We start from the raw sequence: 57,492 nt of genomic DNA, 5'->3' as shown, positions 1-57,492 counted from the left end.
CTTAACGTCATCTTCCTGCTGTTTTTGTTCATCACAGGTAACATCGGTATGTTCGGATTATTCAAGAAGTTTGATGTCAATCTTTGTCCTGAAGTCAAAGGACAGATACTGCTTGAGGGCAAGCCTGTTGCAGGTATCAAGATAACCCGTAGCCTCACTTTTATCGAGGGCAAAGCGCAGGTTGATTGTGTGTCCAGCGACGATAACGGACTTTTCAATCTACCGGAAGTCAATATCCGTTCAAGTAAGCCTGGCAGTATGTTTTCAGTCGAACATACCCGACAAGATATAGTCGCTGAGTACAATGATCAGAAATATCGCCTCTGGACATCAATCTACCCAGGAATTGGAAAGAGCCCCGAATATGCAAAAAAGCTTGCTTCACTTAACTGCGAACTGACATCCAAACTTGCCAAGTTTGAGTTTAAAAACGATAAGAATCCAAACCGCGACTATTATGCCACCAGCATTTGTCGCTGGGATGATGACTATAAGCTCTTTGAAGAGTTCGACAGATCTAATTAACCATAACGAGTAAAGGACTACGAATATGGCTATGTACACACTAAGCCCCAAGCTGGCAGCAGAATCAGCTGCCTACGCATATGCTTCAAGGTTAGCTACCCGTGACACGGTAGGCGAAGACGCTCCACCTATACTCGACCGAGATTTCGATTTCTCCGGCAACCTGATCCAAGGTGTCAGCGGTACCCTACTTGAACGTCTATTTAATCACAAGACTGGCTTTGGTGTGATTGGCCGTGGTAGACCTAACTCTCCCTATGCAAATCACCACATCGTCGCTATTCGCGGCACAGCGTCAGGGCGTGATGCCGTGACCGATCTGCACTGCGGTGTTACCAATGGGCCAAATAATAAGCGGATCCATGCCGGTTTTAATCACAACTTCCGTTCCATGAAGTCGAACCTGACAAGCTATTTCAGCGCACCAGGGATAAAACTTGGCCCTGTTCACTGTGTTGGTCATAGCCTTGGCGGCGCACTGGCTAACCTCACCGCCAACTGGCTGCGAGCCAACTACCATGTGCCCGTCAGCGTCTATACCTTCGGTGCACCGCGGGTTGGTCGAAAAGATTATGCCAATAGCACGCAAGGTGAAATGGAGAATATCTACCGTTGCGTCCACGGTGCCGATCCTGTGCCCATGGTACCAGTCTGGCCATTTGTTCATGCGGGTGCGGATTACAGATTGGATGGTGCCAGAGGGATCAACCCGGCAGCGCACAAAATGGATGGCTATATCGAAAATGCTGGGCGGTTTAATGACTACACCCAGATGCATATAGATTCAGTAGGAAAACAACTAACCCCTGTGCGCTTAAAATACAGTGATCGGCATCAGGTCAGCTTCTCTGTCTACTGGCAAGAGCGGATCAGCAATGCGCTTATCACATTACTAAAAGATGCAGGCTTTTATACAGCGGTTGTTGCTCAAGCGGCAATCGGTACAACACTAACTATCTACGATGTGATCGCACAAAAATTGGAAGACATCGCCCGTATGTCCCCTGTTTATGCAGAGCAAGAGCTGGGATTACTCGGTTGTATGCTGACATTTGCAGGAAACAAGAAAGCGGTCAAAGCTGCCGACCTTACATACACTTTTATCCGTTGGGTACTGCGACTGACATTAGAGAGGTTGTTCAAATCAGCCAAATCGGCAATACAAATTGCTAGCGCTGTTCCTGCTTAGCAATTTGACTGCAAGGGGCTGTTGGGTCATTTTTCATTGACCATAGCCCCTTGTCTCCCCGTTAGATAAAAAACTCCCCGTTAAATAAAAAACCGTCTTCGTAGAGATGTGCATATTGTCTGCACATTTTCTTGTTTATATATACCCGCTCTCCACTCACCAGGGATCAGGTGCCGAAAAAGTGGAGCAGTCGACCATAAGCCGCCCTCGTTCGATCCCTACAGTCGGGCTTGGGTGGCGCCTTTACTAGCTATTCAATGTGTCTTTTCTGGTAGTTCTGAATGCAGCGTTTCGCCACGGTTGGTACCGTACTGTAACGACAATCCGTTTGATTCTATGCGATACCAAAGATGCTGTCTGACCACAAACAACTGGCCACTTTTTAACAGATGCTTCTGGTTAGTATCAGCGACCCTAACAACAATCGTAGCTTCACCTTCTAACTGGTGGATCAACGCATCCGCATCTGGATGGCAAGTCCAGGGGGAGACACCTTTAAAGCGCCCCATCCATACTCTGCCATCGTCAATAGTATCGAGGATCCAAAATTCAGCATCACCGTTTTCACTCACCCAATCAGCCGTTCTTTTTAGGGCAGCGGATAAATCGTGACTTCTCATGGTGGGCACCTGTCATTTGATTAAGGTCTCACCTTCAATCTTAGGATCGAAATCAGTTCACAGAGACAAATTCTCTCGCTGGTCAGCAGTTAAAAGATGCTTTAGCTTAAACTGCATCAAGAAATATAAGGAAATTCCCCATGCAGTTCAGTGTCGCCACTTCACCCAAGCTAGCTATCTGTGGGCTGAGCCTCTCAGCGTTATTGCTATTAAGTGCTTGTGAACGCCCTTTAACGGAAGCACAAATACAAGACGCGGCGAACTGGCAAGCATGGGTAGAAAAAGAGAACAGTCACAGCAAAGATGGCCAGCACTCTTTTCTCAATATCCGCGATGCCCGCTATATGCGCCCCGGGGACACAGTCAGCTTAGATATCAGCCTAGGTGCCGAACAGGTCCGCTGGCAGGAAGAAGACAAAAGCAATGAGATAGCAAACAGCTCACGGTTAACCCTCTCATTTGATGGTGAAAATGCGCTGATATCGGAAAAGGGCAAGTTTCGTCTAATAACGGCGGATGAAAAATTCTCGCTTCCTAATGATGAGCTATTTATCACCGTTGGCGCCTTGCACGACAGTGGTTTGCGCGCGTTTATCCGTGATCCTAACCATCCCAAAGTAGAAAACTTTAAAGGCCACCACTACTACGATTACAACCCCAAAATGCGTACCACTGCCAGCTTCACTGCAGCGGAGGAACTTAACACCGTCTCTTTTCAAACGGTGCAAGGGCTAACAAACACACTGGTGAGAGTGGGAACTGTGGCTTTCAAATTAGACGGTGAATCCGTCACGATGTCGGCTTATCACGAATCAGGAGAGCCCCCGCTTGATTACCTGCTGTTCCTGTTTAAAGACCAAACCAATGGTGACACCACCTATGGTGGTGGACGCGAACTCGTTGTGAAATTGGCACAAGCCCCAAGCGAAGGCTTCATCATCGATTTTAACTACACGTTTAATCTCAATTGTGCCCACAGTACATTCTGGAACTGCCCAATTATTTGGGACAGCCCCCTTGAACTCGCTATTACAGCAGGCGAAAAGCTACCCTACGACTACGAATAGAACTCGCGATTAAGAAGATTGTATTGTTAAGGCGGAGTTGGCTCACTACTTGTTGTTTTCCTGCAGTTCGCTAAGACGCTGGCGTTCCAACTTTGCTAACAGGTTCGCCAGGCCCTGTGGGTTGCGCATAAACTCTGCAAACGCATCTAACGCCTGTTTCGTTAATTCAGGTGATGCCTCTCGATCAAAAAACTGAAACAACTGATCCGCTTCTTGTAATGCCTGCGCACTACTTTGCAGTACAGGGTTATCAGGCATGCTCGCCATTCGATGAGGCGGCAATGTCATGATCGCCGCATTCACCCGACTCTGTACAACGGGATCGCCCATGTGTCGAAGAAACGCACTCACGGCAGGGTTGACCATCCCGCCTCTCTTAACCAACAAGATATCGGTCGGTGCATTCTCCCCCACTGACAGATCAGGCGTTATGGTAGGAAACGGAAAAAATCCAATGTCTGGCTGGAGCTGATCGGGGATCTGATTAACGAAAAAGCTGCCCATAAGCAGCATGCCGGTTCGTTGACGAAAGAACAGCGGTAGCACTTCATCCCAGCTATAACTAGCGTGCCGTTCTGGAAAATAGCCTTTGTCTAATAGTTGTCGCCAATAAAGAAACGTCTTAGTCACTCGCGGATCGGTAAAACTTACCTTGCCCTGCAATAACTGCTGGTGAAACGCGGGTCCATTCACTCGCATATTCAAGTAATCAAACCAGCCCGCTAGCGTCCAAGGGTGCTTGCTACCTAAAGCAAATGGCGTGACTCCGGCGTCAATGAGCTTTTCGGCCACGGCCAGGAACGCTTGCCAAGTTTGGGGCGGCTGCAAGTCTAGGCGTTTAAATAGCGATTTTTGATAGTAGAAGCCCCAACCGTAATGTGAAAACGGCAAACCATAAATATGGCCATCACTGCTTACGCTGCTTAACACACCTGGGGAAAACTTATGCGGCCATTCGGCTGACGGCCATAACTTATCCAGTGGCGCTAACAACTGCTTGCTTGCTAGAACATCCATTGGCGTACCAGCAAACCAAAAGAAAACATCGGCGTCGCCATGTTGCCCTGCCAACATACTGGGCAACAAACGTTTGTACTCTTCATGGCCATAATGCCTAACGCTAACTTGGTGTTGCGGATTCAGTTCGCGAAACCGCATGATCTCATTTAACAAAGCGCGGTTTTGCTGTTCGCTGACCGGCATCGTTGCCAACGTGAGCGGCTCGGCAGAGGGTGCCGAATATAAAAGAAGCAATCCAAGTGACAGTGTGAGTTGTAGTATTCGCATCCATTCTAATATGGCAGATGCTCAACAATTTGTGACAATACATAGATGGCAAACGGGATCCAGAGAGCATTTTTGTGCTTTGTTGCACTTTCCTCGTTGTTGACTACATTTTAATCAAACCAGGAATTATCAGTCAGTTAGATTGACGCAGTCCACTTAACAACGTTTTCAGTAAACAGATAAAGAAGCAAATAAAGACACAAGGAGGTGAATACCTAACAAGGTGAGGCCTCCCATGTTTTTGAACGCGAAAATTAGTCGATTATTGCTTATTACGCTGCTGCTTTTACCCTCCTTTCAAAGTAACGCTGATCAAGATAGAACCACCGCAAGTGCATTATTAGTGCAAATCGTTTCCTACTTAGCTAAACAGGGGCATAAGTCTTTGCTTAGCTTTGAAAATTACCACTGGCATGAGGTAAACGCAGCAGCGCGTTGGTCGCCCAGAGCCGGACTGCAAGTCGTTAAATTAGGCAGAAAGTTCTTTCTTATGGGGGGAAGAACACCGAACAATTCTACCATTCCAGGCGATAGTGTCATTTGGGGGGATGTATGGGTCAGCCAAGACAAAGGAATAAGCTGGGATCAGGTTGTCGGTAGCAATGACCAGGAGCATTGGCCAGCCCGAGCTTACTTCAAAGCCGTCACCAAAGGCCGCTATATCTATGTATTGGGAGGGCAGAATTTCAATCTGGCCCCCTGCCCCAACGATGTCCCAACATGTCAGGAGCAGATGCCTTCATCGGACTTTTTTAATGATGTGTGGCGGAGTAAAAATGGCAAAGAGTGGCAGTTGATGACGGCCAACGCACCGTGGCAAGGCCGCGCAGGGCTCAGTGCTGTCGCCATGCGCAATCGAATATTTGTAATCGCAGGCTCCAAAAACGACGACACAGCGATTGTCGGCCCCAACGGCCCCGCACGAAAATACTTTAATGATGTATGGAGTAGTCGCGATGGTAAAGAGTGGAAACAGCTCACCGACAATGCACCATGGGAACCTCGAGCAGGCGCTGTAGCGTTAACCAAAGATGGCTATATCTACCTGCTAGGGGGTGAAAATGGCTTTCTTTGTCAGCCCCAGCCTAACTGTAAACCACCCTACTTCAATGATGTATGGCGATCTCGAAATGGCAAGAACTGGGAGTTAGTAACCGCAGATGCAGCTTGGTCAGCGCGTCCAGGTCATCAATGTGCAACTTTGTACCATCATATTGTCTGCTTCGGTGGTTTTGGCCTGCCGCAAAACCCGCAAGATATTTGGGTAAGTCGCCACGGGTTACACTGGCGGAAAGTCAGCGACTCTCCGTGGAATAGCCTCAGCCCCAGTGAGATTAAATACGATTTCGCGGTCTTAGTCGACAAACAGGGATATTGGGGGCAAACGCAGGCAATTTATACATTCGGCGGGGATCGGGAGACCTTCGATTTCTCCGATCCTGCCAATTATCTCCGGGTTGATAATGATGTTTGGCGCTATGCTTCTGAGCATTTTCGCTAAACAGTCATCACCAAAGTGGCTACATTGTGTCACGCCATTTAATTGAACACCCCATGCTGGGGTGTTGTTCTTTCGGCCCCACACCTGTCTCCGCAATCATTCTCATGGCATTTAGCAGTTCGGCAACCCGCCCCGAATGATCTCCCATTCCAGCATCGTCTAACCGGCCACGGTACTGCAACTCTCCGTGGCAATTCAGACCAAAGAAATCAGGCGTACAGATTGCGCCGTATGCCTGTCCAACTAATTGATCTTCATCCACTAAATAGGGAAAATTGAAGCCATATCTTTTAGCGAAAACTTTCATATTTTCTGGCGAATCAGCCGGAACCGATTGGTAGTCATTGGACATCACCGCTAACACATTAATCCCCTCAGCCATCAATAGGTCGGTGTCTTGTGCTAAACGCTCAGCGATGCGCTGAACATAAGGGCAATGGTTACATATAAAAGCAATCAATAAGCCTTTATCGCCGAGCTGTTCACGCATACTAAAACGATTGCCATCAATATCTTGTAAGGTGAAATCTGGCGCTTTCCAGCCGAAGTCACAGATAGGTGTATCAAGTAGCATCGCTCAAATTCTCCATGTTTCGAACAGGCCAACCTATGAGACGATTGTCATCTCATTGAGTGTAAATTCGTCTACAGCGCCCTCTGTTGCGGCCATGTAGTCAGCCAAGTGCTTGTTGCCCATGTGGGTCTGCCACAATTCACGAGTTTCCCAATTTTCATAAAACATAAAGTGTGCTGGGTTTTCATTGTCCTGATGCAGGTCATAGTTGATGCAACCCTGCTCGGCTCGGGTGACATCAATCAACTTTAAAAGCTCGGCTTTCACTAAATCTACTTTTTCTGCTTTAGCGATAATATTAGCAACGATAGTTAGGGCCATCTCTGTTTCCTCTTCGGGTTAACCCTTATGTGGGTTGATTTAATCAGCCATGAGTACGCTTCGTTTAATCACGAAAAACACCTCTGCGCTTACCCAGCATAAACGCTTTATTACTTGGACCAAGGTGGTCATCCGGTCGCCGGTGCGCCAACAGATGAAAGCATAGTTTTTAATTGAGACTATTAAAATAGGGAAAATAATGAATCATTATCAAATATATTTTAATAATGATCCGTCATCACTCTGCTACGAATGATGCCGACAGGCGCAATATCTATTAGTGGTAGGTAGCCAAGCAGAGGCACAACTAAAAATCCCGCGCAATGACGGGATTTTTAGCTAAATAGCGCGTTAATAACTATTCATCACCACTGGCAACAAAACGGTAGATCACAGCACCAATCACCGCACCAACGATGGGAGCGACCCAAAATAGCCACAGCTGGCTAACGGCCCAATCACCGACATAAAGCGCGACACCGGTACTACGTGCCGGATTAACCGAGGTATTTGTCACCGGAATAGAGATCAAGTGAATAAGCGTCAGACACAAGCCAATAGCTATGGGAGCCAATCCAGCAGGCGCTCTGGAATCAGTAGAGCCCATAATCACAAATAGGAACATCATGGTCATCACGACTTCGCACACCAGCGCCGCGGTTAATGAGTAACCACCGGGGGAATGTGCGCCGAAACCATTAGAAGCAAAACCAGAGGAAACATCAAAACCGACAGCGCCACTGGCGATAACAAACAGCACACCACCCGCAGCTAAGCCACCAATCACCTGAGCGACAATATATGGCAGTAGATCACTTGCCGGAAAACGCCCTCCGGCCCAAAGACCAATAGAAACCGCAGGATTAAGATGACATCCGGAAATATGGCCAATGGCATACGCCATCGTGAGTACCGTCAAACCGAACGCCAGCGATACACCAAGCAAACCAATACCCACATCTGGAAATGCAGCCGCCAATACCGCGCTACCACAACCACCGAGTACCAGCCAGAATGTACCAACCAGTTCCGCAATATATTTTTTCATCCGTTCAACCCTTATATAAAATCCTTCAACCCTGACGCTATGCGCATTCCACCGCACAACAGATTCAAGTGTAGAAGGAAGTTTCAGGAATGGGTTGCTAATTCAGCATGTTATCTCGGTAATTACCGATTTGAATGCTGATCCATGCCGGCATAAAGAGTATTACTCCTATGATCCAGTGGATGCGGGCTGCCACCACTCAATTTTGTTGCGAGAGGAGTCATTGCACCAAGCAAACACACAGACTTCGATGATTTAACATCGGCCACCAGCGGCCATCGCCAGCCTGACCTGTGCAAGCAGTGCAATTAGGGGGTTATCAACGGGGACATATAAGTTTGGGTGGCAAAATAGTCAGTTGACCAAATAGAATAGCCCCCGAAGGGGCTAACAATGGAAGGAGGTGCAATATCAGACGCGGTTTGTCATCAGCCTACTGACTTAATTAATTTGTCTTCCAACACGTCTTTGCCGCTGAAAAACCAAACTAACGGAAACCGGTACGGCTGTCGCTATATCCGACAAATTGGCTATTTTTCGCAACGCTTCGATACCCGCCTCTAAGTTAAAATCTTTAGCGGAGATCACTACAGGTTTAAATGAGGTCACCAACAATCTATCTTTGCTAAGGCGGGTCATCGTCAGCTCTGCGGTAAACTGTTTTTCTTTTCCATGCAGTGACAGTCTCAACGGAACCGACAGATTGTAACTGTCTCCCGCGTTCATCGCAGAAAAGCGGCTAATGGGGATCACCCCGCTAGCATCAGCGGTAGCAAAGGAGGCCACCTCAAACAGCAGCTCCTTCATGCGATCATTTCTTATCGGAATATTGGTTTCGACACTACTAAGGTCAATCGCTAAATTGACCGCACCACTTTCCGCAACGCTACCCGAGATTTGCTTAAACTGATGAACTTCACCAACTGAATTTTTCTTTATCGAGACAAAACTCACTACCGATTGGTCGTTCATCAGCTGCCATTCAGCCAACACTGGGGCCGAAATAAACAGCGCCAAACACCATATCAAAAATCTACTTTTCATCGTCATGCCCTTACCATCGCACATTTGACTAGAGGCAGCAGAAGCAAATACCTTGCGCCAATACCGTCAATATACTCAACATAGTACCCTAACTTTAACGGCATCCTACAAAACAATCTCAACTGATGCCGTGAGGATCAAAGGGCAAATGCCCGGTTTTCACCAAGATAATTGTTTCCTCTTCAACAAACGGATAGTGCTGGCTCATGTGCGGGCTTCTTATCCAAGTGCCCTTAGGATAACTACCGTGCTCATCCTTGAACTCGCCCGATAAAACCAATATCTCTTCGCCACCAAAGTGACGGTGGGGCTGAAAGCGCTCACCCGCAGGCCATCTGACCAAAGCAATATGCTCATGTTCAAATTGATGCAGCGGCATCACCTCTAAGCCACCAATACCCGGTTGCCACGGGGTCGTCGAAGTGTCGATACGTACCGTTTGCCCATCGCGGCTATCAAACTGGTTTAACTTAACGAAAATGGTACACCCCTGCTCACTAAACGGTGCATGGGCACTCCCTGGTGGGTGACGCAAATATGTACCCGCACCATAATCACCGCTCTCATCAGAAAACACACCGTCGAGTACAAAAATCTCTTCTCCTAAAGGGTGTGGGTGCGGACTAAAGCACGATCCAGCTTCATACCTAACGATACTGGTCACATGTCCCGCCTCCTTATCATCACGCGCCAGAGGTTTACGCAGCACACCAACAGAGGGACTGGCGATCCAATCCAACTCTGCAACGTTAATCACCACTGCTTGTTTAAAGTTCATGTTCAGCATCTGTTACCCCTGCGCTTACTCAAAATGTCACACTCTCCGGATGCGGTTAGTAGTTGCCACGTCATCAAATCGACTGATTAGCCACAGCCCTGCACCTGCACCTGCACCTGCACCTGCACAGTAAAAGCAAAGGCAAAGGCTGCCAATACTACAAATCAATGGCTGCCGATTATTCGTTCTCAGCGTCTCAGCAATGACATAAGCTGACTCATTTAGTACTTTTAATATCAGACCGAAAATTAGCATGACCGCTCACTTAGTTATAATCCTGTGGTTACCAAGAAGGCTCTTTAGTCAGTGCAACAACCATTTAGTTACTCACACAGCGCTAAGCTAATCGCGGTATAATCCAGTTAAGTAGGATATCCGCTCTTTCATCAATCACCTCGGACACCTGACATTGCGCAAAAACCTGTCAAGAAATAAACGTCAATCCCGCACAGATAGCAAAGGACTACACCCGAGGAATAAACACAAAAGAGGGTATGACTTTCCTCTTCTGGTGAAGAGTTATCCGCCACTGGCCCCCCACGTTAAGCCCAACGCACACGGCAACCTTTCCATTCTATTTGCCGATCCAAAGGCAGTAAAAGCTCTCAATGCTGCGCTACTAAAGACCTACTACCATACGACGGATTGGGATATCCCTGACGGCGCTCTGTGTCCACCAATTCCCGGCAGAGTAGATTACATCCATTATGTCGCTGAGTTACTTGGCATTGATGAGCCATCAAAGGATCAAACCAAAGACGGGCCGACAATATCCATGCTAGATATTGGCACCGGTGCCAGTGGCATTTATCCGATACTGGCTTGCCAAACTTACCACTGGCACTGCGTAGGCAGCGATATCAATTCCCAATCACTGGATAATGTCGCCACCATCATCAACAACAATCCATCACTAAAAGAGCGCTTCTCTGTGCGCCTACAGACTGATAAGAATCAATTCTTCAAAGGGATCATTAAACCCGGTGATATTTTCGATATCAGCGTGTGTAATCCACCGTTTCACGCTTCACCGGAAGAAGCACGTAAAGGCAGTCAGCAAAAACTAAACAATCTCGCTCGTCATCGGGGCGTCGACGATGCCGCAGGCAAAGTTAACATTGCCTCACCCGCTCTAAATTTCGGTGGGCAGGAGGCAGAGCTATGGTGCAAAGGGGGGGAACGCATGTTTCTCAAAAAACTCATCAAGGAGAGCCGCGACTATTCATCTCAATGCCGCTGGTTCAGTAGCTTGGTATCCAAAATTGACAATGTAAAACCCGCGAAGCAATGGCTGCGCAAGCTTGGTGCTTCTGACATTCGAGAGATAGAGATGGCTCAAGGCAATAAGATCACACGGGTACTAGCTTGGACCTACCGCTAACGTAGCAGCGCTGAAAGCTGTCATCTTCATAATCTTGATGCACGAGGCGGTCTCAGCCGAAATAGAATGAGCCTCCATTGGAGGCTCATTCTATGAGAAGTCTCGCTGTATCACTTCTGCACTAGCACCTCTGGCGCATTTACCATGCCATAGACCGCTAGATTAAAACGTTTTGACTCGCGAGCGTCTGCCAGCGTCGATACGATGATCGACTTGGTTTCACTGTCTAATACTGCGAATGCGCCTGCATTTAGATAGAAATCGAGATAGTCGACCACCGCCTCTGCTTTCACTTCGTCGTCGCCGTCACTGCCTTCCCAAAGCATTTCTAGGTGGCTGATATCTAATTTAACCCTCGCCTGATCTAGGGTATATGAACCACTATCATCGACAGTACCTCGCACCAAGCCATTGCCAATCAGCTTATCGAATGCATTCAAGGTCGCAAACTGACGGGATTCGGTCATTAGCTCTAACTCTGGCGCGGTCAACGAATTGGCAGCTAGTTCCCCGGCAGGCGAATAATCCGGCAGGAAGAAATTAAAGACTGTCGGAGCGCCTAATGCTCGCTGGCCGATATCAAAGTTGCCTACTCGTAATATGGTGGCGCCCGCATCAAAGCGATCCGCAAATTCATAGTTCAAGCCATTTTCAGAATCGTCTAACGGAATACTTGAATGTGCAGTTAAGAGTCGCATCAACGCAGTCGCTCGCAGTATCGGCTCTTTCACTTTGCCGAATGTAGATGATGCCGTCACACTCGGATTACGGGCTTCCGGATCTAATAGGATCGCTTTGACCATCGCCTTGAGATTACCCGACGTACCGTAAGCATCAGACACTCGCTTAATATAGCCAGCACTAGGATTGGACGTCACCAAACGCTGTATCAATATTCGGCCAATATAAGGCGCAGCACTGGAATGGCTCGCTAAAGCCGTAATAACGCTACTGAGTTCCTCATCGGCACCCTCTGCAGACATATCGCTTGAAGCGGGGATGATCAAGGTTTTACCCTGATCGGTAAACAGTATTTTTTCACCAAAATCATGATGCTGAGGAAAGAACTTCATCGGCTCAGTCCAACGATATTGAGTCTCTGGCACCCCGCCGCCGCCCAAACCAAATTGGGTATTGTCGACCATCTCTCCATCAATATTCCGGGCGCTCATGGCCAAGCCGGTAAAGACCCGAGCCATCTGTTGAATGACCTCATTGTCGTATGTGGCAACAGGAAGCCCATCACTACCTAGACGGATAGCGCCATTCTTTTGCCGTTGCACCAAGCCAAAGCTAAATAGCTGCATCACTTCACGGGCATAGTTTTCATCGGGATAATAACCACTAGCAGGATCGGCTTTCTTATTACGTAGGTGACTTAACCACTGCCCCATGGTCGCATGCCGTGACGCATCTTCAAGTAGATCCCGGTATGAGCCAAATGCATTCTGGCCTAACAAATCCCAATAATCGGCCAGTCCGCGATGTGCATTACGCAGTATATTTACCGAGTCTGAAACAACCAATATTTCACTTAATGCAAAAGCCATCCGCTGCCGCAGTTGATCTTTAGCATAAGTGGCTATAGTCCAAAAACCATCTTGGCGATCTTCAAAGCCTCGGGTTTCAAATGCGGAATTAGAAGCATCGGTCAAAGCTAACAAAGAGGTCTGTGGCGCCATCATTTGCGCTTCAATCCAGGCATCATAAACCTGTAGTCGATTCGTTCCCGCTGAATCAATTTGGCTGCGCAATGCCTCATACTCTGCTGGTGTTGCACCGAACGTGGCCTGAGTCAAAAACCGAATAATATCCCGGTCAACATCTTCCGGCGTTAACTCCATCTCTTCTGGCGGTTCTACGCTTTCATCGTAACGAAAATGGGCACTGATCTCGCCCGCTGGATAATTTGACGTATGGATATTTAAAAACAACTCTCCAGCAAACAAAGCATCTAACATCTCCTGTCGGGTAACAAATATGCCACCTGGGACTAAATCCCACTCAAAGCCAGTTAATGGGCCTAAGGTCTCGATATCCTTAATCATTGTGCCCGATGGTGACAAATGAATATGTTGATCGGTTTGTACTGAGCTCAAATTGAAGAAGTTATAGCTGAGTTTTGCCTTGGTATTATCACCTTGCAAAATAAGACTCACGGTGCCGCTTGCTGTCGTTACTGCTTCGCCTTGAGGCCCGAACAAACCAATAAATACTTTGGCGTTTTCCGTTGTGTTTTTGGCATCACTAATGACAATTTCAGCGGTCTTGTTAGCGCCCAATTTATACTCTTCACTTGCGACTAGGGTTATCGACAAGGTTTCAGGCACCTCGTGCAAGCCGTCACGGAGAGGGAGAACTTCAATCACCCGCCGGTTCTGACTTTGCAAAAATTCAATTTCAGCACCGACAACACCACCATCACTGTAAACCAACTCGTAGTCAGCAGCAGATGCAGAGCCCTCGGTTTGGTCTGATGATCCGGCCACGAGATAAGGCAGCGCGAATGAACCGTTGGTGCTGTCCCGTTCAACAATAAATTTGGCTATATCATTGCTTTGCTCATACGCCTCAGCAGTTAAAGTTGATATAGAAACCGTTACAGGCACAGGGTCCGGAGTCGGATCGGGGTCCGGCGTTGGGTCAGGATCCGGCGTTGGGTCAGGATCCGGCGTTGGATCAGGGTCCGGTGTCGGATCAGGATCCGGTGTCGGATCAGGGTCCGGCGTTGGATCAGGGTCCGGTGTCGGATCAGGGTCCGGAGTTGGATCAGGGTCCGGTGTTGGGGTCGGATCAGGATCTGGCGTGGGCACAATAACCGAATCGTCGTCACTACCACCGGAACCACCACAAGCAATCAAACCTGATGCTAACCAAGCAACGACCAGAAGACGCAACAAGACAGAGCCATTCATTACGCGTCTCCCATATTTAAGAAATTCAAATTAGTGCTCTCTGCAAACGGGTCGGGAAAGTTAGTCATCGACGGAAAAACCGAACTCAACTCATCCATAGGGGTGCCCAACCAATGGGCGAGTACAGCCGAACATTGTGACGTTGCGGTTGTTGGGATCCATCGCCCTCGACCTTTGTTCTTGTCGGCATCTAAGCCCTGCCCCATCTGAAAATCAGGATGTGTACCAAAGAAGCGACTTCCATTCACAGCTCCGCCTAAAACAAGCGCATGCCCGCCCCAACCGTGGTCTGTGCCAGCACCGGCATCATTGCCATTTGGCGTAAATGTACGGCCAAATTCTGAACCGACATAGCTCAGAACTTTATCGAAGTCATTTTGGCTCACTAAGGCATCGCGAAATGATTTAAGCGCCGCGTTGAGGTCTTCCATCAACGCACTGTGATCAGCCAAAATATTTTGGTGGGTATCAAATCCGCCCATCTTGACGAAAAAAATCGGACGCTGATTGGTGCTGCTCGCTCGTCCGGCGATCATTTTTGCCACCGTTTTCAGCTGTCGGCCAACAGTCGTTGTATCAGCACCTGTCGCACTGAATATCCCGTCGTAATCAGTATTATTTGCTTCAGCGATACTGAACGCATCAGCCACTACCGCACCCGCAGTGATGCCTGATCTAAAGGTCTGCTGATACTTTTCCGACATCAAATGCGAAGAGCCCGCATTCATATATGCCTCAACCATCTCTTCGCGTTCAGCAAAAAAACCTCTGAGACTGACCTGTCCCTTATCACTCAACACATATGTATTTACTTCAGAGTCGCGACTTACTTGAAATGGATTAAGGCCCGCAACAGAGATCAACGGAGAAACTTTCGAATCAGGATTCCTATCACTTACTAATTCAGCTACACGTCCACCCCAGCCATAGCTAAAGCGCGACGTTGGTTCGCTTTGATACTGCCTTTGCTGATCAGAATGTGAAAAAAGTTGTGGCGGCAATGTAACCGTACCGCTTAAAAATTCTTCCCGAGATGTTGGCTCATGTAGGTTACCCACATTACAGATAACTCCCATTTCGCCAGCATTAAACATATCGGCCATATCAGTACACTGTGGGTGCATGCCGAAGCCATCGTAACTTTCATCATTATAAATCTGCGGCGGCTCGGATAGATTCAATGCAACAAGATCTTCTTTAGCAAGAGCAGCATTCTGTCGGCTCTCTTCATACCGCGTACGAAGTACACCATCCTCCTTGGGGGCAACCATATTGAAACTGTCGTTACCACCAGCCAGAAAAATGTATACCAGCGCTTTATAATCATCACCTGCATCAGCATTCTGCATCTCGGCCGCTTGCAGCAGCCCCGGCAAGCCAATAGATACAGCGGCCGTAGCCACTGCCGCTGATTGTGCTGACTGTATAATGAAGTCTCGACGAGACATTTTAGTTTTCATGAAATCATCCATATAAGCATGAGTATTTGTTGTTGACGTAAAAAACAAAAAGGCTTGTTTCTGTGCAGCAAGAAGCGCTTGAACAATGTTAATCTAATGTTATTAAGATGTTACGTTGGCGAGGTAAGATGAATGATGAGCCGGTTGAAAATCAATCAACTTTTCAGGTATTGAGATGTATATCACACAAATAGGGGCTGTAGACAGGCGGATAAATCCACAATTTTTCAATGGGTTAGACTGTTAGCGGTAGCAATCACCTAATGATAGGCGAGTAAAGAGAGGCAATACGAAAGTGATAATGCTAGGGCTTGAAGATTAGCCCTATATCCAGTGACTCAGCCTTAGGTTTCTACAGGCCACAGTGCCACGATAACTGACACCAAGGATGAGACGGATCTGATAGGATCGCATTCAAATGCTCAAAAGCCGTTTCCATCGCGCCGTCCAGTTCTGGACTGGGGAGTAAATCTGCCTTGTTCCAATAGAGCCGCCCAACTAAATGGCTGGTAGCAAATTGCTCCGCACTTGCAAATAGATTCTGCGCCACCCTACCGGCATCGATCAGATATCGCCAAGCATCCTCTAAGCTAACCATGCCAACGGTGTATGCACTTCGAACCAAGAATACGATCCGAGCGATATCAAACCCTTTAACGCCGCAATCTCTTAAACTCCAACAGTGTGGCTCAATTAAGCGTTTTCTATTGCGCCAAACGGTATCACTTTCAGCATCGATAACAGCCATATAGTCACGTTTATCAGCCAGAAGAAATTGCTGATTGATAGCAAAAAAATCCTTGCTGGCTTGAGTGGAATGAAGCCAGTTAATTCTATCCCGTAGCTCATTTGCCGACGTCACCTCGTAATCTCGCTCCAACATGAGCCTGAGTGACGTACAACGTTTTTCATTCTCTGGCTCAACCAACGCCATCGTTTGATATTGATTCATGCCGTTCTGCTGACACAAATGAGCGCACAAGCTCAATAGCCAAGTTTTCTGCGTCGAAGTCAACCATTCTGACGTCCAGCCTGCGTCCAGTTGTTGCTTATTCATTATGACCTCCTACGACAAGTGGCTCTTGTAACGCCTCTAATTGCTGAGTAATCGCCGACTGTAGCTCAGTCAGAGACGACTCTGGTGACTCAATGTTGTCACAACATGCGCGCGCTTTTTCCAGCCACTCTATGTGCTGAGAGGCTTCTTCATGCTGAAAACGAACAGCTTGCAAGTAAGCCTCTGCCGCAGCCTGGAACTCATTTCTTAGCTCCAATGCGTCAGCCTTAGCTTGATACAACACCCGTTCAGGCGCCAATGCCTCTAGGTTGAAGCAGAAGTCGAGAAAGTGACCGTCGTAAAACTCCATCGTAAGCCTGAACTCATTGGCTAGCCTCATGCCCAGCTCAGATGCATTGCGCTTATCTGGGCAGGTATTGTCGAATTGAAGGGCGCTAATCAAACTATTAAGGGCGGCATGTCGAACTGAATGACGCTGCTCTTCATTCAACTCAATGGCATCAAGATCGACGGCTCTCAGGTAGGCCAGCGCCTGCGCATAGCTTTGCAACCCGTACAAATCATTCTGCTCCAGGTCTAGCTCCTGTTGCACATTTGGCCAGATATACTCCACGAATGTTTCGTCATCAACTTTATCCAACGCATATACAATGACGTCCGCGATCACTGGCCAAACTTTTTTTCCATCTTCCAATCGCTGTTGCCATTCATCCCAAAAATAGTCCAGATCCATTGCTCGTAAGCACTCGCCTCTAGCCTGTTCTTTTCGATCGCCATAAGCGTGCGGATACAGTTGGATAACCTGCAATATTTCGGCATAGCGTTTACTCGCCAGTTGCCGCTCAAGAATATCTTCGTTATGTGGTTGTGATAATCGATGCTTCAAGTGCTCCAGCTGTTTACGCCAAGCTGACGCCAGCAATGCGCGAGCTTCAATATCCTGAGGAACTTGTTTAATGACCTGTTCCAGCAGCCCGATGGCCGACGGTAACTGTTCTAATTGGATAAGACACTGGGCATGAAGCTTTATCAGCGACGGCTCCCCCCGCGAGTCAACAGCCCACTCAGTGATTAGTTTTGCGGCAGCTACAAAGTCTTTCAGGCCGTAAAGCACACGAGCCTGCAACTCTCTGAACACAGGCCCATGGCGTTGGGTAAACTCAGTCTGATCCACAGCAATTAACGGTTCAACACTACTCAGGCAGTGCCATGCCATCTGAAACAGACCGCATCTCAAAGCGGTTCTGGCGACATAGGTGAATAGCGAAATATCTTCTGCGAATGCTGGCTGGATCTGACTCAGCAATGACTGAAGTTTATCCTGAGAAGGTCGACCAAAGATGCACAACTCTTCTATCGTATGGCGCAGTTCTAAATGCTGTATAAGCGGTTCAATGGCCTGAGTCTCATCGAATTTAAACTCATAGGGAATGCGCTGTAAACGGGTCGCACAATGCCTGCTAATAGCCTCAGCCAATCCCCGTATGGTCTCATTGAGGCTATTACTTTGCTCCGCAGACAACTTCAAGGCGTTATCTAAGTAACTCAGTACCTCTGGCGGCAACAACAGGTGCTCGCTTAAAAATTCCAGTGTACACAGCATGACCGCACTGCTCTGATCAAGATCCCAATACACTGGAGAATCAAGCAATTGCTTCCACGCTTCAGGGTTACCTCGCTCAGCGACATCCGAGTACAGTTGCAGCAGTGAATAACGCAACTGCTCTATTGTTTTCGCTTTACCTCGCGCAGCAGTGATCGGTTCAGAAATTTCAACGGCAACCGGCGCAACAGGATCCGAACGACTCGGATCCTCAAACTCTTCCTCATCACTTTCTGAGGCAAGTGGTTGTGGCTCCTGTGCACTGTTGTCCAATGCTGGAGATGTAGGGGGTTGGGGCGTAAAGGTTAAAGCATCTTCTTTGTTATCTGATGCCGATCCTGCGCTCTTCTTCTGACGCTTTGCTTCTTTCTTGGCGCTTTCGTACGCCTTACGCAACTGTTTGAACTGTTCTGGCTTATCTTCTGGATTGCACTGTTTAAGCAGCGTTGTATAGGCCAACTGGATCGTACGTTTATCCGAGGTTGGCGCTATGCCCAAAACTTCCCAACAACTCATACTCTGGTTCTCATTAATGCTTTAGAATGGGTGTACTTAAATGGCAAACAAAGCTGCACTTTCAGTGTTATTAGCTGTGTAGAGATCAGTCTATATCCGCATAATCTAACTCGACTTTTATCCTGCGCATCATTTGTTCTATTGCACTATTGTCGTGACCTTTCAGCACTTGGGAAAAATCTGCCAACATCGTGCCTACCGCTTCACGCTCTTTGCCTAGTTTTTCTTGATACAGGCGCTCAAGCTTCGCCATGAAAGTGGTGTTAGCTAGTTTGTCTTTAGGCAGGATTTTTAAAGCATTCAGTCGGGCAAAATTTTGCTCCAGCTGTTCGCGGTTCAAGTCATCATCGCCTTCGCTGACATAGGTACGATATTTCTTACCACTCGAAACCTCTGTCACCTCGACTTCCAGTACACCATTCAGATCGTAGGTGTAAGTCAGATAAAGCTCTTGGATCTTTTCTATCGGGCTTAAGCGGATCTTCAGCTCCCCAAGAAAGACATTGTCCTGCGGTCTGAAGCTTTCCCCCTGATAGATATGCAGTAAAACCTCTTTCTGAGCGGGGTGAGTTGAATACACCGAGCGGGTTTCACTGACAGGAATGGTGGTGTTCCGCTCTATCACCGGCAAAAATTCAGTTTGGTCATGACGGCCCAACACTTCGACACCCAGGGTATAAGGGCAAACATCGGTCATGATAACTTCGCGTAACGCATCACTGCGCGCTTTCACGCCAGCCTGAATAGCCGCGCCAACCGCGATGGCATGGTCGGGTTGATAGTGAGATTGCGGTATACGGGAAAAAAGCCGGCTTACTTGCTGGCGGAAAACCGGCATTCGCGTGGCGCCACCCACCATGATTAAACCGTCAATATCGTCAAGAGATAGTTCAGCATCAGACATCGCTCGATTCAGAGGGAATTTAATCCGCTCCATCAGCTCGCTACAACGTAATTGAAAACGCTCTTCAGATATCTCATAACGATATTGAGTGCCATCAACTTCGTATTCAAATCCAGCCTGACTTTCAGACGTTAAACGGCGCTTAAGACCATCACATAATGACCACAATCGACGCTTCAGAGTTTCGGGTAGATGAGAAGGAAGCGCTGGCTGATTAGCGATCAAATCTTCAACCAGGACGTTGGTAAAATCGTTGCCGCCGAGATGATTATCACCTGCGGATGCATGTATCTCAAAGGTGTTGTCAAAGACTTCAATCACCGAAACATCAAACGTGCCGCCACCTAAATCTAAGACAAGATAGGTCTGTTCAGTGTCTTTTTGTTCAAGCCCATACGCTAACGCCGCCGCCGTTGGTTCATTGATTAGCCGCTCAACTTGCAGTCCTGCGAGTTCGGCTGCTTGCTGTGTTTCTTGGCGTTGCTTGTTATTGAAGTAAGCCGGCACCGATATAACCGCCTCTTCGACGGGCTCGCCTAAGTATCCCTCGGCTTGCTCTTTCAACGCTTTAAGAACGATGGCGGACAGCTCCACAGGAGTATAACTCTGGTCACCCAACCAATAGGTTTTATCTGTACCGAGAAAACGTTTGAATTCTGCAACCGTCTGTTGGGGGTATATCGCCATGCGATCCTTCGCTGCTTGCCCTACCATCATGTACTGATCATCTGACAAACTGACTACTGAAGGGGTCAGTACATTGCCTGCAGCATCGGGTATCAGCTCAACTTCTGTATCCTGCCAAACACCAATAACACTGTGGGTTGTACCGAGATCGATCCCGACTTTCATTGCTCACATCCTTCTACTACGAATGAACAAACAAGGATTGATAAAATTGGATAGAAAACAATTCTGTTTCGACAGCGAATGTCGATTGTTTCTACGTCCTTGTATGGGGTAAATAGCACGCATTAGCGCTCACTTGTGAGGCTAACATTATCACGACACATTCGACAAATATCATAGTGTGACAATAAGTTACGATCTATGATCTATCCCCTGCTCGCTGCTGCTTGTTATTTTCCTTAGCACAACCATTCCATTCGTTCAGCTGCCAATAGCGCTCCGTAAACAGTGATTGTCCATTGGCTCCTGCTCGGATCCGCTGCGCATATTCAACTGACATTTCAGCATTGTGCGCGAAAGTACCGACAAACGCTCGTTGCTGGGAAGCATAAGCGCCGTAGGCTCTCTGGGCTAAGCTAAACTCGTCTTGGCCAAAGTCATAGTGTTGAAAATGTGCCTGATAACCTTGTTCAGAAGCCTGCTCCAACGAAGCGGAAATCAAATCAAAACAAGCTACGCGCGCTTCTCCTCCGGGCAAATATTGCTGCACATAGCTCATCTGGCTCAGCGCTTGTAAATAAAGGGCTATATCCGTGGGATAGCGATACCAAGTGTGGTTTTCTGCAACCGGATCAGGGCGCGCCCCAAGCTGATAAAGGCGGGCTTCAACCGCCCCCGAACATAAGGCATAGGGCCTGTCTTCATAGAAGCTCAACTTGGGCAAATCGGCCTGCAGCGAAGCGCTAAAACAGAGGCGATGATCCACATGGGTGCCCACCGCTAACGGCGCATAAACGCGGTCGATGCTCAAGTCACACACCAATCCACGCAACTGTGTTGCCAGCGTTGCGACGACGGCAGCATCTGCTGCGGCGATATCCTCCAAAATGAGCGAGCGAAAATCATAATAGGCTGAATGGCGAAATGGCGCATCTTCAAAGCCAAGTTCAAGCCCCCTCGCCTGCAATAGATTAAGCGCGCGGATATTCTCGGCCAAGCGCTGGGCATAGCTGTCATCCCCCTTGCTAAAAACGGTCACGACCGTCACATCAATACCCGCCTCAACATCCTGCATGATCTTGCCTGCGCAAGAGAAAACCACGTCATCAAAATGAGGTGAAATATAGAGATGTTTCATCGACACAACATCGCCCCGCCGACGGCATAACCCAAGGTCAATACCAGCACGCTGCGATAGGTTGCCAGCCGTGAGTCATTCGCCGCATAAACGGCGGCAATTTGCGCGTCATTAAACAGATAAACCGTGTCGATACCGCCTGCGGCGAATTGGTCGATAGACTCCAGCAAGGAAAAATCAGCCTGCGCGGGAAAATAGGAACAAGCACCGAGCGCCTGTGCTGCTTGCTTTTGCCCGCTATTAACTTCGCACGGCAATGCCAAAGCAATAGATGAGGGCGAATCAGCCGGCCTTTGCGCCAATGCCTCGGCCACCCAGCGGCTAAATTTATCTTCATCTTCGTCATGCGTCCGCGTGTGCTGAGGCAACAGCAAAGGCAGTTGTGCCAAATCGCGTTCGAAGGTCTGGTAATGGTGGCCAAAGCCTAACTTAATTTGGGTTTGGCCTACGTCCATCGCCCAGCCATTAAGCCCGATGCTCGCCAAATACTGCAAACCGCCATCAACCCCACTAAATAATGGGTTAGGCGCAGTAAATACCGGCTGCGCCACTCCGGCCAAACATGCCGATACCGCCGGGTCTAGCGCCCCGCCACCGCACAAAAAAACAGCTTCAAATGGCGCCGCCGGCAAGCACCGCCCCGCACTAAACATTGTGGCTAACTCACCTCGATGCAGTTGCTGCAACACGGTCACCAACATCGGCGCAAACCGCTTATCTGTCATTAATTGCCACAAAGGCCCAAGTTCGGTTTGTGCATCCCACAGTTCCAACGGCGTGATTGCTGGGGTATCAACAGGCTTAATGATCATAATCAGACTCGGCCAATGCCAACACCAATTGGGCCGCTTTCTGCGCACCATCGACCTGATAACTTACTGACACCCGGCGCATATTTGCCTGGATCTCAGGATCGTTCAACAGTGCAGCTAACGCTTGGCTACATTCGCTCACACTCGCCTGCTGAAGGTCGAGTACTCGGCCGATATTCTGTTTTGCAACGTAAAACGCTTGATGAAATTGATCATTACAGATGGGACTGATCAAAAGCGGAACCCCGCCATGGATCGCCTCCATCACCGAATTGGCCCCGCCGTGAGTGATCATCACCGCAGCGCGTTGCAACATCGATAATTGCGGGGTGTAGCGCGACAAGTAAACGTTGTCGGGTAGATCCACCAGCTCATCACTTCCCAGCAGGTCACTCACCGTGGCAACCAATTGCACCGGCATATCCCGAACCGCAGCAAACACCGTATTAAACATCTGCGGTTGGTAATAGATCTGACTACCCAGCGACATATAAATCAGCGGCATATCCGCGTCTAACCATGCCCAATCAAACTCTGTTTCATCACCGCGATCACACAGCGGGATCGATGGACCGACACATTCAACATCATTCGCTACCGGCCCCACTAGCTGCTCGGTGGTAAAGGCGATATTCAAAAATGGTGAAAGCATGTCACTGCTTTTGAACACGACATTCATGCCATGTTTCGAAAACAGCGCCTGCCGCTTGCTTTGCAACGAAGCCAGCGTATCAAGGAGCTCACTGGAGACCCGAGGATCCAATACTGGATTGAGTGAGTTGGATATAGCAACCCAAGGCAACTGAGCAGCATTGGCAGCAATCGCTGCACCATAGAGCATAGGATCGGTAATAATGATATCCGGCTTAAACTGGTTGATCGCAGCAGAAATACCCGCAACCCCCTCTTCTACCACGTCCACTAGCAACATCTCTATCCACTGCCTAAGCCACTGCGCATTGCTCACCTGTTCGGCAAATTCGCAGCCACGATTTGCACTCCTTGCCGTCTGAGCCAAAGGCTGACCCAATTGGCGCGGCAGCGAAGCGGCGTGCAGTTGCGCTGAAATGTCATGGGAGGCATAAAAACCAACCTCAACCCCGGCGCGTTGCAAGTGCTGTGCAACCCCAATATACGGATTGATATGGCCTTTTTCGGGGATCAGCGTGAAAAGAATACGAGTCATTAAATAACAACCTTATAGCGTTGCTGCCAATACGATAATGAGATGACACGAAATAACAGCGCGCGTTCCATCTCAGTTAACGGCTCGCGCTGTGTACTGAGCGAGAACAAGGGCGCCAACTCTAAAAAATGACCAATGAATTCAGCTGAGGTCTGCAATGCCGTCCGTGCTAATCGCTGATAAACCAGGCCTACTGATTGTGCTTTAGGTAAGGCGGATTTAGGCCGGGTACGCACCTGCTCCGGTAACAGACCACGACTGCCCTGACGCAACAACCACTTCTCACAACCCTGTCGATAACCCAGCTCTGGATGGACCTTGCGGGCAAAGTCTAGCAACTCAACATCAGCAAAAGGCACCCGCGCTTCAAGGGAGTGGCGCATTGCATGAATGTCACCATTGTGCAGCAAGCGCGGCAACCAGCGTTTAACCACCAAATAGGCGGTCGCCAGCGAACGTTCGGTGGCGCTGTGCCAACCGTACCCCGCAGATCCAGCCAGCTGTTGATACTTGTCGTTGAACATCTGCGTTAGTTCCTGCGCACTGCCTAGCGCCAATTTGGGCAGGCTAAATCGCGCCAAAATACCAGCCGGCGAACGGGTGGCGGCTTGGTCAAGCAAGAACGGATAGCCCCAATGGGTTTCATCCGCCGCATCGCCCACCAGTACCGCTTTAAACTGCGCCCCGGCAACACGGGCCAAATGAAACTGGGCAAACTCTTGCTCCCAGGCAGGCAGCGCATCATTCACCGCAGCCAATTCACTGAAACTCTCGGCAATCTGCTGTTCGTCCACATCAACAATCTGCTGCCGCAGCCCAATCTCTTGCGCGGCACCAAGGGCACACGGCATATCGTCTGAACTGACAATAAGTGAGTTGGCATAATCAATCTTGCCATGATCCGCGAAACGAATACTGAAACAGGCAAGTGGCTGCGGAGCCGCTTTATTGGCAATGGCGCTGATCAAAGTCGAGTCCAACCCACCACTGAGATAGGTTGCAACAGGCACATCCGCTCGCATTGCTCGATTCGTCGCTTTACCGAGTAAATGGCTCAACTCATCTTCGACATTCTGCTCTGGCGTTATTTCAGCCGTTAGTTGGTAATCGCGCCACTGCCGGATCACAAGGCCATTACTATCGATGTGTAAGCAATGACCCGGTTGCAGGTATTCAATGCCAGCGAACATCGAACTCTCTACCCCGCTAAAATAGGGCGCGACCAGATATTCAAGGATCGCATCCGCATCGGCCTTCACTGGCGTTTGCGCCACCGCAACAATGGCCTTGGCTTCAGAGCCGAACAGCAGTTCACCGTGCTGGTACTGATAGGCAAACGGCTTAATCCCAAGTAGATCTCTGGCGGCAAAGCCCTGCTTTAACTGCTCATCCCAAATAAAGAAAGCGAACATGCCATTAAAGCGATGCAGCGCCCGCTCTCCCCAACAGACATAAGCTGCCAGCACCACTTCGGTATCAGACTCGGTGGCAAACGACCATAGCGGCGCTAGCTCACGGCGTAACTCGGCAAAATTATAGATCTCACCGTTGTACACTAGGCAATAACGCTGATCGCGGGAAATGAAGGGCTGATCGCCGCCCGCAAGATCAATTAACGCAAGGCGCGTGTGTGCCAGCGCAGCGCTGCCATAGTACTTAAACCCACAACCATCCGGGCCGCGATGACGTTGTGCAGCAAGCATCGTCGGTAAACGAGTTTTAAAATTGGCGTGAGGATGATTAAAGTTAACAATGCCCGCTAGGCCACACATGAGTTAGACCTACTCAACTGTTGGCGCAATAGCGTTAGCGTGATCCAGAGTGTTCGGTTAGCCAACGAACTCAGGTCGGGCTGAATAGCCAAACTTTTCGCCAACCGGTCAACAGCGGCACCATCCCAATATCTATCGAGACAAAAATCCGGTGCTAATCTGGGTTGCTTAACTTGGTTACACAGCCAATCGGGCAACAGGTTTTGCCCCAATTGACGCAGTGCAGTCTTGTTACTATCAGCAACCCGTTGCCCCGCAGCAACCACTTCAGGGGCAAAAAAAGGCGAGTGATAAGGCAACTGTTGGCTACGAACAATTGCGCCGACTAACGGCAAATAATTAGCAGAGGGCACACCACTGAATACCTGATCGGCGGCATCACCGGTGATCAGGCAGTCGATGCCATCCGCGTTCATCGCTTGAGACAGCAGCAATTTAGACACTGGATGCAGGTTATAGATCGGGGTTTCAGTCGCCGCAATAGTCTCGGGCAACGCGGCCACAAACTGCTCAGCATCAGCCTCAACCACGCGCAACGGCACACCAAAATGCTGCGCCGTTCGCTGGGTGATCTCCAACTCACAATAGCCCGGCAATGCGCTAGCCAAGGTATAAACCTCCACATTGTCAGCGCCGATATGCTGCAGTAAAGCCAGTATTAAAGCCGAGTCAAACCCACCACTCAACGCCAAACCACAGCGTGAATAGCGCCGTACGATTTGCTCAAGTGCCGAGGCCAGCGTGTCAAACAAAGGTAACGGACTAGCTAATACAGGATTGGGCTGACAGACAAGATGCCCGCGGTCCAACACAAGTCGATAGCCCGGCGTCAGTTTATGCACCTGTTCAATACAGGTTCGGATCCCATCCGGGTCACGATGCAAATACTGCAACACTCCTTGCTGGTCGAGCTTCAGTTCGCTCGAATCTCGGCAGAGTGCCGCGATAGTTGTGCCATGCGCCTGACTGCCAACACGATAGTAATAAGGAAAAACCGCAAACGGATCGCCCTCATAGATCACGCTCATAAGCTGATCTCTCCAAGGGCGATCAGCTCAGCTCGATTCATTTGCCGATGCGGCTTCTCATCGGCAAAACCGCCCAGACAGCGGTAGCAGGTTGCCAGCGGTTGTTCACGCGTAAGGTATTGATGTACCTCTGTCACCAATGTCGGGCGCTCGTCTAACACCACACCGTCGTCTAAATATTTGGTATTACCGCCGTTGAAGCTATCGAAATGCGGTGGGCGGGTACACATATAGAACCGGCCTTGATCAACAATATGACAGCGCTCGCGCAGCCAACAACCCGCAAATACGTCGCGGGTTTCATCCTCTGTTGCGGGCGCTTGCCAGCGCGTCATCTGCACAAAATTCGATTGCTCTTTTAGGTTCAACTCAACATCAAACTCAGCGGCTTTACGCTTAATAAACGCCAGTGTGGTTGGCGGTAATTTAGGTTTGGGATAAATTGAAATGGTTAATCCGTCCAATAATTGCCAGAAACGGTCGGGCATCTTTTCAATCAGCAAGGCATTGGTGGTCACTGACAAAATATTCGCCAGCGGCCTTGCCACTTCGATGCATTCCATCAATTGCGGATGTAATAAGGGCTCGCCGCCCACCAACTTTAAGTAGGTTGGCGCAACCACTTTTAACGCCGCCTCTAAATCAGCTTTAACCTGCGCGGGCGTAACACAGCGCGCTGGCAGCATCGGCGACAGAGAACAGCACTCGGCACATTTTAAGTTACAATGATCAACGATATGCGCCTCAAGGGAACGCGTCACGATACGGCCATTTTCGATGGGATATTCAAGCAACGGCTTCATACAACGACCTCATTTAGATCACAGCCACGGCTATACACAGCTTCAATCTCAACCAATAGTTCGGAACGACAGATATCAGCCGCAACGTAGCTGACGTCAGCTGCTGTGCCCAACTCATCACCAACCACCGATTGTATGCAGGCTAAATAATCAGGATCACGCAGATAAACACGGTACTGAGCCTGAACGCCGGGCACCTGATAATCACAACCTAACGCCTGTTTGGTGCACATCAGTATTCGTTTAATGTTCTTCAGAGCTAAGCGAGTCTGTCCATTCACATCACCCAAATGCAACGACTGGTGCCCTTCAATACTCGCCGTACCTGACACCCACAACTGCACCCCAAACGGGCTTTCAACATGCTGCGCACGCGTAAACGAAGGCGCGTGACGCCCGTATTGAGGGGGATAATCAAAGGCACTGACCTGCTGACGGTTTTCTACGGCTTGGCAGGGAGTTAGACCAGCAATGAAATAGTGCACAAAACGATCACTGTGATGGCTGCCAACCGCAGTTGCTGCAGGCAAAGTTGTGCCCTGCCAAGCACTAGTCGCAAACGCTTCGGCGCGACCACTGCAAAAATGCTGATACTGTTCGGTTCCCTGCTTTATTCCATTGATATCCGGCAGCTCATTCCACATTCGATAGATAAAGGGAAAACTAAGCTCGGATAACAGCCGACGAACTTGTAAATAACGCGCTTCGGCTTGCATCGCCAACGAGCCGACCGCCAGATCAAAACCACCAAATACAACCTGACTGTTATAGGCCAGTATCATCTCACCGCTATGCCAATAGCGCGGCTGTTCACGGGAAATAAACAGCTCCGCATACGCGCCGGACAACGGCACCAGTGAGGAGGTAATTTGAGGCCAGATAGGCGTTAGTTTCGCGGCTAAAAAACTTTGGTCAGCGCCATAGATGACGGCACCCAAAATACCCGCTTCGGACTGCCGACAAATCGCAGCATACTGCTGCAACGAAACGCGCTTAGAAATAACATCATGTGTGGTTTTGTCGCCCAGGTGTTGTTCCTCAACACCCTGCTTTAGGCCTTCCTGCTGCATAAATAATCTCGACTTCCATAACGGTACTGCATCCTTTCAATAGCATCATAGCCGTATTTGGGTAAGCGCCCAAACAGACCAGAGAGTGACGACCGTCACCCATTTGCGGGGGATGATAACGGCGTAGCGCCGATTAGAACATTGATGCGGAGTAATAAATGCAACGCTGAGAAGCCGTTCGTAAAGAAATTCCCTTGCGCCACTTTAAAACCTTAAAATAGCCAATAGAGACGAAAGCTTTAGCAAGGAAAAGCTCTCAATGAGTATGTTTTACTGCATAGAAACGTTATCAGATGAAAATATAGGCAGAATAATAGAAGCCCCCTATCTCTATTACGCTTTTGAGGGAGACGAAGAGTCTTACATCGAAAAGAAATCGGAAGAAATCATTAACTCCCGCAATCCGGTTTATAGAAAGCTTTCACAATCAGAGCTATCTAAAAAGCTAGGCCTATTCCAACCTAACAAGGAATCGATGGCCATCGAAGACTTCAAAACCGGCCCAAACGAAAAGCAACGCCTAGAAAGTTTGGGCGATAACCTTGAGCCAGATGAGTCTTGGACCCCCTTTCAAGCCTGTTTTGTTAGTTACTTCATGAAAAAGTGTGGGTTAGGCGACTGGGTTTTTAGCATGATGGGAGATGGTCTATACCTCAAAGAGATCGAGTTGGAGGTATACACAACAGAGAACATCCGCACTGGATTGGAAAAATTTGACGAGTCCAAGCTAGCAATCACTATTGAAGATTCAGATCTACAAATATTGTTAGAACGACGAATTATCAGGGATGAGGAAGAATTAGACTATTACAAAAATAATAAAGAGAAGGCAGCTCTTTGGGTCGAAACCTGCATTTTAAATCTGAAAAAAGAGCTTGATAATTGTATTGATATGAAAGTAGGCCTGACAATAAGCCTCTGCTAAATGGAACATCGCGGGACTGGGACACCCACCCCCTCACCTTCTAAATAAGCGTTTCTCAAATTCTGTTAGGGGCAGAGTAAACAGCACAAAGCGAGAGTCAGTTAGTGACTGTGTCAGGTGGGTGTCCTCCCTCCTGCTCCCTTTGCCTGCGCAAGAACGGCACCTATGCCTGAACGGTTACTTAAGCTGGCTGAACCTCAGTGGTAATCAGGTATGGCTTTGTTAGATTTCATTTTTCAAATTTATGCAAATATCTTGAAAATACCCAGCCCGCCTTAACCTCGCCAGTAAGGGAGTCTTGATATTCGACAAAAGACCAATTTTTCGCCTTATTAATAACCTTTACAGCTTTCCCAAGGTGCAGTACACCAACAATATTTGACTTAGTTGTTCCTAATTCTCGAACATTAAGTGTTGAGGCATAAACAAATCGATATTCGAATAATTCTTCTGTACTGTACAGGTCACGCGCTTCTCGAATTATCTCTTTTTTTGCTTCACGCTGGTCGTAATCTGCGTATTCTTTCCACCACTCTTCATAAATTGGCGTTGTTAAATTGGCAATAATAGCAAGGAAATATGGCAATATTAAATAAATAACTAGTGTGCGTGCGCCGTCACTTAGTTTTTCCAGAATCTTAAATAGTTGCTCTAAAAATTCCTCTGTGCTTGAGTAACCTTTAGTGATCTTTTCAACGCTATCTTTTATCTCCTGAATTTCAACGATTTCGTCTGATACAGAGACTACGCCATCGCTTCCAACAGCGATGCGCTCCATTAGAGGGCTAGAGAGATAATCACCTAATGGATTGAGGTATTTATTGATTTGCTCATGGAGTAAACGCTGAGGCTCACGTATCTTTTTTAGTTGCTCTTGTACCCCTCTATACGGCTCAAGATACTTTTCCATTTGCTCTTGAAGCCTTCGCTGCGGTTCAAGATACCTTTCCATCTGCTCCTGAATTCGGCGTTGCGGCTCAAGATATTTATTCATCTGCTCTTGTAGCCTACGCTGAGGCTCAAGAACTTTTTCCATTTGCTCCTGGAGCCGTAGCTGCGGTTCAAGAACCTTTTTCATCTGCTCTTGTAATCGTCGTTGGGGCTCAAGGTATTTTTCCATTTGCTTTTGAAGCCTGCGCTGAGGCTCTAGAATCCGATCTATTTGCTCTTGCCACCTTCGATGTGGATTGAGTATCCGATCGACGCATTCAAAGACGCTGGTTAATTCTTTATCCATTTAAAGTACCGTGAATACCGCTCAGGAAATCTAACAGTATAAGTAGAAGGAGTTTTTCCTCCTATGCCGGAGCAAATATTTCCTTCTATGTCTAATAAGTAAAACTACCTTATCAGCTATTTAGCCGTTCAAACAAGCAGTTAACACACAGGTTTAGCAAAGGCTAAGCCGTGATCACGGGAAAGTTTCCTGTTATGCCGGAACGAAGCGAAAATACCGGTAAACGGTGCGAATGCGCCATTTAAAAAAGGGAGGATTCAGCGAGTACACAACACGTTAGGCACTCGCTTTTAATTTGGTTAATTACAAATCAGTAAAACTGACCGAGCCTGATATCGATTTGATCGGATGCTCCTGTTTTATCTACACCCTTATCCCACCATCCAGCTCCAACACCCGGCCAGTGTAGTAGTCATTTTCGATGATAAACCGGGCGGCGTGTGCGATCTCTTCCGCTTCGCCTAGCCGCTTGGCTGGGATCGCCTGCTTCAGTCGTTCCATCGCTTCCGGTTTCATGACTTCGGTCATGGGGGTGGCAAACACGCCGGGGGCGATGGCTGCAGCACGGATACCAAATCGAGCCAACTCTTTCGCCCACGTGACCGTCATTGCAGACAAGCCAGCCTTGGCTGCAGAATAGTTACTTTGGCCCATATTGCCGGCACGGGAGACACTGGCCAGATTGATGATCACCCCTTCACACTGATGCTGAACCATCTGCGCAGCGGCTTCACGGCCACAGAGAAAACTGCCGGTCAGGTTGACATGCAGAACGGTATTAAACACACCGAGGGACATTTTATCGACCACCTTACCCTCTTTGACTTTCAGCAGCATGTTGTCCCGCATAATGCCGGCGCTGTTTATCAGCACATGTAACGCGCCAAAGTCGTTACCAATGGCATCGAAACAGTGTTCGACTTCCGCCTCATTGGTGACATCAAGTACATAGCAGCGGCAGATAGGTGGCTTGCTGGTGTCACGGGTGGCTTGCGAAGGCTCGCCCTTTACCGATTGACCAATTGCAGCTTCAATCAAGGTCGCTGTATCGCTGAGGGCATCGGCATTAAGATCCAGCAAGGCCAAATGAGCGCCCTGGGCGGCAAAGCTCAACGCCATCGCACGGCCTAAACCGCTACCGGCTCCAGTAATAGCCACCACTTTACTGACGATCTGCATAACTGTACTCCCTCTGCTTTTGGCTCATTTGTTGTCGCTGAACCGCGTTAGTACACTGGAGAAATCTTTCTCGTCCCAACCGTCGCGACCATGCTGGGCATAAATTGAACGCGCCATTGCACCCAAGGGCGTTGGCGTACCGCTAGCCAATGCCGTTTGCATTGCTAAGCCAAGATCTTTGGTCATCAACTTCACCATAAAACCGGGTTCATAATCATGACTGGCGGGGGCTGCTGGCATCTCGCCCGGCCACGGGTGGTACTTGTTCAACACCCAATTGTCGCCCGAACTTTGTCGCATGATCTCGGTGAGCTTGGCAATATCCAAGCCATTATCGGCTCCCAACTGCAGCGCCTCACTGGTGCCTATCATCAGAGCGGCCAGCAGCATGTTGTTACACGCTTTTGCTAATTGACCATCCCCCACTTTGACACCAGCATGGAAGACGTTGGCGCCCATGTTTTTTAATACCGGTTGCACACGTTGAAAGGCCGCATCCGGCCCTCCCACCATAAAGGTTAAGGTAGCCGCCGCTGCCCCGACTGTTCCACCGGAGACTGGCGCATCTATCATCGAAGTACCCATCGCATCGGCCTGTACAGCAATCGTTTGCGAGGTTGTCGCGGCCACCGTTGAACAATCAACAAATAGGGTCGAACCGTTGCCATGACTTAATAAGCCGTGTTTAGCAAGATAGAGGTCTAATACCTGCTGATCACCGGGCAACATGGTGATGACGATAGCACTGCCCTCCACCGCTTCTGCGGCACTGCTCATCACTATTGCACCGTCCTGCTCTGCGGCGCTCACTGCGCTGGAACTCAGATCAAACACCTTGAGGGTATGCCCAGATCGCAGCAGGTTCTGCGCCATCGGTAATCCCATATTGCCGAGACCGATAAAGCCGATAGTCATGCTATGTTCTCCTTCTTTCACTCGCCATATTCACTCCGCCTTTTCAACAAGAGCATCAATGACCTAATGAGCGCAGCGGGTGCACATCGGCAGGCCACGGCGAACTGAAATGATGTCGCACCACAGACTCTGGTACTTGGTTCACATCTGCAAACTGCCATTGCGGTTTGCGGTCTTTATCGATCAATAGCGCCCTCACCCCTTCGGCAAACTCGCCGCTCTCAGCACAACGGCACGACATGCCCAACTCCTGCCGAAAAGCTGACGCTAGATCTGCTGGTGGCTGCTGGATCATCTGCCAAATAAGATGGGCGGTGTTCGGACTCCCTGCACGCAAATTGGCCTGCGCCCGTTGCAACCAAGGATCGTCAGCATCCTGGTTTAGGATCGCTGCCGCGACCTGTTGCAAGCTCTCGCCAGCACAGAGATCAGATACGGTTTGCTGGTGACTTAAGTAGCCTTCGGGCAGGGCGACATCTTTGTCTTTGATGGACAGTTCATGGTCACGAAAAAAATCACTGAGCATGGCAAAATCATGGTTATCGCCCTGCCACGATAAATTCGCTAAACCTGCTTTCAGTTGAGTTTGTTTCGCTGAGCTCACCCGGTGATCCGCCATATTCAGATGCACCGCGTCACGGCCGTTGATTTGCGCGCCTGTCAGCCCTAAGAACAGCCCCGCATTGTCGGGCATTTTCGGCAGAAACCAACTGCCCGCCACATCGGGATACAACCCTATAGATATCTCTGGCATTGCCAGTCGCGAACGTTCCGTTACCAAACGGTGGCTACCGCCCACCATCAAGCCGATACCGCCGCCCATCACAATGCCATCACCCCAGACGATCACCGGCTTAGGAAAGGTATGGATCAAGTGATCTGTCTGGTACTCCTGAGTGAAAAAGTGACACACTTCCGCTTGTACCGTGTGGGGCGTTGCAACCATGGCATGATACATATCAACAATGTCGCCACCGGCGCAAAAAGCTTTGTCACCCGCGCCTTGCAACCAAACGGCAGCTATCTTTTTATCGTTTGCCCAAATGCGCAGTTGCGCGCCTAGCCCCTCCACCATGCTCAAGCTCAAGGCATTGAGCTTGGTTGGCGCATTCAGCGTTACCACCCCAATCTTGAAGCGCTTACCGACCGTCATCTCGCTGATCAAAAGATCCGCAGCCATGGTCTGAGTTGTATCTGTCATGGGATTGCTCCAACCTCTTATTTACTGGCGTGAAAGGGGCTAATGGTCAACGGCCAAGGGCACCTGAGCATCAACTGTTACGCCAAACCGGTGCGCGTTTTTCTAAGAAGGCCTGTACACCTTCCGCCTGATCAGCAGTGCCAAATAGGCTGACAAAGTATTCACGCTCTTTTTCTAATCCCTGCCACATCGGGTTTTTCCGACCGTGTTGGATCAACCGCTTGCACGCTCCTACCGCCAGTGGGCTCTGCTTTTCGGCTTGTTTTGCCCAAGCCAATGCCGTTGTCAGTGCCTCACCTGTCTCTACCACGACTTCCACTAGGCCTATCTTTGCAGCTGTATCAGCATCCACTCGTTCACCGCACAAAATCATCCGCTTAGCCCACCCCTCGCCCACCAAGTGCGGTAAGTTTTGGGTGCCACCAGCACAAGGTAATAAACCAACACTGGCCTCTGGCAGCGCCATTTTTGCCTGAGATTCAGCGATACGAAGATCGCACGCCATGGCAACCTCCAAGCCCCCGCCCATGGCATAGCCATTAATGGCTGCGATGGTTAAACCACGAAACTCACTCAATGCTTCAAACGCGGTACCAAAGCTATGCGCCATTACACGCGCGGTTTCCGGGTCGCCATCGGCAAACAAGCTTAAATCAGCGCCGGCAGAAAAGAATTTATCGCCTTCGCCAGTGATGATCAGAGTGTAGATGTCACGCTCATTGGTCACGCTACGAATAAGCAGAGAGAGATCATCCAAGCTTTGCTTGGTCCAAGTGTTCGCTGGCGGATGACTGATGGTGATCACCAGCGTATGCCCGTGCCGAGTCAGTTTGAGTAACTCACTGTCATGTATAGATAAATGCTCACTCATATGAAAACTCCTTACACCCATAAGACCCTACCGGAGGCACCAACAGTTCGGCTTTTCAATGCCTTACGTAATACTCACCATGCCATCAGCCAACACCCGCCGGCTAATAATCAACCGCATGATCTCGTTTGTACCTTCAAGGATCCGGTGCACTCGCAGATCCCTTAGGTAACGCTCTAGGGGGTATTCATTAATATAGCCATAGCCACCAAACAGCTGCAGCGCATCATCAACCACCTTAAAGCCAACATCGGTAGCAAAACGCTTCGCCATGGCGGCATAGGTGGTTGCATCACTATCACCGTTATCAAGCTTGCTGGCAGCCATCCGCACCAGTTGCCGCGCGGCAACCAATTCAGTCGTCATGTCTGCCAACATAAACTGCAATGCCTGGAAATCGGCCAACGGCTTACCAAACTGCTTACGTTCAGATAGATAACGACTGGCGTCTTCCACAGCCTGTTGCGCGGTGCCTACGGAGCAGGTAGCAATGTTAATCCGGCCACCATCCAGCCCCTTCATGGCCAGCGCAAACCCCTGCCCCTCTTCAGCCAACAAGTAGTGCGCAGGCACAGCAACCTTGTCGAAACTAACACTGCGGGTAGCCTGACTGTTCCAGCCCATTTTCGGCTCACGACGGCCATAGCTAATGCCATCGGCATCAGCAGGCACCATAAAGGCACTGATCCCTTTCGGCCCGGAACCGCCAGTACGTGCCATGACAATCAGTAGGTCGGTATCGCCCGCACCGGAGATAAACACCTTACTGCCACTGATCAGATAACTGTCACCAACCTTTTCAGCTCTGGTCGCCAGCGCCGCGGCATCACTGCCTGCATTCGGTTCCGTTAAGCAGTAGGATGCCAATTTCTGACCGCTGGTTAGCAACGCCGCCCACTCTTCAGCTGCTTGATCTGTTGCCCAGGTAGAGACCATCCAACTGGCCATATTGTGAATAGTTAAATAAGCGGTAGTACTGGTACACCCCGCCGCCAGTTGTTCGAATATCAAACTGGCATCGAGCCGAGACAAGCCAAGCCCGCCATGTTGGGGCTGACAGTACAAACCACAAAAGCCCATCTCGCCGGCCGCTCTTATGACATCGATGGGGAAGGTATGCTCACGATCCCAATCAGCCGCACTTGGCGCTAACATCTCGCGAGAAAACTGCGCGGCGGCATCGACAAATGCGCGTTGTTCTTCATTCAGTTCGAAATTCACGACACAGACCTCACTTACTTCAATTGGATCGTCATATTGGGAGCGCCCGCCACATCGCCATCAAACCAACGGCTGGTGATGGTTTTGGTCTCGGTATAGAAACGCACCGCTTGCTTACCATAGGCGTGCAGATCACCAAAGAATGAGCCTTTCCAACCAGTAAATGAGAAACAGGGCAAAGGCACAGGTATTGGCACATTGATACCTACTTGACCAACCGTCACTTCCCGCTGAAAGGTGCGTGCCGCTGCGCCGCTGGAGGTAAAGATTGAGCAGCCATTACCGAACGGGTTTCGGTTAATCACAGTGAGTGCGTCATCGAGCGAATCTGCGGTCATCAAGAGCAAGACGGGGCCAAATATCTCCTGCTGATAGATCGCCATCTCAGGTGTGACATTCGCAAACAATGTTGGGCCGAGCCAATTGCCATCGGCAGCGGTAAGGTCTGCAATGCGGAAGTCACGGCCGTCTAGTAAGCACTCTGCCCCCTCTTCTATCCCCTGTTGAATGAGTCCGGCCACACGCTGCTTGGACGCCGCACTGATTAATGGCCCGTAACCAGCCTCTGGGTCATTCCAAACCCCAGGCCGAACCTTTTTCATTTCCATCTGAATTTGCGGGATCAGAGCTTTGGCATCCCCCACCAATACCGCGACAGAAATGGCCATACAACGCTGGCCAGCCGCGCCCACAGAAGCGCCAACCAGTGCATTTACCACTTGTGACGCATTAGCATCGGGCATAACCACCATATGGTTCTTCGCCCCAGCAAATGCTTGCACCCGTTTATTGTGTTGACTGCCAGTATGATAAATATGCTCCGCCACGGGCGCGGAACCGACAAAAGAAACAGCCTTGATATCTGGATGCGTTAACAGTGCGTCCACCTGTTTCGGCCCACCGTGAAGCACTTGCAGGAGATTTTTTGGCGCTCCGCATTCAACAAACAGCTCGGCAATGCGATTCGGTACAAGCGGATCCTGTTCTGACGGTTTGAGGATAAAACTATTACCGCACGCCGTCGCTAACGGAAACATCCATAGCGGGATCATGGCAGGGAAATTAAAGGGGGTGATACCGGCACACACCCCCAGTGGCTGCAAATAGCTGTAACAATCGATGCCACGAGCGGCGTTTTCCAAAGTTTCGCCCATCATCTGCGAAGCGATACCACACGCCTGTTCAACCACTTCAATTCCGCGCCAAACATCCCCTTTGGCATCGGCAAAAGTTTTACCTGTGTCCTGCGCCAACAACTCGCCAAGTTCATCATGATGCAACTTCAAACTGTGCTGGAAGTTCAGCATCAATCGCGCGCGTTCCGGCGCTGGCACTTCACGCCACTGCAGAAAAGCCAGTTCAGCAGCGGCAACAGCACGTTCAAGCTGCAGATCACTGGCCGCTGTCTGAGTAGCGAGAACGTTCTGGTTGGCAGGGTTAACCACATCCATCATTGGTTGCCCTTCGCCTAGTTGCCACTCACCATTAATGAGATGTTTCACTTGCTGCATCACAACGCTCCGTTAATTATCCTGCTGCCAATACCCGCTATGCCTTACTGGCAATCACACCTAACAACCTGTCGCCGAATCGGCTAAAGCGTTTCAATAGCCATCGCCGTAGCTTCACCGCCACCAATACACAAACTGGCAATGCCACGTCCTCCCCCGCGCTGACGCAACGCATGCAGTAGGGTCACGAGAATTCTTGCGCCAGTGGCTCCCAATGGATGACCCAACGCGCAAGCGCCGCCATGAACATTGACCTTGGCCGGATCTAAGTCCAGTTGCTGGATAGCCAACAATGTCACCATGGCGAATGCTTCGTTGATTTCGTAAAGATCTGGCGTGCTTGTCGACCACCCCAGCTGGGTTAATAACTTGGAAATGGCACCGACTGGAGCTTGCGTAAACTCTGACGGCGCGCGGGCGTGGCTAGCCTGCCCTAATATTTTAGCCAAGGGCTTAACCCCTAACCGCTTCGCGTAAGCGCCTGACATCAGCAATAACGCTGCGGCACCGTCTGCCATTGAACTGGCATTGGCGGCAGTGACGCGACCCGATCGACCAAAGGCGGGCTTTAGCGTCGGTATCTTGGCTTCGTTGGCTCTAAACGGTGCTTCATCCTGAGAGATGACAGACTCTTTGCCGCGATGAATAACGGTCAGCGGCACGATCTCATCACTAAAATCGCCATCATTGATCGCCCGTTTTGCTTCGGTCAGCGAATGCAACGCAAAACCATCCATCTGTTCTCGGCTGATATCAAATTGTTCGGCAGAATCATCAGCAAAGCAGCCCATCAAACGCCCACTGTAGGCATCTTCCAAGCCATCCAAATAAAGATGATCAAGCATCTGACCATGGCCAAAACGCTGTCCTGCTCTGACGCTTGGCAACAGGTGCGGCGCGTTACTCATGCTTTCCATACCGCCAGCGACCACGGCTTGCGATTGCCCCAAACGGATCTCATCACAAGCCAACATGGCGCTTTTCATTCCTGAGCCACACACTTTATTGATAGTGGTACAGGCAACACTTTGTGGTAAACCCGCAAACAGTGCTGTTTGACGGGCGGGTGCTTGCCCTAAGCCCGCCGGCAACACGCAGCCCATATAAAGCGCTTCGATGAGGCCCCGCTTACTGTCGTCACATGCGCTGTCATTCAGATCACAGGTAAAGGCAAAGCCCGCCTGTTCGGCACAAGCGGCGACAACAGCAGCTCCCATGTCGGTCGCACTTAGCGATGACTGCTGCCCAAGAAACGCTCCCAAAGGGGTGCGCTTAGCCGCACATATCAATACATCACTATCACTAAACGCCGGGACTGAAGCCGCTTTGTCTTCGTCAAACGAGTTGGTTATCAGCTCTTCCATTCCACCTATTCCGTCTGTTACCGATCTTGATAAGCACCTACTACCAGAGCCCTAACTAACCCTTGTTTGATACCTAACTAGCTCACCTGTCAGATAGAAAAAAGGCGGTGCTGGCTTAGCACCGCCGAGGTTCACTAATATCAAAACACAAAGGGATGACTCTTTTTATTTGCAGCACTTACACCCCTTATTAAGAATTACGCTAACGTAAACGTCAAGCCATTATTAAAACCTATGACCAAGTAGCGGCTTAAGCTATTGGCAACACAAGTTGACGGCATTAAAAACACACTTTATTAATGGCTTAGCACTTATACATCGGGGTTCTGAGGTAAGGAAAGCATAGGCAGCGTGGCAATTTTTCGTTACTATAAGCTGTGCACCGAGAAGAATTTTACGTTTAATTACGGCTTACAGGCCGCTCGCAGTGGGCTTTCTTACATTTTTCAGCATCAATGTTAGCCGCCAACTTTACGTGCACGTAAACCTACTCTAATGTTATTTCACAACACGACGAGCATCTTATGTCGGAAAAACAGACTTACAGCATCAGCGAGCTGGCTCAAGAGTTCGATATCACCACTCGCAGTATTCGCTTTTACGAAGATCAGGGCTTACTGAGACCAAAACGTCGCGGCCAAACTCGGATCTACGACAAGCAGGATAAAGTACGCCTGAAACTGACATTACGTGGTAAACGGCTTGGCTTTTCACTGGCTGAAACCCGGCGTTTGTTTGATATGTACGACGCCGACCGTACCAGTGAAACCCAGCTAAACACCATGTTGACGCTTATCGAAGAGAAGCGCGGCGTTCTACGCCAGCAGTTGGAAGATATAAATGTCCTACTGATGGAGCTAGGCGCGGCGGAAAAACGCTGTCAGCAAGCCTTAGAAAAGGTAAAAGATGACAGCGTCCCGCACGGTGCTGCAGCCTCAACAACAGCTGACAGTGCCGTGGATAACTAAGCTCCGGCGCCATACGCTTTTAGACAGCCGCCGGACAAGTTTGCTCTGGAGTGGTGATGTTAGAGAGTTACATGGGATTGGCATGCGGACTGGATGATACGAGCCGCATGCTGCAACAACAGGTCAATAGCTTTGCTGCGGCTGAAATTGCCCCCCTGGCTGCGCAGATCGATTCGGACAACGCCTTCCCTCACCCCCTCTGGCGAAAGCTCGGTGAGATGGGACTCCTCGGTATTACCGTCAGTGAGCAGTATGGTGGCTCCGCCATGGGGTATCTGCATCATGTCATCGCCATGGAGCAGATCAGCCGAGCCTCTGCCTCTGTCGGTCTCAGTTATGGTGCTCACTCCAACCTCTGTGTAAATCAAATATTCCGTAACGGTAACGACCAGCAGCGGCAAGCCTACCTACCTAAATTATGCAGCGGTGAATATGTTGGGGCGTTGGCCATGAGCGAACCTGGCGCGGGCTCTGATGTGGTCAGCATGACCTTAAATGCCGCCGACAAAGGTGATCACTACCTGCTCAACGGCAACAAGATGTGGATCACCAATGGTCCTGAAGCGGATGTACTGGTGGTATATGCCAAAACAGATGCCGACGCAGGGCCAAAAGGGATCAGCGCTTTCATTATCGAAAGTGGTTTCAGCGGTTTCTCAACCGCGCAGAAACTCGACAAGTTAGGCATGCGCGGTTCCAACACCTGTGAGCTAGTGTTCCAGGATTGTGTGGTGCCAAAGCAAAATCTATTAGGCCCGCTCAACGACGGCGTCAAAGTGTTAATGAGTGGCCTAGACTACGAACGCGCCGTGCTAGCCGCTGGGCCGTTGGGTATCGCGCAAGCCTGTCTTGATGTGGTGCTGCCCTATGTTCACGAGCGCAAGCAGTTTGGGCAGTCGATAGGCGAATTCCAACTGGTTCAGGGCAAGGTTGCAGATCTCTACACCCGCCTGAGTGCAGCTCGTAGTTACGTCTACATGGTCGCCAGTGCTTGTGATCGCGGTGAATCAGTAAGAAAAGACGCCGCCGGCGCCATCTTGTTTGCCGCAGAGATGGCAACACAAGCCGCGCTGGATGCGATACAGCTGCTTGGTGGCAACGGTTACATCAACGAGTACCCCACGGGTCGCCTGCTTCGAGATGCCAAACTGTATGAGATTGGCGCGGGTACCTCAGAGATACGTCGGATGTTAATTGGCAGAGAGTTGTTCCGAGAAACCGCTTAGGCGGTTTCTCAAACATGGCGTCGGCATTGCCGATGCTAATCCAGGGAGAAGGCGGCGGGCATAAAATAATAAACAAGAGCCCGCCAAGTTCTTTAGTGCTGATTAGCTTATCGATTCAGCGGTAGCAAAAAGGAGGGATAGGTGGCAATTATTACGTCCAAACTTCAGGCATCCGACAACGAGTTTCGCCAGCGCAGTGCCGCTATGCAAAAGCTGGTTGATGAACTGCAGTCACTACAAAGCAAACTGCAGATCGGTGGCGGTGAACAAGCACGCCAGCGTCATCTCGACAAAGGCAAGTTGCTCGCCAGAGATCGTATCGATTGCTTGCTGGATGTTGGTTCGCCATTTTTGGAGCTCAGTCCGTTAGCCGCCCTGCATGTTTATGAAGATGATATACCCTGCGCCGGTGTTGTCGCGGGTATCGGCAAGATCAAGGGCGTTGAATGCATGATCGTCGCCAATGACGCCACAGTAAAAGGCGGCACCTACTATCCGTTAACCGTAAAAAAGCATTTACGCGCCCAAGAGATAGCCGCCAAATGTCACCTGCCCTGCGTTTATCTGGTGGACAGCGGTGGCGCCAACCTGCCGCAACAGGACCAAGTGTTTCCAGATCGCGACCACTTCGGGCGTATCTTTTTTAATCAGGCAAACCTTTCTGCCGCAGGGATCCCGCAAATAGCGGTGGTGATGGGCCCGTGCACCGCCGGCGGTGCTTATGTACCCGCCATGGCCGATGAAAGCATTATGGTGGCGGGTAAAGGCACCATATTTCTTGGCGGCCCACCGCTAGTGAAAGCTGCCACCGGTGAAACCGTCAGCGCGGAAGATCTCGGCGGTGCCGATGTCCACTGCCGTCAATCCGGTGTTGCCGATGGTTATGCCCGCGATGACCACCATGCACTGCAGTTGGCTCGTCGCGCCATTGCCAACATTAATCATCAAAAAGCAGCGCCCCTTGTACAACACACGCCCGTTGAACCACGCTACCCCGCCAGCGAACTGTACGGCGTAGTCGGCACCGATCTGAAGAAGCCTTTTGATATCAAAGAGGTGATCGCCCGATTGGTTGATGACAGCGAGTTCGACGAATTTAAGCCGCTATTTGGTGAAACTCTGATCTGTGGTTTTGCCCGGTTACACGGCTACCCGGTCGGGATATTAGGCAACAACGGCATTCTGTTTTCGGAATCAGCTCAAAAAGGGGCACACTTTATTCAGCTCTGCTGCCAACGTCAGATCCCACTCATCTTTTTGCAGAACATTACCGGCTTTATGGTGGGACGAGAGTATGAAGCGGAAGGGATCGCCAAGCACGGCGCAAAACTGGTAACCGCCGTGGCCTGCGCCAAGGTGCCAAAGCTCACGGTCATTGTTGGCGGCAGTTACGGGGCGGGTAACTACGCCATGTGTGGTCGCGGCTATGATCCGCATTTTCTCTGGATCTGGCCTAACGCACGTATCTCGGTAATGGGCGGGGAGCAAGCCGCTAACGTGATGGCAACCGTGCGCGAAGAACAGCTACAACGACAAAATAAGCCGTGGTCGGACGAAGAGAAAGCGGCATTCAAAAAACCGATCAGTGAGCAGTACGAAACCCAAGGCCACCCCTACTACGCGTCCGCACGACTCTGGGATGACGGTGTCATCGATCCTGCACAAACCCGAGAAATACTGGCATTAGGGCTAAGTGCGGCGCTAAATGCTGACAGCCAGCCCAGTCATTTTGGCATCTTCAGAATGTAGGTCGAAACATGGATATGAATCAGCAACTCGCCCATATCAAATGCAGCATAGATCACCGCGGCGTGGCATCTATTACCCTCGCCCGCGAAGCCAAGCGCAACAGCTTTAATCAACAAACGATAACGGAACTGATCACCACAATCGAGCTCTTTGCCGAACATCCGGGGATCCGTGTATTGCTGCTACAAGCCAATGGTAAGGTGTTCAGTGCGGGTGCCGACTTGTCCGGTATGCAACAGATGGCCGACGCCTCGCCGGAACAGAACTATCAAGACGCGCGATTGCTGGCGCAATTAATGCGGGTGTTAGACACCTTTCCTGCGCCAACGGTCGCTCTGGTGCAAGGCGCTGCCTTTGGTGGCGCATTAGGACTTATCTGCTGTTGCGATATAGCCCTGCTGGCAGATGATGCAAAATTCTGCCTAAGTGAGGTGAAACTGGGCTTAATACCAGCGGTGATAAGTCCTTATCTACTTCGCACCATCGGGCATCGGCAACTCTCTCGCTACTTACTCAGCGCCGAAATAATCAACGCCACAACGGCGGTCAACCTCGGTCTGGGTCACGCCAGTCATAAAGTAGACCAATTGGCGAACGCTGGAGAGCAGATGGTAAAACAACTTCTGCTAAATGCACCAATGGCGCAACAGCGGGGCAAACAACTCATACGGCAGATCGCCGACCACCCGATTAATGACACACTGGCAGATGTCACGGCAGAAAAGCTGGCACTGATCCGGAATGATAGCGAAGCGTGTGAAGGATTAGCCGCGTTCTTTGAAAAACGCCCCCCCAATTGGCAGCTCAATGGCGATGAGGCCGCACTCAGTCAAGCAACCACCATTACAGATCCAAAGAGGTCGCAACCGTGAAGCAGCTATTGATCGCCAACAGAGGTGAAATCGCCTGTCGTATTATTCGCAGTGCCCGCGCAGCTGGCTGGCATACAGTAGCGATCTACTCTGACGTTGACGCCAATGCGCGCCATGTTCGTTTAGCAGACGAGGCACACTTGATCGGTGTCGCCGCAGCTGAAAAATCCTATCTGGCGCAGCACAAGATCCTCAGTCTGGCGAGTACGTTAAACGTCGATGCAATACACCCCGGCTATGGTTTTCTCGCAGAAAACGCAGAGTTTGCCGCGGCCTGCGAACAAGCGGGTATCGCTTTTGTGGGGCCGTCATCAGATGCTATAGATGCGATGGGTGACAAAGCCAACGCGAAGGCAATTATGGCCGCTGCTGGCGTGCCCTTACTGGCCGACTATCGTGATGCCGAGCAACGCTTACCCCACCTGCAACAAGCCGCTCAGGCCATTGGCTATCCATTGCTGATCAAAGCCACTTGCGGCGGAGGCGGCCGTGGTATGCGCATTGTTGATCATGCCGATGACTTCGAAACAGCATTAGCCAGCGCGAAACGGGAAGCGAAAGCAGCGTTTGGTGATGACCGCGTGCTACTTGAGCCTTTCTTGAAAACGCCGCGCCATGTAGAGGTACAGATCCTCGCCGACCAACAAGGCAATACCATTTACTTGGGCGATCGTGACTGTTCGGTGCAACGACGCCATCAAAAAGTGGTAGAAGAAGCCCCTGCCCCCGGTTTACCTCCGGCGCTAAGAGCCGCGATGGGTGAAGCAGCGGTGCAAGCGGCAAAAGCCATTGGCTATGTTGGTGCCGGTACCGTTGAGTTTCTGCTGGATGACAAACAGCAGTTCTATTTTATGGAGATGAATACTCGGCTGCAGGTAGAACACCCGGTGACAGAGATGGTGTGCGGCATCGACTTGGTGCGCTGGCAGTTAGCTATCGCCGAAGGCAAACCATTAACAATGCAACAACAGCAGGTTCAGATACGTGGTCATGCCATTGAAGTGCGGCTCTGTGCTGAAGATCCAGCACTGCAATTTATGCCCACCAGCGGCAGGTTAACCCGCTTGAAATGGCCAGCTAATGCCAAGGTATCGGCGGCGAAAGACACTGACCTGCTGCCCTATCAAGATCTGCCCTTGCGCATAGAGACAGGCTTCGAACAGGGGGGTTTAATCCCTGCCAATTATGATTCGATGCTGGCAAAGGTTATCTATATGGCTGATAACCGGCAACAAGCAGCCGCCGGTCTTTATCAAGCATTAACGCAAACTGAGATAGCCGGTGTGGCCACCAATTTGGGACTACTCACTCAGGTGTTGGGTCATCCTGTCTTCAGGCAAGATGCTGACCATTTGCAGTTCGGCGGATTGCACACTGGATTTCTGCAACAGTACCAAATTTTAGAAAACCTGCAGGCAACCGCACCCATTTACGCCTGGCATATGGCAGCCATAGCAATGATAAGCCGCTATGTGGGCTCGGATGCCAGCCCCTCTCATGAAGGTGGCAGCAACAACCCTTGGCTTACCTTGTCAGGTTGGCGTCTGAATGCCCCAGTAAAAAGCCTGATCGCGATACAGCTTAGCGCTGATGGCGTTGAGCCGAAATCAGCAGGCACGACACCACGTTTCACCATCTCCAAGGAAACATCGGCAGGCTCTGCGGTTTGGCATCTCGCCGATGATAGCGGCAGTTGGCGTTATCAAGCGCTGACAAGTCCGTCAGAGCAGATCAAGTTGAGATTATTGGCTCGCCCTCTCGCTCCGGCGCCCAACGCGAAAGAAGTAGCGACTGGCAGTAGCACAGACAGCAGCCTTGCGATTGGTCAGGTATTGGTAGCAAAAATGGGTCAATGTGACTTAAAGAATCCCCGCCATAGCCATGGCATCACGCTAACCCTCACAAACTCCTTTGGCGAAGCTTACGCTGGCTGTCGCTATCATTGGCTATCGGCAACAGACAGCGCAGATGAGCCTATGCCGTCTGAGAACTTGGATGCCCTGAATGCGCCACTTCATGGCACTGTCGCGGCGATTGAAGTCAGCAAAGGAGACACAGTAACGAGCGGCCAACTGCTGATGGTACTGGAAGCGATGAAGATGGAGTATCCAGTAAAAGCGCCATTTAACGGCGAGGTTAGCCGGCTAAACTTTGCTGTTGGTGACACTGTTGAGCGTGGACAAGCACTCCTGGCACTGACCATGGCAGCAGAAGAAGAGAGTGGAGCGGCCCCATGAACGACCATGTGACGTTAATGGAAGTGGGCCCACGTGACGGCTTGCAAGGTGAGAAGGTACTGCCGGTGGCAACACGATTAGCGCTAATAAAACAGCTATTAGCCGCTGGGTGCCGCCATATTGAAGTGGGCAGTTTTGTAAATCCTAAGCGCGTACCGCAAATGGCCGATACGGCAGAACTATTTCCCCTACTCCCATCAAATACTCCCGCACGTTTTTCCGCCCTGGCCGCCAACAGCCGTGGTTTAGAGCAAGCACTGACAGCCAACGCCGACGCCATCGCACTGTTTACCGCTACCAGCGACACCTTTTGTCAGCGCAACATCGGCATGGACAGCGCACAAAGTGTGCAGCAGTTTCGTGAGCTAGCCGCCCATGCGCAAACGGCCGGCCTGCCGGTTAGAGGCTATGTGTCAACAACCATCGCTTGCCCCTATGAAGGAAAAACCGCTCCGGCCAAGGTAGCAAAACTTGCATATGAACTGCATCACTCCGGTTGCTATGAAGTGTCCCTCGGCGACACTATCGGCGTGGGCACACCGAGGCAGGTAAAGGCGATGCTGCAAGCAGTACTAAGTGAACTTCCCGCCAGTGCAGTAGCGGTACATTTCCATGACACCTATGGTCAAGCATTGGCGAACGTCTGTTGTGCCCTTGAACTAGGTATTCGCACGGTCGATGCGTCAGTCGCAGGGCTGGGTGGCTGCCCCTACGCACCAGGGGCTTCGGGTAACTTGGCTAGCGAAGATCTGATTTATCTGCTCAATGGATTGGGCATGAACAGCGGAGTGGATCTACCCTTGCTAGTAGCCGCGGGCGAATTCATTTCCCAGCAGCTAGGTAAACCTGCGTGCTCCAAGGTCAACCAAGCAATGCGTGTCAGTGTGAAACAGACGCACAGTGATGCAAAAATGTAATGCTAACCGTCGAGGCAAGGGCTCCATCAAGGAATGAATAAACACTCTCAGACATCCATGCCCTCCCCGGTATGGGCACCGTCAGACGAACGAGTTAAAAGCTCGGCGATGGATAAGTTTCGTCGCTGGATTAACACTCAATATCATTTGGCACTAAAGAACTACCAGCAACTGCACCGCTGGAGTATTGAAGAGCCAGAGCGGTTTTGGCAGTCGATCTGGATCTTTACTGAGGTCAAGGGAGAGATGGGCGTGGGCCCCTATCTACTTAACGCGGAGCGGATGCCAGGCGCACAATGGTTCCCCAATGCCACTCTCAACTACGCTGAAAACCTACTCTATCCCGAAGGCTTTGAGTGCTTCAACGACCATGAACGCGAGCAAATGAGCGACAAAGCAGCACTGATCTGTTTTGGCGATGATGGCATAGAGGGGATCAGGAAAGAGGTCACTTATCAGGTACTGCGACGCCGTGTTGCCAAGCTGCAACGTGCCCTAGAAGAGAGCGGGGTCGGTGCTGGCGATGTGGTCGCGGGCTACCTGCCTAACTGCTTCCAAACCGTGATAGCGATGCTGGCAACCTCGTCATTGGGTGCCGTATGGACCAGCTGTTCACCAGATTTCGGCGTAAAGGGCGTGCTGGATCGTTTCAGCCAGACCAAACCCAAAGTGCTGTTTACCGTTGATGGTTATCAATACGGTGGCAAAGAGATCGATATGCGTGACAAGTCGGCCGCTGTGGCCGATGCATTGCCATCGTTAAGCGCCGTGGTACAAGTTAATTTCCTCCATCCAGACGCAACGCTACCGGTGTTGCATAAACAGAGTAACGTGACCTATTTCCAGGTGTACATGGACAATGACGCCATAACGCCGACGTTTCACCCCTGCGCCTTCGATGATCCGCTATATGTCCTCTATAGCTCTGGCACCACAGGTACGCCGAAATGCATTGTCCACGGTATTGGCGGCACCTTACTGCAGCATCGCAAAGAGCATCTGTTACACTGCGACATCACTCAGAATGACGTGTTGTTTTTCTTTACCACATGCGGTTGGATGATGTGGAACTGGCTTGCTTCTGGGTTAGCCAGTGGCGCAACGATTGTATTGTTTGATGGCAATCCTTTAGATCGTGAAGACAAACTGTGGCGTATCGCTGAGCAGGAAAAGATCTCAGCACTTGGTACCAGTGCCAAGTACCTTTCAGCATTGGAACAATCGGGTTTTAAACCCGCGGTTCAGTGCCAACTCTCCGAGCTAAAGCTGATCATGAGTACCGGCTCTCCGTTATCACCCTCAAGCTATGACTTTGTCTATCAAGACATTGCTGAAGATCTCTGCCTGGCATCGATATCTGGCGGTACGGATATTGTTTCCTGCTTTGCCTTAGGCAACCCCACCCTGCCCGTATGGCGCGGTGAATTGCAAAGCCTAGGATTGGGCATGGATGTCGCGGTATACGATAGCGAAGGTCGTGCGGTGTTTGGCGAAAAAGGGGAACTGGTGTGTTGTCACCCCTTCCCCTGTATGCCGTTAGGGTTTTGGGATGATAATACCAACGACATACCCCATGGCCATAAGTATCACCGCGCCTATTTCGAGCGCTTCTGCAATGTATGGGCTCATGGCGATTATGCTGAGATAACGCCAAATAACGGTCTGGTGATCCATGGCCGTGCCGATGCCGTGTTGAACCCCGGCGGTGTAAGGATTGGCACTGCCGAGATCTATCGACAAGTGGAACGATTAGATGACGTAGTTGAGAGTCTCGCCATTGGCCAGCCGTGGGAAGATGATCAACGTGTGATCCTGTTTGTGGTACTGAAAACTGGTTCAGTACTGACAGAACTGCTGCAGCAAAAAATACGTCGGCAGATCCGAGACAACACCACTCCTAGGCATGTTCCCGCCAAAATCATTGCTGTCCCCGAATTACCCCGCACCATCAGCGGCAAACTGGTAGAGCTCGCAGTCAAACAGGTGGTGATGAACGAAACTGTCACCAACACAGATGCCTTGGCAAATCCCGAGGTATTAAACTATTTTGCTGCGCTGCCTGAATTGACAAAAGACTAACGCCGACCCTTTTACCACGGCCTTTTGCAAATAAAGCGAGAGTAAAAGGCGGCGTCAACAAAAACCAACGAGCGGGAAAATGCCCACGCCACATCTCTCACTCGGTTAGGACTTAGAACAGCAATCACTACCCTTTGATTCCGCTGTTTTGGCGCAACACCCAGTCTCTTTCGGTGACGGTGTTAAGTATCTAACGCGAATATCAATCCAAACCAAACGTAATATCGCGATCCCCAACACCAGCGCACACAGCTGGGCGAACAAGCCTTCTGACGCCATATGTTGATGCGCAGAGCCACTGATATCCCATGCTTGAGATTCAACCAGTAAATTGAGTAGATACCCAAACAGAAAACTGGCGATCACAACGCCACCTAAATAAGCCACTAGTGCACGCTTACCTAGCTCTTTACCAACAATCGCCAAGGTGCCCAAGTTGGTTGCAGGCCCCGCCATCATAAACACCAATACAGCACCGGGAGATACCCCTGCCATGAGGAGCCCGGCGGCAATAGGAGTCGATGCGGTGGCGCAGATATACATAGGCACGCCAATTAACGCCATCACCACAAAGGCGATAAAACCACTGCCCCACTGAGCCAGAAAACTGGCAGGCACCCAAGTCTGTACCGCTGCAGCAAATGCTAAACCGATCAGCAACCAGAAGGCGATATCCTTGAGCATATCGTGAAAAGAAAACCCCACACCGGCGACCAAGCGCTGATAAACAGAGGGCTGCTTTGTGACTGGCGGCAGTTCACTACTACAACTACTTTTTGAGCTACAACAGCTGGATGTTGCCTTCTCTGCGTCAGCTGATGCAGCAAGACTGCCATCAGAGGCTTCCGCTTTACCCACTAAGACACCGGACAAAATACCGCTGAAAATAGCAGCAATCGGACGCACGATCGCCATCACCGGACCAAGCAATGCATAAGTCACGGCAATAGAGTCTACGCCTGTCTCAGGCGTCGCAACTAAAAATGAAACCGTCGAGTTTTTCGAAGCGCCACTGCGACGTAAGCCCAATGCCGCAGGTACCACGCCACAAGAGCAAAGTGGCAGAGGCGCACCAATCACAGCCGCTTTCACCGTGGCCTTCAAACCTTTGCCGCCTAAATGGCGACTTAAGAAATCTGTTGGAACAAAACTCTTAATCAAACCAGCAACAATAAAACCGAGCAGTAGCCAGGGAGCGGATTCAATAAACAGTCCAATCAAATTATTGGCAAAATCTAACATGACACCTCCTGCGTAATAGGCTCGCCGGTTTCCAGCGCTTGTAAGATCGTGCAATGCTCTGCGGAAATATCACCACCGCAACACGCGTCATTCATCAGTTTCAAGGCGTCTTTAATCCGCCTTAATTCAGTAATTTTTTGCTCAGTCTCGGACAGCTTATCCTCGGTCATCTGCTTCACTTCAGCGCAGGAATGGTGTGCCTTATCTAGACGCAGTGACAGTAGCTCTTTAATCCCGTCCAAGGTAAAACCTACCATTTTAGCTCGCTGAATGAACCGCAGGCGCTCCAAGGCTGCAGGCTCATAGAGGCGGTAACCTGCTGCAGTACGATCGGCTGGCAGGATCAATTCCATCTTCTCGTAATAACGTAACGTGTCATTGCTCACGCCCGTTAGTCGGGAGAGCTCGCCAATCTTATACATGGAACCTCGCTCAGATCTCACCGGATCATAAACATTCGTAATCTCTATACCGTTAATGATAAACCCTAGAGCTAGGTCTAAGGTCAAGTGTTCACACTTTTTTAACTCTGGGCTGTGCAAAGCTATAAGGCTCGATATACTGCGGCCATCACCTATTCTATCCATATGCGTCAGGAACACGCCCTTTATGGCATTAGTAAGCAGACTAAGAACCATCGTATTGGCGCTCAGCCTGTTTTACGCGACCTTCTATCCCGCACTCGCATCAGTGATCTATACCCCTACCAGCTACCAAACCGCATGCCATTTTCACGGGCGCTGCCTCGCCAGAGGAGTCGAATGGTTAGATCAGCGCATTGATGAGTTAGTGGAATATTGGCGTCATGATCGTTATCGATTACCGAGAAACTGGACCATTAAAGAACGACAACACCTAAAAGAAGTTAGAGCGATGTACGATCAATTGGTGTGGGGATTACCAATCGCGCTGATCCTGCTACTCGCCTTCGCCAACCAGAAGCAGATGTTAGCCGCCGCACGCTTTAATACGCTGTTTGTCGTGTCATTACTGCTGCTGATCCCAGTGTTTAACCCGTTCTGGAAAGAAGTTTTTCATCCGTTACTGTTTGATAACCTGATGTGGAAAAACAACCGTGCCGACACCTCCTGGTACTTTATGCCGAAGACCTTCTTTCGCGTCAGTACCATCTACATCATCTGCGCAACGACATTCGTAAACCTGATCATATGGCAGTGGTTAAGGATGCGCCTAAAGCGTCAAGAAAAAATAACAACCGAATAAGCCAATCGAACTTAAAGTAACAAATAGTCGCGTGTCATCACACAGTTGCTTTAATATGGCGCTCCTCAATCAACATCAAGACAATTTGACGAGCTAATGATAAAGACCAACTCTGTCCGCATCACTACGACAGCACTACTGCTTAGCCTGCTAACAACGTCCTGCGGCACCATCCTTCATCCAGAACGCCGCGGCCAAACCAGTGGTGATATCGATCCTGCAATCGCCGTACTGAATGCTGCAGGTTTGATCCTATTTTTTGTGCCAGGCGTTATTGCCTTTGCTGTCGACTTTGTCACTGGCGCGATCTACTTACCACAAGGTAAACAGGTCATGCTCAGCAGTGATGAGTTATTACAGATCCGTGACCCACAGGGAAATATTGATAAACAAAAACTCGCCGATATCGTAACGCTAAAGCTACCCAATCAGAGCGGTTTTCATCCTAGCGAGATGCAAGCAAAAGCTGTCACCAGCGAAATAGAGTTAGCACAGCTGTTCAAACAGCAGGAGTTAACGCTGGCGATCCGCTAGCTGTTTTGCATTACTATATTGATAAGAGTTAGAGCTATCACTTGAAAGGTCACCGATGATAAAGCTAGAGCACATTGCCATCTGGACTAGAGATCTGGAGGGATTAAAAACCTTTTACGTTGACTACTTCGAAGCCACAGCCAGCCAAAAATATACCAATGAAGCAAAAGGCTTTAGCTCCTATTTTCTCGCCTTTGATGGTGAGGCTCGTATCGAACTGATGCAAAACAAAAGTATTCCCGACTGCACCAACGATCCTTATCAACAGGCAACGGGTCTTACTCATATGGCGATATCCGTTGGCTCTGAATATGCAGTAGACAACCTGACCGAGCGCCTGAAAGCTGATGGCTACGAGGTACTGGATGGCCCCCGCCGCACTGGCGATGGTTACTACGAAAGCGTGGTATTAGATCCAGAAAACAATCGGATTGAGATAACGGCTTAGCATTGATAATACCCATAACTACTCGGTAACTTTCATTAGCGCCCACTGTTACAACAGCTTATATTAAGTTACGCTAGCTCAAGGTGTTAGCTATTTAAGCCGCTCTACGCAATACCTATGAGTTTCATGGAGGAAGATAATTTGCAGCACAAATCATGGATAGCACTCGCCACCGCATTGACGCTCTACGGCTGCGGTTCTTCATCTGATCCGACTGAGCCCTCAGTACCGGAAGCGACAGCCCCAGCTGAAGAGGTTCCCACACCGGAACCACCGTTTTTCACCACTTTCCCTGTGGATGAAGACGCCGTTACTGATATTCGAGATTATCTCGTTGAATCACCTGCACTACAGCTTGTAGAAGTCAGCGATGACCAAGTACTCACAACGATAGAAGATATAAATCGTCATAGTTTGGACGCTTATCAAGAGGTGATATCAAACTCTCGCAGGAACTGGGGCGAGAACAGCTTATCTTTGGTTGCTGGCTTTGAAGAAATTCGCGCGCAAGCTATGGTTGGCCTAGGAGAAAGAAACTCCTCTGTCGCTAATATGATTGATTCACGCCAAAGTGATGAACAGCTGAATGCTTCCTTATTAGAGATCCAGAAGGTCATCTGGCAAACACTGCCACCAGAACAACATACCAAAACAAACCATGTTTGGTTACAAACAAACTACCCACTGGATAGGCAATATCTTAGTGAATTAGAAAGCTACTATAACGCCAAGTTAGAGCCTGCCGATTTTATAACAAACAGTGACACTGTTGAGGACCTTATCGGCCAGTGGTTTGTAGCGCATTCAGGTTCATATCATTGGGGTTATGCAGCATCAAAAACCCGAGTCGTTCAAGCTACCACCTCCTACACAAACCTTAACTGGCATGAAAGTAACGTAGTGGAAGCAATATTTGAGTACGCCGAAGATTATGGTACGTCCAATGATGAACTACTCGACAATATCTACCCCGGAAAGGTCGCTGCCATAGCAATCAAAAATTCCGCGGTGCGTTCAGCCAATACGGAATTTGAACAGTTCGATATTGCCCTTGGAAGTTCGAAGCTTATTCTACGAGTGATCATGCCGTTCCATGGTCATTTTGATGCAGTAGAACAAACCTATATCGAAGGCAATTTAGCGGACACAGTTGCTCTTCCATTAGACGAAGCTGACGCTGTAATTCTACCCTGCATCTCATTTGAAAAATCAGATTTGGAGCCTGAAGATACGAGCTTTTATGATTCAGATTTCGAACGAATCAACACTTACGGTGCGCTGGAGCTTAGCGTTTATAATCAATTCAGTAAGATAACACTAAACAAACATGGAATAACCAAAGAGTTTAATCAGAGCATGAGCTTACAAGGTACTGCAGAAGAAAATTATTATTTCGCTGGAGCCATAGGTGACGGCTCTGGCTGGTATAAAGTTACTCCTCACATTGATACCACTGGTATACAATCGATTATTCGCCCATTTATCTTTGAGCTCCGTGACCCTACCACCGATGTTGTTATAAATAATGGTAGAGTTCGACGCTTGGTATCGAGCGAAACACTTGCGGAAGATTTAGAAAGTTGTCGCAACTAATAAAAAACGAGGCACTACGCCTCGTTTTTTATGCTCTTAATTGTCTTCACTTCTCAGCAAACTACGCGACTGCTTGCTCCAATATTTCACGGCTCTGTTCAAGGCTGATTTTCTGATGTTCACCCAGCGCAGTCATACCGTGGCTTTCCAGGTTACCAACAATGCTGCTGATGGCGGCGGCTTTATCCGCGCCATGCTCGGTCAGCTGGGTTGGCACATCTAAGCTGTGATAGAAGGCTTCTATCGCTTGCACGGTCCGCTCTGCCAAGTCATCACCAGCATCCAAACCGAACACATTACGCCCCATCTGCTCCAGCTTGGCCTTTTTATCGGCCATCTGGTTACGTAACAAAGATGGCTGCACAATCGCCAGCGAACGAGCATGATCAACGCCATACAAAGCGGTCAACTCATGGCCTATCATGTGCGTCGCCCAATCCTGTGCCACACCGGCACCAATCAAGCCATTCAACGCTTGGTTAGCAGTCCACATCAAATTTGCGCGCCAGCTATCGTTATCACGATCAGCAAATTGCGACGCTAACACCCTCAGATTCTTTAATAAGGCTTCTGCGTAACCATCCTGCACCATCGCATCTGCCGGAAAGGTCAAATACTGCTCACAGGTATGCACCCACGCATCAACGATACCGTTAGCCAATTGGCGCTCAGGCAATGTCTTCATTACATCAGGGTCCATTACGGCAAACTTGGGTTGTACCGCGGGTGCCAAAAAGGCCAGTTTGGTTTGCGTCGCGGCTTTAGTGATCACGGCGCCCATATTTGATTCTGAGCCTGTCGCTGGCAAGGTTAAGATCGCCGCCAATGGTACGGCCTCTGTCACCTGGTGTTTGCCTTCAAGGATATCCCAACCGTCGCCGTCATATAACGCCGCTGCGGCGACATATTTAGAGCCATCTATCACCGAGCCACCGCCGACAGCGAGAATATAGTCAACGCCCTGCTCCTTCACGATAGCCACTGCTTTATTCAGTGTCTCCGCCGTTGGGTTGGCTTCAACCCCAGAAAATTCTAGCCAGTCATACCCTTCTAATGCCGCGCCCACTTGATCATAAACGCCGTTGCTTTTAATTGAGCCACCACCATAAATCACCAGCACTTTCTGCTGTTTCGGGATCAATCCACTAATAGAAGCAATCTGACCCTGACCGAACTGGATCTGTGTTGGATTAACATAAGAAAATTGCATTGAATTCACCCTTAATTTTTAAATTCTTTAACAACACGGACTCAACGAAGCGACAACCATCGCTCCATCAATAAACTTGTGACTAGCATAATAGTATTAACAGGTGTAACCAAAAAGGTCGATTACTGCCTTTATCTTGCCTAATTCTATCAGGTGATTTATTCTCTCTTTCAAATTGTCTGTACAGGTTATCCCTATGTCGATCGCGACACTGATGAATCATTACGTCGAAGCGCAGCAGCTCGATCATCTCGATGGCATTAAAGAAACAGGGATTCCAGGCGTGCGTTTTTACCGCGCCCCGCACAGTAGCGCCAGGCAGCCGCTGCTTTACCAATCCGGGATAATCATCATAGGTCAGGGTCGTAAGTTGATCCATTTAGGCGAGCATAGCGTTGGCTACGGCGCTGGTGACTATCTGGTACTTGGCGTGCCTCTGCCGCTGGAGTGCGAAGCCTTCACTGATGGGGATAAACCCATTCTCGGTTTAGTTATCGATATTGAGCCTGCCGTACTCCATAAACTGGTGGGCCTAATTGAACAACAGACAACTGCAAACGGCTGCCTAAATACACCAAGCCGCGGCGTCCATTCAGTAGCTTTAGATCCCGCAATGGAGCTATCAGTAGAGCGATTGCTCACAGCAATGGCTTGCCCTTTAGATAGTGCAGTATTAGGCCAACATCTGCTGGAGGAGATCATCTATCGCGTATTGATGGGACCACAGGGCAACACCCTATTTGGACTCGCGCAGCAGGACGGACATTACGCCCGCATCGCCAAAGCCCTAAATCGTGTACACAGTGATTACGCAGCACCAATCACCATCGATCACCTCGCAGATGAAGCCAACATGAGTGTATCTGCGTTTCATCGCGCGTTCCGCCAAGTCACCTTGGAATCACCACTGCAATACTTAAAGAAAGTTCGCTTAGTGAAGGCAAAGGAACTTATCTTGCTCGAAGGAAAACGCGCCAATGACGCTGCGCGACTGGTTGGTTACACTAGCCCTTCCCAATTCAGCCGCGAGTTTAAGCGCCACTTCAATCGCTCTCCGAGCACAATGCGGGCATAGTAATTCTTTCCCTGTAAACGCAAAGAAAAAAGCCCCCTCGCCCTCTCCCCTTGGAGAGGGAACTAAGAATTGTATCGTCTTAATTGGCCACTATTTCGTCGTGTAAAGGGGCACCGTAATTATCGCTCCCTTGTTTTTAGCCTCTTCTCCCTTGGGGAGAAGATTGAGATGAGGGGTCTTTTAGCGTTTCGCTCGGTATCTGGCTTTACCATTGAACAGCAAATAGCAAAAGCGCCTCACTCTTGCCCTCCCTTGTCTCTTTGAAAGAGAAGTTTGGAACGTTGGCTTTAACCATTAGTGCTTTCATCTTGAAGCGGAAATAACCCAATAACTATTTGCTTGGCTTTTCTGAGATCCACAGATTAATACTGCCTTTGACCACGACCGTGTCGTTATCGTCTAGCGCGGTCACCGTGACAGGCATATCTCCGACCTGCCATGCCGACTGATCTACCTCAGCCACACAGCGGATGTCCGACCCTGCTTTCGCCGTGTAATCCAGTGTCATCCCTTTCGGGATCCAACGAAGGTGGCGAGGAATAGAGGCTTCCGCCATGGTTCCCATCGCCATCTCTAGGCCATTCGCGATGGCGATAACGTGAACCGTACCTATGTGATTTTCAACACCACGGCGCTTGCGGATCAAACATTCGCATTTACCTGGAATAACCTGAGTAATACGCGGCGTTATTGTACCGAAGTATGGCGCACGACGGCTGATCACCTTGCCAAATAACCAACTACTAAAGGGAAGCTTGGAGAGCAGTCTCTGAGTTCTCAGCACGTAATTTTCAGCCATATTTGTCTCCTGATTATTATTATCATTTGGTACCAGCTGCGGATATCAATACATATCCAAACAATCTGGTCGGACGAGTAGAGGTTATCACTTAAGTACAGGTATGCAAATATGCTCAAAACAATATGAAATGGACGATGCGCGTTTAAAAGAGACTGAAAATTAGTGTATGGGCTTGTGCAGAGGCACCTGCACAAGCGCACAATGGCTAAAACACTTCGTTAGGGGAGCTTGTCGGTCAGCTCAGGAACAAGATCAAACAGATCACCCACCAAGCCGTAATCTGCCACATCGAAAATAGGCGCATCGGCATCTTTATTAATCGCGACCACCACTTTAGCGTCTTTCATCCCTGCGATATGCTGAATAGCCCCAGAGATCCCCAATGCGATATACAGATCCGGCGCAACTATCTTACCTGTCTGTCCGACTTGAAAATCATTGCCGATAAAACCCGCGTCTACAGCAGCTCGCGATGCACCCACA

General features: G+C 49.8%; 50 protein-coding genes (1 of these 50 only partly in view). 18 read left to right on the top strand and 32 right to left on the bottom strand.

The window, feature by feature from the left end; genetic code table 11:
- Together EXY25_RS01460 and EXY25_RS01455 are read left to right on the top strand one after the other, a co-directional pair.
- Positions 1-525, top strand: a 525-nt coding sequence (locus EXY25_RS01460) for a DUF4198 domain-containing protein (protein WP_165419218.1), incomplete at its 5' end; no start/stop codon positions are given.
- 25 nt (positions 526-550) lie between these two features.
- Positions 551-1,714: a lipase family protein gene (locus EXY25_RS01455; RefSeq protein ID WP_130565470.1), complete on the top strand. Its 1,164-nt coding sequence runs from the start codon at positions 551-553 to the stop codon at positions 1,712-1,714.
- Between the two features lie 254 nt (positions 1,715-1,968).
- Here EXY25_RS01455 and EXY25_RS01450 read toward each other — a convergent pair whose 3' ends face one another.
- Positions 1,969-2,334 (bottom strand): cupin domain-containing protein, encoded by a 366-nt coding sequence (locus tag EXY25_RS01450; protein ID WP_114336816.1) that lies wholly within the window; start codon positions 2,332-2,334, stop codon positions 1,969-1,971.
- A gap of 140 nt (positions 2,335-2,474) precedes the next feature.
- Between EXY25_RS01450 and EXY25_RS01445 the strand changes: the two genes are divergently transcribed.
- Complete coding sequence (locus EXY25_RS01445; protein WP_114336817.1) at positions 2,475-3,401, top strand: DUF1684 domain-containing protein; 927 nt, start codon at positions 2,475-2,477, stop codon at positions 3,399-3,401.
- Positions 3,402-3,446: 45 nt separating this feature from the next.
- Here EXY25_RS01445 and EXY25_RS01440 read toward each other — a convergent pair whose 3' ends face one another.
- Positions 3,447-4,604, bottom strand: coding sequence for an ABC transporter substrate-binding protein (locus EXY25_RS01440; RefSeq protein ID WP_246019508.1), 1,158 nt, complete (start codon positions 4,602-4,604; stop codon positions 3,447-3,449).
- A gap of 319 nt (positions 4,605-4,923) precedes the next feature.
- Here EXY25_RS01440 and EXY25_RS01435 point away from each other — a divergent pair, with 319 nt between their 5' ends.
- Positions 4,924-6,189 carry a Kelch repeat-containing protein gene (locus tag EXY25_RS01435; protein WP_130565469.1) on the top strand — a complete coding sequence of 422 codons (1,266 nt, stop codon included), beginning with the start codon at positions 4,924-4,926 and terminating at the stop codon, positions 6,187-6,189.
- A 19-nt stretch (positions 6,190-6,208) separates the two neighbouring features.
- Here EXY25_RS01435 and EXY25_RS01430 read toward each other — a convergent pair whose 3' ends face one another.
- From EXY25_RS01430 to EXY25_RS01410, 5 genes are all read right to left on the bottom strand, one after another.
- Positions 6,209-6,763 carry a thioredoxin family protein gene (locus tag EXY25_RS01430; RefSeq protein ID WP_130565468.1) on the bottom strand — a complete coding sequence of 185 codons (555 nt, stop codon included), beginning with the start codon at positions 6,761-6,763 and terminating at the stop codon, positions 6,209-6,211.
- 33 nt (positions 6,764-6,796) lie between these two features.
- Complete coding sequence (locus tag EXY25_RS01425; protein ID WP_114336821.1) at positions 6,797-7,084, bottom strand: putative quinol monooxygenase; 288 nt, start codon at positions 7,082-7,084, stop codon at positions 6,797-6,799.
- A 358-nt stretch (positions 7,085-7,442) separates the two neighbouring features.
- Complete coding sequence (aqpZ, locus tag EXY25_RS01420) at positions 7,443-8,132, bottom strand: aquaporin Z (protein ID WP_114336822.1); 690 nt, start codon at positions 8,130-8,132, stop codon at positions 7,443-7,445.
- A gap of 441 nt (positions 8,133-8,573) precedes the next feature.
- Complete coding sequence (locus EXY25_RS01415) at positions 8,574-9,176, bottom strand: YceI family protein (protein WP_165419217.1); 603 nt, start codon at positions 9,174-9,176, stop codon at positions 8,574-8,576.
- 118 nt (positions 9,177-9,294) lie between these two features.
- Positions 9,295-9,963, bottom strand: coding sequence for a cupin domain-containing protein (locus tag EXY25_RS01410; protein WP_130565466.1), 669 nt, complete (start codon positions 9,961-9,963; stop codon positions 9,295-9,297).
- Between the two features lie 400 nt (positions 9,964-10,363).
- Between EXY25_RS01410 and rlmF the strand changes: the two genes are divergently transcribed.
- The gene (gene rlmF / locus EXY25_RS01405) at positions 10,364-11,335 is read left to right on the top strand and encodes a 23S rRNA (adenine(1618)-N(6))-methyltransferase RlmF (RefSeq protein ID WP_130565465.1); all 972 of its coding nucleotides are present in this window, start codon (positions 10,364-10,366) and stop codon (positions 11,333-11,335) included.
- Positions 11,336-11,445: 110 nt separating this feature from the next.
- Here the strand turns inward: rlmF and EXY25_RS01400 are convergent, their stop codons facing one another.
- The 12 genes from EXY25_RS01400 to EXY25_RS01340 all read right to left on the bottom strand — a co-directional run bounded on the left by EXY25_RS01400 (position 11,446) and on the right by EXY25_RS01340 (position 28,409).
- Entirely contained in the window at positions 11,446-14,250 is a 2,805-nt protein-coding gene (locus EXY25_RS01400) for a DUF1800 family protein (RefSeq protein WP_165419216.1), read from the bottom strand.
- Complete coding sequence (locus EXY25_RS01390) at positions 14,250-15,710, bottom strand: DUF1501 domain-containing protein (protein ID WP_114336827.1); 1,461 nt, start codon at positions 15,708-15,710, stop codon at positions 14,250-14,252. The genes EXY25_RS01400 and EXY25_RS01390 overlap by 1 nt, the downstream gene beginning before the upstream one ends.
- Positions 15,711-16,062: 352 nt before the next feature.
- Entirely contained in the window at positions 16,063-16,767 is a 705-nt protein-coding gene (locus tag EXY25_RS01385; RefSeq protein ID WP_130565463.1) for a DUF1266 domain-containing protein, read from the bottom strand.
- Positions 16,760-18,847: a J domain-containing protein gene (locus tag EXY25_RS01380; RefSeq protein WP_130565462.1), complete on the bottom strand. Its 2,088-nt coding sequence runs from the start codon at positions 18,845-18,847 to the stop codon at positions 16,760-16,762. The genes EXY25_RS01385 and EXY25_RS01380 overlap by 8 nt, the downstream gene beginning before the upstream one ends.
- Before the next feature lie 85 nt (positions 18,848-18,932).
- Positions 18,933-20,603, bottom strand: coding sequence for an Hsp70 family protein (locus tag EXY25_RS01375; RefSeq protein ID WP_114336830.1), 1,671 nt, complete (start codon positions 20,601-20,603; stop codon positions 18,933-18,935).
- Positions 20,604-20,799: 196 nt separating this feature from the next.
- Positions 20,800-21,738 carry a PIG-L deacetylase family protein gene (locus EXY25_RS01370; RefSeq protein WP_246019507.1) on the bottom strand — a complete coding sequence of 313 codons (939 nt, stop codon included), beginning with the start codon at positions 21,736-21,738 and terminating at the stop codon, positions 20,800-20,802.
- Complete coding sequence (locus tag EXY25_RS01365) at positions 21,735-22,550, bottom strand: hypothetical protein (RefSeq protein WP_130565460.1); 816 nt, start codon at positions 22,548-22,550, stop codon at positions 21,735-21,737. Before EXY25_RS01365 ends, EXY25_RS01370 begins: the two co-directional genes overlap by 4 nt.
- Positions 22,540-23,736, bottom strand: a complete 1,197-nt coding sequence (locus EXY25_RS01360; RefSeq protein ID WP_130565459.1) for a glycosyltransferase — start codon at positions 23,734-23,736, stop codon at positions 22,540-22,542. Before EXY25_RS01360 ends, EXY25_RS01365 begins: the two co-directional genes overlap by 11 nt.
- Positions 23,736-25,508: an asparagine synthase (glutamine-hydrolyzing) gene (gene asnB / locus EXY25_RS01355; RefSeq protein ID WP_130565458.1), complete on the bottom strand. Its 1,773-nt coding sequence runs from the start codon at positions 25,506-25,508 to the stop codon at positions 23,736-23,738. The genes EXY25_RS01360 and asnB overlap by 1 nt, the downstream gene beginning before the upstream one ends.
- Positions 25,496-26,536 carry an asparagine synthase-related protein gene (locus tag EXY25_RS01350; RefSeq protein ID WP_130565457.1) on the bottom strand — a complete coding sequence of 347 codons (1,041 nt, stop codon included), beginning with the start codon at positions 26,534-26,536 and terminating at the stop codon, positions 25,496-25,498. Before EXY25_RS01350 ends, asnB begins: the two co-directional genes overlap by 13 nt.
- Positions 26,533-27,339, bottom strand: a complete 807-nt coding sequence (locus EXY25_RS01345) for a radical SAM protein (protein ID WP_130565456.1) — start codon at positions 27,337-27,339, stop codon at positions 26,533-26,535. Before EXY25_RS01345 ends, EXY25_RS01350 begins: the two co-directional genes overlap by 4 nt.
- A complete protein-coding gene (locus EXY25_RS01340; RefSeq protein ID WP_130565455.1) occupies positions 27,336-28,409 on the bottom strand; it encodes a chorismate transformation FkbO/Hyg5 family protein in 1,074 nt (357 codons plus the stop codon). The genes EXY25_RS01345 and EXY25_RS01340 overlap by 4 nt, the downstream gene beginning before the upstream one ends.
- 259 nt (positions 28,410-28,668) lie before the next feature.
- Here EXY25_RS01340 and EXY25_RS01335 point away from each other — a divergent pair, with 259 nt between their 5' ends.
- On the top strand, positions 28,669-29,334 hold the full coding sequence (locus tag EXY25_RS01335; protein ID WP_130565454.1) for a hypothetical protein: 666 nt from the start codon (positions 28,669-28,671) through the stop codon (positions 29,332-29,334).
- A 229-nt stretch (positions 29,335-29,563) separates the two neighbouring features.
- Here EXY25_RS01335 and EXY25_RS01330 read toward each other — a convergent pair whose 3' ends face one another.
- The 8 genes from EXY25_RS01330 to EXY25_RS01295 all read right to left on the bottom strand — a co-directional run bounded on the left by EXY25_RS01330 (position 29,564) and on the right by EXY25_RS01295 (position 38,833).
- Positions 29,564-30,571 (bottom strand): SH3 domain-containing protein, encoded by a 1,008-nt coding sequence (locus tag EXY25_RS01330; RefSeq protein WP_130565453.1) that lies wholly within the window; start codon positions 30,569-30,571, stop codon positions 29,564-29,566.
- A gap of 363 nt (positions 30,572-30,934) precedes the next feature.
- Positions 30,935-31,750, bottom strand: a complete 816-nt coding sequence (locus EXY25_RS01325) for an SDR family oxidoreductase (protein ID WP_130565452.1) — start codon at positions 31,748-31,750, stop codon at positions 30,935-30,937.
- 24 nt (positions 31,751-31,774) lie between these two features.
- Positions 31,775-32,665: a 3-hydroxyisobutyrate dehydrogenase gene (mmsB, locus tag EXY25_RS01320; RefSeq protein ID WP_130565451.1), complete on the bottom strand. Its 891-nt coding sequence runs from the start codon at positions 32,663-32,665 to the stop codon at positions 31,775-31,777.
- 55 nt (positions 32,666-32,720) lie between these two features.
- Positions 32,721-33,866: an enoyl-CoA hydratase/isomerase family protein gene (locus EXY25_RS01315; protein WP_246019470.1), complete on the bottom strand. Its 1,146-nt coding sequence runs from the start codon at positions 33,864-33,866 to the stop codon at positions 32,721-32,723.
- A gap of 70 nt (positions 33,867-33,936) precedes the next feature.
- Positions 33,937-34,737, bottom strand: a complete 801-nt coding sequence (locus EXY25_RS01310) for an enoyl-CoA hydratase (protein WP_207232087.1) — start codon at positions 34,735-34,737, stop codon at positions 33,937-33,939.
- A gap of 63 nt (positions 34,738-34,800) precedes the next feature.
- Positions 34,801-35,958, bottom strand: coding sequence for an acyl-CoA dehydrogenase family protein (locus tag EXY25_RS01305; protein ID WP_130565449.1), 1,158 nt, complete (start codon positions 35,956-35,958; stop codon positions 34,801-34,803).
- 14 nt (positions 35,959-35,972) lie between these two features.
- Positions 35,973-37,469: a CoA-acylating methylmalonate-semialdehyde dehydrogenase gene (locus EXY25_RS01300; protein ID WP_207232086.1), complete on the bottom strand. Its 1,497-nt coding sequence runs from the start codon at positions 37,467-37,469 to the stop codon at positions 35,973-35,975.
- Between the two features lie 83 nt (positions 37,470-37,552).
- Positions 37,553-38,833, bottom strand: coding sequence for a thiolase family protein (locus tag EXY25_RS01295; protein WP_130565447.1), 1,281 nt, complete (start codon positions 38,831-38,833; stop codon positions 37,553-37,555).
- A 524-nt stretch (positions 38,834-39,357) separates the two neighbouring features.
- On the opposite strand from EXY25_RS01295, the gene EXY25_RS01290 reads away from it, so the two are divergent.
- The 7 genes from EXY25_RS01290 to EXY25_RS01260 all read left to right on the top strand — a co-directional run bounded on the left by EXY25_RS01290 (position 39,358) and on the right by EXY25_RS01260 (position 48,881).
- Complete coding sequence (locus tag EXY25_RS01290) at positions 39,358-39,801, top strand: MerR family transcriptional regulator (protein ID WP_114338613.1); 444 nt, start codon at positions 39,358-39,360, stop codon at positions 39,799-39,801.
- 56 nt (positions 39,802-39,857) lie between these two features.
- The gene (locus EXY25_RS01285; protein WP_130565446.1) at positions 39,858-41,027 is read left to right on the top strand and encodes an isovaleryl-CoA dehydrogenase; all 1,170 of its coding nucleotides are present in this window, start codon (positions 39,858-39,860) and stop codon (positions 41,025-41,027) included.
- 141 nt (positions 41,028-41,168) lie between these two features.
- The gene (locus EXY25_RS01280) at positions 41,169-42,776 is read left to right on the top strand and encodes a carboxyl transferase domain-containing protein (RefSeq protein ID WP_207232085.1); all 1,608 of its coding nucleotides are present in this window, start codon (positions 41,169-41,171) and stop codon (positions 42,774-42,776) included.
- Positions 42,777-42,784: 8 nt separating this feature from the next.
- Entirely contained in the window at positions 42,785-43,648 is an 864-nt protein-coding gene (locus EXY25_RS01275; RefSeq protein ID WP_233496487.1) for an enoyl-CoA hydratase-related protein, read from the top strand.
- Entirely contained in the window at positions 43,645-45,885 is a 2,241-nt protein-coding gene (locus EXY25_RS01270; protein WP_130565445.1) for an acetyl/propionyl/methylcrotonyl-CoA carboxylase subunit alpha, read from the top strand. Before EXY25_RS01275 ends, EXY25_RS01270 begins: the two co-directional genes overlap by 4 nt.
- Positions 45,882-46,802, top strand: a complete 921-nt coding sequence (locus EXY25_RS01265; protein ID WP_130565444.1) for a hydroxymethylglutaryl-CoA lyase — start codon at positions 45,882-45,884, stop codon at positions 46,800-46,802. The genes EXY25_RS01270 and EXY25_RS01265 overlap by 4 nt, the downstream gene beginning before the upstream one ends.
- 33 nt (positions 46,803-46,835) lie before the next feature.
- Positions 46,836-48,881 (top strand): acetoacetate--CoA ligase, encoded by a 2,046-nt coding sequence (locus tag EXY25_RS01260; protein WP_246019469.1) that lies wholly within the window; start codon positions 46,836-46,838, stop codon positions 48,879-48,881.
- 105 nt (positions 48,882-48,986) lie between these two features.
- Here EXY25_RS01260 and EXY25_RS01255 read toward each other — a convergent pair whose 3' ends face one another.
- Positions 48,987-50,123: an SO_0444 family Cu/Zn efflux transporter gene (locus EXY25_RS01255; RefSeq protein ID WP_130565443.1), complete on the bottom strand. Its 1,137-nt coding sequence runs from the start codon at positions 50,121-50,123 to the stop codon at positions 48,987-48,989.
- Positions 50,117-50,545, bottom strand: coding sequence for a Zn(2+)-responsive transcriptional regulator (gene zntR, locus EXY25_RS01250; RefSeq protein ID WP_130565442.1), 429 nt, complete (start codon positions 50,543-50,545; stop codon positions 50,117-50,119). Before zntR ends, EXY25_RS01255 begins: the two co-directional genes overlap by 7 nt.
- A 187-nt stretch (positions 50,546-50,732) precedes the next feature.
- On the opposite strand from zntR, the gene EXY25_RS01245 reads away from it, so the two are divergent.
- From EXY25_RS01245 to EXY25_RS01230, 4 genes are all read left to right on the top strand, one after another.
- Positions 50,733-51,347: a lipoprotein intramolecular transacylase Lit gene (locus EXY25_RS01245; RefSeq protein ID WP_165419215.1), complete on the top strand. Its 615-nt coding sequence runs from the start codon at positions 50,733-50,735 to the stop codon at positions 51,345-51,347.
- Positions 51,348-51,443: 96 nt separating this feature from the next.
- The gene (locus EXY25_RS01240; RefSeq protein ID WP_130565440.1) at positions 51,444-51,881 is read left to right on the top strand and encodes a hypothetical protein; all 438 of its coding nucleotides are present in this window, start codon (positions 51,444-51,446) and stop codon (positions 51,879-51,881) included.
- 55 nt (positions 51,882-51,936) lie between these two features.
- On the top strand, positions 51,937-52,329 hold the full coding sequence (locus EXY25_RS01235) for a VOC family protein (protein ID WP_233496484.1): 393 nt from the start codon (positions 51,937-51,939) through the stop codon (positions 52,327-52,329).
- A gap of 126 nt (positions 52,330-52,455) precedes the next feature.
- Positions 52,456-53,922 (top strand): serpin family protein, encoded by a 1,467-nt coding sequence (locus EXY25_RS01230; RefSeq protein ID WP_165419214.1) that lies wholly within the window; start codon positions 52,456-52,458, stop codon positions 53,920-53,922.
- A gap of 61 nt (positions 53,923-53,983) precedes the next feature.
- On the opposite strand, the gene EXY25_RS01225 is transcribed toward EXY25_RS01230, so the two are convergent.
- A complete protein-coding gene (locus tag EXY25_RS01225; RefSeq protein ID WP_130565438.1) occupies positions 53,984-55,132 on the bottom strand; it encodes an iron-containing alcohol dehydrogenase in 1,149 nt (382 codons plus the stop codon).
- Between the two features lie 196 nt (positions 55,133-55,328).
- Between EXY25_RS01225 and EXY25_RS01220 the strand changes: the two genes are divergently transcribed.
- A complete protein-coding gene (locus EXY25_RS01220; RefSeq protein ID WP_130565437.1) occupies positions 55,329-56,207 on the top strand; it encodes an AraC family transcriptional regulator in 879 nt (292 codons plus the stop codon).
- Positions 56,208-56,538: 331 nt separating this feature from the next.
- Here the strand turns inward: EXY25_RS01220 and EXY25_RS01215 are convergent, their stop codons facing one another.
- Entirely contained in the window at positions 56,539-57,006 is a 468-nt protein-coding gene (locus EXY25_RS01215; RefSeq protein WP_114338598.1) for a hotdog fold domain-containing protein, read from the bottom strand.
- Between the two features lie 221 nt (positions 57,007-57,227).
- Positions 57,228-57,492, bottom strand: the end of a protein-coding gene (locus EXY25_RS01210; protein WP_130565436.1) for an electron transfer flavoprotein subunit alpha/FixB family protein. It continues 695 nt past the right edge of the window; only the last 265 of its 960 coding nucleotides appear in the window; its start codon lies off the right edge, out of view — the gene reads right to left on this strand; its stop codon occupies positions 57,228-57,230.

It is taken from the genome of Corallincola spongiicola (assembly GCF_004284785.1).
GTDB lineage: Bacteria > Pseudomonadota > Gammaproteobacteria > Enterobacterales > Neiellaceae > Corallincola > Corallincola holothuriorum.
The sequence above is the reverse complement of the archived record's forward strand: the minus strand, read 5'-3'. Positions and strand labels throughout refer to the sequence as shown.

What these genes read in the sequence shown, in the direction of transcription:
- EXY25_RS01455 (WP_130565470.1), top strand. Translation starts at nt 551, where the DNA reads ATGGCTATGTACACACTAAGCCCCAAGCTGGCAGCAGAATCAGCTGCC.
- EXY25_RS01450 (WP_114336816.1), bottom strand. Translation starts at nt 2,334, where the DNA reads ATGAGAAGTCACGATTTATCCGCTGCCCTAAAAAGAACGGCTGATTGG.
- EXY25_RS01445 (WP_114336817.1), top strand. Translation starts at nt 2,475, where the DNA reads ATGCAGTTCAGTGTCGCCACTTCACCCAAGCTAGCTATCTGTGGGCTG.
- EXY25_RS01440 (WP_246019508.1), bottom strand. Translation starts at nt 4,604, where the DNA reads ATGCCGGTCAGCGAACAGCAAAACCGCGCTTTGTTAAATGAGATCATG.
- EXY25_RS01435 (WP_130565469.1), top strand. Translation starts at nt 4,924, where the DNA reads ATGTTTTTGAACGCGAAAATTAGTCGATTATTGCTTATTACGCTGCTG.
- EXY25_RS01430 (WP_130565468.1), bottom strand. Translation starts at nt 6,763, where the DNA reads ATGCTACTTGATACACCTATCTGTGACTTCGGCTGGAAAGCGCCAGAT.
- EXY25_RS01425 (WP_114336821.1), bottom strand. Translation starts at nt 7,084, where the DNA reads ATGGCCCTAACTATCGTTGCTAATATTATCGCTAAAGCAGAAAAAGTA.
- aqpZ (WP_114336822.1), bottom strand. Translation starts at nt 8,132, where the DNA reads ATGAAAAAATATATTGCGGAACTGGTTGGTACATTCTGGCTGGTACTC.
- EXY25_RS01415 (WP_165419217.1), bottom strand. Translation starts at nt 9,176, where the DNA reads ATGAAAAGTAGATTTTTGATATGGTGTTTGGCGCTGTTTATTTCGGCC.
- EXY25_RS01410 (WP_130565466.1), bottom strand. Translation starts at nt 9,963, where the DNA reads ATGCTGAACATGAACTTTAAACAAGCAGTGGTGATTAACGTTGCAGAG.
- EXY25_RS01400 (WP_165419216.1), bottom strand. Translation starts at nt 14,250, where the DNA reads ATGAATGGCTCTGTCTTGTTGCGTCTTCTGGTCGTTGCTTGGTTAGCA.
- EXY25_RS01390 (WP_114336827.1), bottom strand. Translation starts at nt 15,710, where the DNA reads ATGAAAACTAAAATGTCTCGTCGAGACTTCATTATACAGTCAGCACAA.
- EXY25_RS01385 (WP_130565463.1), bottom strand. Translation starts at nt 16,767, where the DNA reads ATGAATAAGCAACAACTGGACGCAGGCTGGACGTCAGAATGGTTGACT.
- EXY25_RS01380 (WP_130565462.1), bottom strand. Translation starts at nt 18,847, where the DNA reads ATGAGTTGTTGGGAAGTTTTGGGCATAGCGCCAACCTCGGATAAACGT.
- EXY25_RS01375 (WP_114336830.1), bottom strand. Translation starts at nt 20,603, where the DNA reads ATGAAAGTCGGGATCGATCTCGGTACAACCCACAGTGTTATTGGTGTT.
- EXY25_RS01370 (WP_246019507.1), bottom strand. Translation starts at nt 21,738, where the DNA reads ATGAAACATCTCTATATTTCACCTCATTTTGATGACGTGGTTTTCTCT.
- EXY25_RS01365 (WP_130565460.1), bottom strand. Translation starts at nt 22,550, where the DNA reads ATGATCATTAAGCCTGTTGATACCCCAGCAATCACGCCGTTGGAACTG.
- EXY25_RS01360 (WP_130565459.1), bottom strand. Translation starts at nt 23,736, where the DNA reads ATGACTCGTATTCTTTTCACGCTGATCCCCGAAAAAGGCCATATCAAT.
- asnB (WP_130565458.1), bottom strand. Translation starts at nt 25,508, where the DNA reads ATGTGTGGCCTAGCGGGCATTGTTAACTTTAATCATCCTCACGCCAAT.
- EXY25_RS01350 (WP_130565457.1), bottom strand. Translation starts at nt 26,536, where the DNA reads ATGAGCGTGATCTATGAGGGCGATCCGTTTGCGGTTTTTCCTTATTAC.
- EXY25_RS01345 (WP_130565456.1), bottom strand. Translation starts at nt 27,339, where the DNA reads ATGAAGCCGTTGCTTGAATATCCCATCGAAAATGGCCGTATCGTGACG.
- EXY25_RS01340 (WP_130565455.1), bottom strand. Translation starts at nt 28,409, where the DNA reads ATGCAGCAGGAAGGCCTAAAGCAGGGTGTTGAGGAACAACACCTGGGC.
- EXY25_RS01335 (WP_130565454.1), top strand. Translation starts at nt 28,669, where the DNA reads ATGAGTATGTTTTACTGCATAGAAACGTTATCAGATGAAAATATAGGC.
- EXY25_RS01330 (WP_130565453.1), bottom strand. Translation starts at nt 30,571, where the DNA reads ATGGATAAAGAATTAACCAGCGTCTTTGAATGCGTCGATCGGATACTC.
- EXY25_RS01325 (WP_130565452.1), bottom strand. Translation starts at nt 31,750, where the DNA reads ATGCAGATCGTCAGTAAAGTGGTGGCTATTACTGGAGCCGGTAGCGGT.
- mmsB (WP_130565451.1), bottom strand. Translation starts at nt 32,665, where the DNA reads ATGACTATCGGCTTTATCGGTCTCGGCAATATGGGATTACCGATGGCG.
- EXY25_RS01315 (WP_246019470.1), bottom strand. Translation starts at nt 33,866, where the DNA reads ATGACAGATACAACTCAGACCATGGCTGCGGATCTTTTGATCAGCGAG.
- EXY25_RS01310 (WP_207232087.1), bottom strand. Translation starts at nt 34,737, where the DNA reads ATGAGTGAGCATTTATCTATACATGACAGTGAGTTACTCAAACTGACT.
- EXY25_RS01300 (WP_207232086.1), bottom strand. Translation starts at nt 37,469, where the DNA reads ATGCAGCAAGTGAAACATCTCATTAATGGTGAGTGGCAACTAGGCGAA.
- EXY25_RS01295 (WP_130565447.1), bottom strand. Translation starts at nt 38,833, where the DNA reads ATGGAAGAGCTGATAACCAACTCGTTTGACGAAGACAAAGCGGCTTCA.
- EXY25_RS01290 (WP_114338613.1), top strand. Translation starts at nt 39,358, where the DNA reads ATGTCGGAAAAACAGACTTACAGCATCAGCGAGCTGGCTCAAGAGTTC.
- EXY25_RS01285 (WP_130565446.1), top strand. Translation starts at nt 39,858, where the DNA reads ATGTTAGAGAGTTACATGGGATTGGCATGCGGACTGGATGATACGAGC.
- EXY25_RS01275 (WP_233496487.1), top strand. Translation starts at nt 42,785, where the DNA reads ATGGATATGAATCAGCAACTCGCCCATATCAAATGCAGCATAGATCAC.
- EXY25_RS01265 (WP_130565444.1), top strand. Translation starts at nt 45,882, where the DNA reads ATGAACGACCATGTGACGTTAATGGAAGTGGGCCCACGTGACGGCTTG.
- EXY25_RS01260 (WP_246019469.1), top strand. Translation starts at nt 46,836, where the DNA reads ATGAATAAACACTCTCAGACATCCATGCCCTCCCCGGTATGGGCACCG.
- EXY25_RS01255 (WP_130565443.1), bottom strand. Translation starts at nt 50,123, where the DNA reads ATGTTAGATTTTGCCAATAATTTGATTGGACTGTTTATTGAATCCGCT.
- zntR (WP_130565442.1), bottom strand. Translation starts at nt 50,545, where the DNA reads ATGTATAAGATTGGCGAGCTCTCCCGACTAACGGGCGTGAGCAATGAC.
- EXY25_RS01245 (WP_165419215.1), top strand. Translation starts at nt 50,733, where the DNA reads ATGGCATTAGTAAGCAGACTAAGAACCATCGTATTGGCGCTCAGCCTG.
- EXY25_RS01240 (WP_130565440.1), top strand. Translation starts at nt 51,444, where the DNA reads ATGATAAAGACCAACTCTGTCCGCATCACTACGACAGCACTACTGCTT.
- EXY25_RS01235 (WP_233496484.1), top strand. Translation starts at nt 51,937, where the DNA reads ATGATAAAGCTAGAGCACATTGCCATCTGGACTAGAGATCTGGAGGGA.
- EXY25_RS01230 (WP_165419214.1), top strand. Translation starts at nt 52,456, where the DNA reads ATGGAGGAAGATAATTTGCAGCACAAATCATGGATAGCACTCGCCACC.
- EXY25_RS01225 (WP_130565438.1), bottom strand. Translation starts at nt 55,132, where the DNA reads ATGCAATTTTCTTATGTTAATCCAACACAGATCCAGTTCGGTCAGGGT.
- EXY25_RS01220 (WP_130565437.1), top strand. Translation starts at nt 55,329, where the DNA reads ATGTCGATCGCGACACTGATGAATCATTACGTCGAAGCGCAGCAGCTC.
- EXY25_RS01215 (WP_114338598.1), bottom strand. Translation starts at nt 57,006, where the DNA reads ATGGCTGAAAATTACGTGCTGAGAACTCAGAGACTGCTCTCCAAGCTT.